The following is a 42,525-nucleotide window of genomic DNA, read 5'->3' on the forward strand; positions in this document are numbered from 1 at the left end:
GTTGAATTTACACACTTTAGAGAGACCAAGCAAGCCCATCCGCTTGACCTTCTTTGTGAGGAGTTGGGGATTGAGCATAAGTGTATCAAACCTCGAACACCTCGACACAATGGCAAGGTAGAACGAAGCCATCGCAATGACAATAAACGATNATGCAAACTTTAAACTGGATGTCACCTATCGAAATAAGAAAAACGAGTCTGGGACAAAACTCTTGTAGAAGGTATAAAAAACGAACAAAGATGGATTTTCAAAGTTTCGAAGTCCATCTTTGTTCGTTTTAATTTCAGTTTTTTCATTAAATTTATAGTAGATAATAAAGAATTTCTAAAACGAAAATCTTTTTGTCCCAGACTCGAATACCATATCAAGTTTTTTGATAACTTTCGTTTGGTCTCACATCATTGACAAACGTACATTTGAGCAAGTTTTTTTAATTTTTTATTTGAAAACGTTCCCTTTTCTTATTGATCTTTTATCATCCTATGGAAAATCAAGAAAGTGGAAATTGAAAACCCTATTAGTCGTAACGATAAACACAAAAAATCAAGTCTCATTTAACATGAGGCTTGATTTTTACAAATCATTTTTTCTTGATATAAAAGTAGGTAGAATTACTTGGTAAGAAGACAAACTAACCCTTCCATTCTTAAAGTCAGTTTGTTTCCTACTGGCTTAGTTAAAGGACTTGTATAGATTTTTTAACCGCAAGGATGACGCCCCCATGCCTCAGGAACTTATTTGTGCTTTACAGGTCCATCTGCTGCTTTTGCGACAGCCTTTTGGATTTGCTGCGCATAGAGCCGACCACCCGCAGCAATCGTGTCTGCATCTTCTCCAAAGTGGATATGATCACTACCCACCCAGATTTCTGGATGCTCCTTGGCAGCAGCGTTCCAGTCGGCAATGGTGACGTAAGCATATTTCTTGGCCAACTCTCTGGCATATTGTGCATGCTTTTCGGCGACAGGATTGTCATATTTGTCTGAGTTACCATCGTAAGGAGTTACCAGAATAAGCCGGTGTCCCTTCGGTAGGGCCTTGACCAACTCATTCAGTTCTTCTTCGTAGTTAAAGACAATATTAACACCGGTTGCTACCACGACGGTCTTGAGCAAGCCGCCAGCTGCAGCATTATTGCTCAGAATTTCACGAGCCTGAGCTGTGTTGCGACTGCCTTGGGCATCGACTTGTGCATCTGGCAGAACTTCCTTAAGCGGGGTGCTAGCCCGCAAGGTCACGGAATCACCAATAATCGTCACACCATCTGCAATATTGTATTTACTGGCTTCTCCTTTTTCTGCAAGACTTTTAGTCTGATTTAGCTTGGCGTCTGCCTGATGAAGGCCATTGACTAGCATATCTGTCTCAAAGGCCCCAATCTTCGGAGCGAGTCCAATAGCCAACAGGCTGATGAGAAACAAAACTACCGAACTGATTGCCAAGACCTTTTTCAACTGCGGAAAATGCAAGTCCCAATCGAGAAAAGCAGGGGATTTCCCAGCAATGATTGGCTCAATAACATAAAAGGACAGGCCGGCAAAAGCAAGGGAAAGAAGACTTGTTAACATCACCGCAGGCAGATTGCCCATCAGTTGTGAAAAAATTGTGTAGAAAGGCCAGTGGAAAAGATAGACTCCATAACTCGTATCAGCAATCACTGTTAAAACCAGCGGTTCTTTTAGGTCAGGAGTCTTCTCATGCAAGACCCGTGTGGCCAATATCATAGCCGCCGCTGACAAACTGGCCAAAAGAAAGCCAAATAAATAGGTAAAAAGCGAATCAAACTTGACCCAAAGCATCATCACGACTAAGAGACCCGCTCCCGCTGCAAAGACCAGACAAGCTTCTCGCAAAGGCCAAGAGCGAATCACTTTCTTTAACAAGCCTGTCGTCTGTTTGATACCAGTCAGGGTCGCTAGAATACTACCGACAAAGAAGGGATAAATGTGAGTCCATGTTGAGAAATAAAGCCCCGAAAAACTGAGTCCTAAAAGGCCGCCAATAAACATACTGAGAAAGCTGATAAGCAAGCCCAACGAAGACAGCAAAAAGATGCTGCCCCTCAGCTGACCGGCTGTTTTGCAGTATTTGGCCAAGTACCAGACAGCCAGCCCCCAAAGTAGATAATAATGAACCTCTACAGCCAGACTCCAGTTATGAACAAATAAATGTGGGATAAACTGGGCCTCGTAGCTTCCACCCGTCATCATTTCATAAAAATTGGTCACAAAGCCCATGACTGCCGCAATCTGCGTTCCGATACCGGCCACAAAATCCCGTCGAATCAAAAAGGTAAAGGGCATGACCACCAATACCATGACAATGACAGGGGGAACAATCCGATAAAAACGCCGGCGAAAGAAGGCTAGAAGCTCTATTTTTTTACTCCGAGAAAACTCATCAACCAAGAGCGCTGTAATCAGGAAACCCGAAAAGGTGAAAAAGACATCTACGCCGAGAAATCCCCCGGGGAATAACTTTTGAAAAAAGTGATACAAGAGAACCAGCAATAAGCCTGTCACTCGAACCATTGAAAACCATTTGATACGCATATTTCTCCTGCATCCTTTTCACTACTGCTGCAGACCGACCAACTCCCGCAAGCCTACATTACTACTGAGTTTAGCAGGCCAAAAATTCTGTTAATTGCTGCATTTAGCAACGTTGCTATAAAATCTATTTTATTCTATTTTACCAAAAAATAGGCCAAAAAAACCAAAAGACCTGGAATTTTATTTCCCAAGTCCATTGCTTATTTTATCTATTTTAAAGTTCTCTCCAGCCTGGCTGATGAGAAAATTCACAAGGTGTGCTTTTGGCCGTCTGATAGATAGGCGGTCAATCTTTCTAGAAATTTCTCTTGGAGCGGTTGTAGCCATAGCGCTCGACAAAGTCTTCGCGGAATTCCAGCAGATTATCATCCATGATAGCTTGGCGAACCTTCTTCATGAGATTTACTAAGAAATAGAGGTTGTGATAGCTGGTCAATCGGAGACCAAAGGTTTCATCAGCCTTGAGCAGGTGGCGGATATAGGCGCGCGTGTAGTTTGTACAAGTGTAGCAATCACAGTCGTGATCCAGCGGCGTAAAATCTTCCTCAAACTGGGCATTTTTGACAACCAGACGTCCCTCGCTGGTCATACAGGTACCATTTCGGGCAATCCGAGTCGGCAGAACGCAGTCAAACATATCCACCCCGCGGATAACACCGTCAATCAAGCTATCTGGCGCTCCAACTCCCATGAGATAGCGGGGCTTGTTTTCAGGCAGCAAGGGCGTTGTGAAATCCAGCACCGCATTCATCTCTTCGTGAGACTCTCCGACAGCCAGACCTCCGATAGAGTAGCCTGGGAAATCCATGCTGACTAAATCCTGGGCAGACTGGCGGCGTAAATCTTCAAAGCCAGCGCCCTGAACAATCCCAAAGAGGCCTTGGTCGTGCGGACGGCTGTGGGCCTTGAGTCCACGCTCTGCCCAACGGCTAGTCCGCTCGATGGACTTCTTGACATAGTCATAAGGCTGGTAGAACTGCGGGCACTCATCAAAGGACATCATAATGTCACTGCCCAGATTGTTCTGGATGGCGATAGCCTTTTCTGGCGACAGGAACATCTTGGAACCATTAAGATGGTTTTTGAAAGTCACCCCTTCTTCTGTGATGTTGCGGCTGTCAGCTAGAGAATAAACCTGAAAACCGCCACTATCGGTCAGAATAGGCTGGTCCCAGTTCATGAACTTGTGCAGGCCACCTGCACGGGCAATCAGCTCATCACCCGGCCGCAACCAGAGGTGGTAGGTATTGGCCAAGATGATACCAGAACCCATTTGCTTGAGCTCTTCTGGCGACTGGGTCTTGACCGTAGCTTGAGTGCCGACCGGCATAAACATAGGTGTTGGGAAGGTTCCATGGGGCGTGATAATCTCGCCCAAGCGCGCACCTGTGTGCTTTTCTTTTTTGATTAAACGATATTGAATCGGTGATGTTGACATGTTTCCTCCTGCTAGGAAAGACAGTCCCAGCTATTTTCTTCTATAAAATAAGCGACAAGCGCTCATAAGATACCGTATGATTTTACCAAAAAAAGTCTCGTCTGTCACGATATGTGGTATAATAAAAATCATGAAATGGAGGTCTGTATGAATTTAAGCGAAATCCGTGCCCAGGCACGCACTATCCGAAATCAAACCAATGGCATTTTCTCGCTCTTTGCTATTCCAACTCTGGTAACCATTTTATCTACCTATCTATCTCCCAACCGTCATCTGGAGGAGATTATTCCCCAGTTGGAAGTCAATCAGGCCTTTGTTGTGATTTTTGGTCGCCAGATTTTCCCGCAAATCGTGGAATTTGTCATCGCCCTGCTCTTTTTATCGGCTAGCTTTAGCATGATAGAAGTTGTCCGAAAAAAACGCGATACGGTTGGTCTTGCTGATATTCGCCGAGTTTTTTCCGCAGAGCTTTTTTCACCGATTTTTATCACACAACTGACCAAGAGTATTCTTCTCTTGTTGTGGAATTCCATCAGCCTTGTTGGTTCCTTCTTTCTTGTCTTCAGCAGTTACAAGGTACTGGCTATTTATGAAAAAATCTCAGATTTGTCCCGATTGACGACTGATAGTCCTGAGGTAGAGCAAATCGTCAGCTATGCCCCGATGATGTTTCTCGGTACTCTCATCGTCTTGGCTGGTACGGCAGTATTCCTGATTGCCAACTACGCTTACTCTCAGACCGACTTCATCCTTTATGATCAACTGAGTACAGGCACTTACCAAGGTCCTTGGCAAATCATTACGCAAAGCAGACGCATGATGAAAGGCTATAAGTGGAAACGCTTCTTGCTGGATCTGAGCTTTATCGGTTGGTATATCCTGATCGGTATTACCCTGGGAATAGCTGGAGTCGTGGCCTATCCGTACATCACAACAGCTCGGGTGCTCTTTTATGAAAAACTGAAGGAAGAGAGAAAGCTGAGTTGATTGGCCATTCATGACTGTATTACAAAAGGTTGAGCTCAAATCTCAACCTTTTTCTCTATTCAAATCCTGAACAATCCGCTCAAAGGCTGCTTCTAGAGAATCTTCATTCCTAAAGAATGATTCCTCTTCCCAGCCTAAGAAATCTCGGTCTTTCCACCAGCGCTTCATGTCGGCTGGGGTAAATTCTTCTTGTTTAACTCTGGTCTGATGGCGGCGGACTGTTTCTTTAAAGGATAGGTCATAGTAGTAAGCAAAGACCTGCGGAGCGAAGATTTTTTTCAACCGCTCTAGCATCTGTCCGTAAATGTCCGTCTCATAAAACCCTTCTACCAGAACCAGCAAATCATGTTCGTAACCGAAGCGTGCCAATGTTTCCGTCAGGTCAATAGACAAATTTCCCGGCTCAACTTTTTCCTTGAGCATATCCCGTCTAACCGTATCCTGTGATATCAGGAGAGTTCCTCGACCATAGTGAGCCTGCAGTTTCTTAGACAGACTCGACTTGCCAGAACCCGAATTGCCACGGATGATAACTAACTTGGCCATTTATTCGCCTAGAATCAAGCGGGTATGCTCGCGTTTGATGCAGCGATCCATAACGATATCTTCGCGACCAGCTGCCCGCAAAATCTGCTCAGCTTCTTCATTTTCCAAGCCCAACTGAGCCCAGAAAATCTTGGCATCCGCTTCTAGAAAATCACGTGCCACATCTGGCAAAAACTCGCTACGACGGTAAACATCGACAATATCCACTGGGAAAGGAATATCTTTGAGACTGGCATAAACTGTTTCACCAAAAATCTGACTGCCCGCGGCCCGCGGATTTACCGGGATAATCCGATAGCCCCGCGCTTGCATCTCCTTGGACACACGGTTACTGGTTGTTTCCTCACGGTCAGACAGACCGACAACGGCAATCACCTTGCTGTTTTCCAGATAATGCTTGATAATCCCGTCACTGGGATTTTGAAAATGATAAGTCATAGATTCCTCCTAATTCATAATAAAGCTGGATATTTGTATCTTAACTGAATCCGGGCTAAACACTGTGTGAAAAAGATAATCCGTTCTAGGAGCATCGCTCCTTCGTCCGGATTCCTAATTTTCAGTTGGTTTTGACGCTCTTTGTATCTTGTTTTATTTCGCCTCGTACCAAGTTTGGCCGGCATTTTCATCAGCTACTAGTGGAACGGCCAATTCAATTGCAGCCTCCATGGTTTCTTTGACTAGCTGGCAGACAGCCGCTAACTCTTCATTTGGCACTTCCAGCACGATTTCATCGTGCACCTGCAAGAGCATGCGAGACTTAAAATTCTTCTCTGCCAGAGCTCGATCCAGATTAATCATAGCGACTTTGAGAATATCTGCGGCAGATCCTTGGATCGGGCTGTTAATAGCTGTGCGCTCCGCAAAATTTCGGATATTAAAGTTGCGGGAATTGATGTCCGGCAAGGAGCGACGACGATGGTAAATGGTCTCTACATAACCCTTATCACGCGCTTCGCGGACAATGGTTTCCATATAATTCTTGATTCCAGGGAAACGCTCAAAATAAGTCTGAATATAATCTTTGGCAGCCTTGCGGGAAATTCCCAAATTATTAGCCAGTCCGAAGTCGGAAATTCCATAGACTACTCCGAAGTTGACAGCCTTGGCATTGCGGCGATCATTAGGCGTTACATCCTCTGCCTTTTCAATACCAAAGACCCGCATGGCTGTAGCCGTGTGAATGTCTTCTCCATGCTGAAAGGCAGCAATCAGATGCTCGTCCTGCGAAATATGAGCCAGCACCCGCAGCTCAATTTGAGAATAATCCGAGCTGAGGAGTACGCTGTCTGCCCACTCAGGCACAAAGGCCTTGCGAATGAGGCGCCCCTGCTCCAGACGAACGGGGATATTTTGCAAATTCGGGTCAACCGAGGATAAACGGCCCGTCTGGGTCAGATCCTGCATATAGCGAGTATGAATCTTGCCGTCAGCCGCAATCGCCTCCTGCAGTCCGATGATGTAAGTGGACTGGAGCTTGCTGATTTGCCGGTATTCAAGGATTTTAGACACGATTGGTGCAATCGGCGCTAAGCGCTCCAGCACATCCACCGCTGTCGAGTAGCCTGTCTTGGTTTTTTTGGTGTACTCCAGCGGCAGCCCCATATCCTCAAAGAGAATGGTTCCCAGCTGTTTAGGAGAGTTGATATTAAACTCCTGACCAGCCAGCTTATAAATCTCCTGTGTCAGACTTTCCAGCGTTTTTTCATTTTCTGCCTGCATGCCCTGCAGGGTTTCCCGCTCAACCTTGATCCCCGCAATCTCCATCTTGGCTAGGACAAAGGCCAGAGGCTGCTCCATTTCAAGCAACAAATCCAGCTGATCGTGGGAACGAAGCTGTTCTTGCATCGGCTCTTCTGTTTCCAGCAGTACTTGGACCTTACGAGCTAGATGCTCAAAGAGCTGCTCTTGCTCCGGCAAAGCACGCTTGGCTCCCTTGCCATAAACCTCATCATCAGTCGGCAGAATTGTTTGGCCGTAGAGGCGAGCAATAGTCGCTAGCTCATTGTCCTCAACCGTCGAAAGCAGATATTTGGCTAGACGCGCATCAAAAGACGCTGCTGGCAGTTCAATCCCGTAATGACTGAGCAGTACCTTGGTCCGCTTGAGGTCGTAGGTTTTCAGAGCTGTTTTTGTCAAAAATTCCTGAAAGAGAGGTTGTTGCAGTAAATTGCTGGTGCCGACATAAATCTGACGGCTATCGCCCCAGGCAAGACCAACAATCTCTTCCTTGTGGTAGTTATCACCCAAGATTTCAAAATAGAAAAATTGCTCTGGTGCAAGCATATCCTCTGTGACCTCAGTCACTTTGGTAAATTCAATGGGTTTGACTTCTACCGGCTCTTGACCAGTTCCTAACTGCGCTTTGAGTTGCTTGAAACCCATCTCGTCATAGAACTTGCTCAGGGCCTCTACCTGCGGACCCTTATACACCAAATCATCCAGCCTGATTTCAATCGGAGCCTGAGTGTTAATAGTCACCAAAGTCTTGGACAAGAAGGCTTGTTCCTTGTCATTGATGAGATTTTCCTTCATCTTGGAAGCCTTGAGCTGGTCGATATTTTCATAGAGATTTTCCAAAGAGCCATACTCCAAGAGGAGCTTGAGACCAGTCTTCTCACCAATTTTGGTCACACCAGGGATATTATCTGACTGATCGCCCATCAGCGCCTTAAGGTCGATAAACTGCTCCGGTGTAATGCCCATCTTTTCCATGAGGTAGGCTGGGGTAAACTCTTCGAATTCGGCCACACCTTTCTTGGAAATCTCCACCACAGTATTATCATCCGTCAGCTGAATCAGGTCCTTATCTCCGCTGACAATGGTCACATCGTAAGGCACTGCTGTTTTTTCAGCCATCTTGTCCAAGGTCCCGATGATGTCATCTGCCTCGTACTGAGCCAAGTCGTAGTAGTGAATGCCTAGGTGCTGCAGCATTTCTCGGATAAAGGGCAGCTGCTCACGAAATTCATCCGGTGTCTTGGCCCGACCTGCCTTGTAGTCGGCGTACATCTCGGTCCGGAAGGTCGTCTTTCCAGCATCAAAAGCTACCAAGATATGGGTCGGCTGCACGCGCTCCATCAAGTGATTGAGCATAAGATGGAAGCCATAAATAGCATTGGTGTGCAGGCCAGACGGGCTCTTGAAACGGTCGATTTGATTATAGAGCGCAAAAAAAGCGCGAAAAGCAACGGACGAACCGTCGATTAATAATAACTTATTCTTATTTTCCATAGGTTTATTATAACACGAAAGGCAGACAAAGACAGAAAAGGTGGCGTGGAAAATAGGTAGAAAATGAATTGAGATTTAAATTTTGCTATAATCATCTTATGAACAATACCTACTATTTTATCCGCCATGCGCATTCTAACTATACACCTGATGAAATCAACCGACCATTATCAGACAAGGGACAAGAATCCTTGGCACAACTTGAATTTTTAGCAGACAAACCCATTACCGCCATTTATTCCAGCCCCTATCAAAGAGCCATCCAAACGGTTGAGCCTTTGGCTCAAAGCCTTAAACTCTCCATTCAAACCGACAAGCGCTTAGTAGAGCGAAAACTAAGCAGCCAAGTAATTACGGATCAAGACTTTGAAAAGCGCCTCAGGCGACTTTGGTCACAACCAACATTTTCACTTGTTGATGGTGAGTCCAATCAACAAGCTCAACAGCGTGCCTTAGCTCTTCTTCATGAGCTAGAAAGCAAACATCAAAACGAAGAAATTATCATCAGTTCCCACGGCAATCTGATTTGCATCTTGCTGAGCGCATTTGACTCCAGCATTGATTATGACTTCTGGCGCAGCCTAAGTATGCCAGATGTACTGGTTTTAGATAAAAATGGGAATATCTCTCGCCTTCTCTAAAAGAAACCTCCCTTGCCTCGTATCGCCTAGTAAGGGGCAGCTATATCTTATCGCTCTTCTATGGTATAATAATAAAAACTAGGAGGTAAAAGATGTTCCCAATAACCATTCCAACTCTTGTGACTGAGGAAGTCTATCAACGATTTGCATGGTCTGTTTTCATACGTGGAAAAGGATTTTTACTAAATATTCTCATCTTTATAGGAATCCTGGCTCTCTATCTAACCTTCCTACCTGAAAACCTGAGGCGTTTTTCTTTCTTTACCGTGCTATTTACATCTTTGATTATATTCCCAGTAATGTACTTTGGCACGGACTTTCAGATAAAGAAAGCCTATCAAAAAACTCCTTTCTGGAAGGATATGGAGCAAACTCTTATATTTGAGAAAGATAAATTTTCTGTGAAAAGCAAACGAGGAGAGTTTCTTTATAGCTATGATGATATCGTCAAAGTTTTTAATACCAAGGAAGATTTTTATATCATGTTGGGGCCAAATGTCGGCATTCCTATAGAAAAAAAGAACTGCACTCCCGAGGCGCTTGAGTTCTTGCTAGAACTTCACATTGAGCATATGTAAAAGAAAAAGCAGGCTAGACTGACAGTAAATCAGTTCTGGTCTGCTTTTTATCTTGTAAATAATTGCTTGATATCCATCAACTTCTCTATTTTCTGATTGATTTCCGGTCGGTAGTCACAGAAGTTAATGCTCTGGATGCCACTGTTAACAGCAACATCCACATCCAGCGTCCGGTCGCCGATATAGTAAGTCTCCTGCTTGTCCAGACCATATTTCTCAACTAAATAGTCAACACCCTCTGGGTGGGGCTTGCGTTCAAAACCGTTGGCAGTTGTGATGATTTCTGTAAAATAGTCATGGATACCCAAGTCTTGCAGGATATGATGGGCATTGAGTCCCTTGTGGGTATAGACAAACTGGGCAATGCCCTGCTCTTCACCCCAGGCCAGAATCTCTGCCGCTCCTTTCATCAGATGGACCTGAGCATTCTTTTCCTTTAGACTTGCTCCACGAAAGACATTCATCTCGGCAGCGTCCAGACCTTTCTCAGATGCCACTTCCTCCAAGAGCTTCTGGACAGAGTGCTTTAGGATATAGCTGTGAATACTAGCCCTGTCGAAGTCCAAATCATAGTGAGCATAGGTTTCCTCAATTCCCGCCAAAATAGCATCGTAGGAGTCCAGCAAGGTGCCGTCCAAATCCCAAATAAAAGTTGTTGTCATGTGATTTTCCTCATTTTCCTATGATATAAGGTTTTTAAAAGCAGCCAGCGGAAGCCATTGTCCAAAAGAGTGCCGACCCAAACTCCAGCCAGACCCCAGCCACAAGTCACGCCCAGCAAATAGCCAGCGATAATCCGGATCAACCACATACCCATCGTCGTAGCATAAAAGGGTAGTCTGGCATTGCCCATCCCCTGCCAAACCGCTGTGTAAATCACAGTTCCTACTGTCATGGGAGTGCCCAGCAAGGAAAAGAATATGACTAAAAGACTGGCTGCAAGAGCTCCGCTATTGTCCGTATAAAGCAAGGTCAGCGGCCGACCAAGGGCGAAAATCCCTAAAGCCAAGGGCAGCATGCAAGCAAAAGACAGCCAAAAACTCCGCTGACGAATCCGACCGACCGCTTGCATATCTCCCTCGCCAACCGCATGGGCTGCCAGCATGACCGTTGCTGTCGCGACCCCGAAGGCTGGCATGTAGTTAAACTGGGTCAGGACTTCACCGATAGCATTCCCCGCTACCGCATCCGTCCCAAAGGTAACCACAATGGCGATAATAACTACATCACCCGCCCGCATCATGAGCCGCTCTCCAGCAGCCGGCAGAGACAGGCGCAAGAGCTCTCCATCTAAGCCCCAGCTCCAGCGGATCGTGGACAAATCCAGCTCCCGCCAGAGAATCAGCACACCCACCAACCGAGCCAGCACCGTTCCTAGCGCTACACCGACAATACCCAGCTGAAAGACATAAATGCCCAGACTGGAAAAGAGGGCATTGAGGACGTTGGTCAGAAGACTGACATACATGGGAACTCTTGGATTGCGTGTGACCCGAACCAGAGCTCCGAAGGAAGTCATCAAGCCCAACAAGACAATAGTCCCACCAACCAGAGCCAGATAAAGACCGCCTGCTTCAGCCACCGCCTTTTCTGTCCCTAGAAGATCCAGCATCTGCCTGCCAAAGAGCAGAGAAATCAGGCCTAAAAGAGCACTCAGAAGCAGCGTCAGCTTGATAGCCTCAGCTGTATGATAGGCCAAACACTCCTTGTCCCCTTGCGCCAGAGTCTTGGAAATGAGACTGGAAATAGCAGCCCCCAGAGCGATGAAGATTGCCTGATAAATAGTAATGATGTTGCCGGCCACCGAAACACCAGAGATAGCGATCAGCCCAAGACTGGCCACCAGATAACTGTCGACCATTCCCATGAGCATCTGCAAAAAGTTCTCCGCCATAGCCGGCAAGGCGATATGCATGATTTTTTTATAAGTCGTCATAGAGAAAATTCTTCCTTTTAAGCATCAGCTACATCACTTTCTTTCATTGGACGTCCTAAGAAAAAATCAGCCAGATATCCAGCTGATTTTAGGCTTTTTAAGCAAACTTTACAATCCTAAATAATCCTCGACTGCTGCCTGCATTTGGTCTGCAGCGACCGTCGTTTTGTGGCGAACGGGGGCTGTTTCTAAGCCGTCCACAGCTGGTGGCAGGGCTACACCAGAAAGTTTGTGCAGTTGGTCCAAAGCCTCAAAGTCACTGAGTCCTGTTTGACCAGTCACAGCCTCAACGGCCACAACTGGGAATTTATAAGGACTAGCGGTAGATGCGATAACCGTCTTACGCTGATCCTCTGTCTCTGCCAGATATTTTTGATAAACAGCAGAGGCAACGGCCGTATGGGGGTCTTCGATGTAGTTAGAGGTTTGATAGATCCGCTTGATTTCAGCTGCTGTTTCTTCTTCTGTCGCATAGTCAGCCGCAAAGAGCTCTAAAATCTCAGTGTCAAAGTCCGTCAGTTCATACTGTCCATGCTCATTCAGAGCAGCCATCAGAGCAGCTGTTTTCTCTGCATTGTTCCCAGAAAGATGGAAAATCAAACGCTCCAAGTTAGATGACACCAGAATATCCATAGATGGACTAGACGTCACCTTGAAGCTCCGCTTCTTGTCATAAACCTGAGTCTTGAAGAAGTCTGTCAGGACATTGTTTTCATTCGATGCGCAAATCAGCTTGCCAACCGGCAGACCGATTTGCTTGGCATAGTAGGCCGCCAGGATATTACCAAAGTTCCCAGTCGGAACGGTAAAGTTGACCTTGTCTCCTGCTGTGATTTCTCCCGTCTTCACTAGCTGGGCATAGGCATAGACATAGTAGACAATCTGAGGCACCAAACGGCCGATATTCATGGAGTTGGCTGATGAAAACTGCAGTTTGCGCTCCAAGAGACGAGCTCGTAGGTCTGTGTCATTGAACATGTGCTTGACATTGGTCTGGGCATCATCAAAGTTGCCATCAATGGCCACCACATGCGTATTGGCACCTGTCTGCGTAGTCATTTGCAGCTCTTGGACCTTGCTGACACCGTCTTTCGGATAAAAGACGATAATCTCAGTCCCAGGAACATCCGCAAAGCCTGCCATAGCTGCCTTGCCTGTGTCGCCAGAAGTCGCCGTCAAAATGACAATTTTGTTTTCCAAGCCGTGCTTTTTGGCTGCGGTTGTCATCAAGTGAGGCAGAATAGACAAAGCCATATCCTTGAAGGCAATGGTTGCTCCGTGGAAAAGCTCTAGATTATACTGACCATCCAGCTTGACTAAGGGAGCAATAGCCGCATCATCAAACTTGCTGTCGTAGGCATGGTTGATACAGTGGTCCAATTCTTCTTCGGAAAAATCATCCAAAAATGCGGACAAAACCAGCTTGGCTACTTCCTGGTAAGAAGCGTCTTTGAGCTTGGCAAAGTCTAAATCGACCTGCGGATAGGTAATAGGCGTAAACAGACCGCCGTCTGTTGCCAAGCCTTGCAGAATCGCCTGGCTAGCTGTTACTCTATTCTTTTCGTCGCGTGTTGATTGATAAACTAAGGTCATTCTCTCTCATCCTTTATCTGTAGTTCGTTTTATTATACCAAAATTTTTCAGAAAATTCTCGCTTTTTATCAAAATTAAAAAGCAAAAAGAGAAGAAGACTCCTCTCTTGAACACTATTTTCTTACTTCGTTACATCAACGAATCCTATCATTCCCGTTAAATAAGCCCTGAGCTGATCTTATATCTCCTATTTTTGCTGTAAACTTTTAACGATTTTGCCATCTTACTTCACCTTCATCATCTGAACTAGCCTTTCCCATTCGACTTCTTCGAGCCTCATTTTGATGTAGTAGGTGATTTCTTTGAGGTCAGAAATAGTCTAACGACGGGTTTTCTCGATTTCACCAATCGGAGCCAAATCACCGCTCCAGCTGACGTCCTGAATATTCGCTTCCTGCATCCTTGATGCCGCCACCAGAGAACCAAAAATGTTGATAATCTTTCCTTGATTCACAATCTTCCTTCATTCTTGAGAGATTTTTGTTGCTACTCAACAAAAATCAAAGAGCAAACTAGGAAGCTAGCCGCAGATAGTTTAAAACACCGTTTTGAGATTGTAGCTGAAACTTCTGCAAGGAAGTATTAAAAGTACGACAAAGCAATACAAACATGATGGTTTGAATTTGTTTTTTGAAGAGTAGTATTTTGATTCTTGCCGCGAGTTAGAAATCCTTCTTAGCTCGGTCTACAGCAAGGATTACTGCTTCTTATTTTAAAAATCAGACAAGGCTTTTATTTGCTGCCCGTTTTCATCGAAATTGTCTGGGCTCAGCCATTTTTCTAGACGACTCTTGACGGCCGGCCAATCGCTGTCAATCATGGACAGCCAGTCAGTGTCTCGGTTGCGCCCCTTATAAACAACTGCCTGACGAAAAGTGCCCTCGTAGGTAAAACCAAGCCTTTCTGCTGCGCGCCTTGAAGGCTGATTGAGTGCATCGCATTTCCATTCGTAGCGGCGATACTCCAACTCTTCAAAGACATAGCGCGCCAGCAAGTACTGGGCTTCCGTAGCCAGTCTGGTGCGCTTTAGCTTGGGCGAATAGGTCACAGACCCCACCTCAATGACACGGTTGCCTCGGTCAATCCTCATTAAAGCGAAAGTTCCCAGCGCCTTGCCACTCTCCTTGTCCACAATGGCATAGTAAAAACGATCTGGAGCTGCCAGCATCTGATCTAGCACGGCCGACCACTCATCCTGACTTTGAACAGGATTTTGAAAGAGATAGGTCCACATATCAGCAGGCGAATCCAGACCGTACAATTCATATAAATCCGCCCCATGCTTGTCCTTGGACAGACGCTCAATAACAGCATACCGCCCTTCTATACGCTCCAGGTTGGGCAATTCCCCCAGCTTAAAATGCGGCAGAGCATCCCCGATGGGCTGCCCGAATTCATTCATTTTCATAAACACCTCACAATATAGTTCTACTGATTTCCACAAGTTGGACAAAAAATATTTGAAAGAATTGGAAGCTGCATTTTTTCAAGATGCGCATTTGCCATTGATTTCACTATCTCTTTCATTTCCCAAAACAGCTGTGAATTCTTCCTGTGTAAATTATAACACTTTTCAAGCTATTCGTCGTGGTCTTGCCGTTGTTTTGCTTGTCTACTGAAGATAGGATTCAAGGAAGTTTATTAATGAGAACCCGCTAAAGAATGAGGCGCAGATAAACACTACTTCCCCTAGTATTTTCCAGTTCTGCATTACTTTATTCTTACGGAGCTATGTTATAATGGAGATATGTTCTGTAAAACATTTATCCTATAATATTATTAGCGAAGAAAGTAACAACTATGGAAAATAATCAAAATATCTTAACGATAATTGAAAGTTCTTTTGATAGTATGACGGACTTAGAAAAACGAATTGCCAACTACTTCCTGAACCCTAACAGTGTCTACGACGACTTGTCTTCTCTTCAGGTAACTCACACTCTGCACATTTCACAAGCAGCCTTGACCCGCTTTGCTAAAAAATGCGGGTTTAAGGGCTATCGGGAATTTAATTTCCAATACCTTCACCAGTTGCAGGGCCATGAAGAGAAAGTCGAAAATCTACAACATGATCTATCTCGCCACGTTTTACGCAGCTATGCACAAATCCGCCAGCAAACCGAAGAATTGGTCGACGAAGGGAAGCTACAACGAGTAGCTCAACTGATTGAGGAAGCCGATCGTGTTTATTTCTTTGGTACAGGCAGCTCTGGTCTAGTCGCTCGCGATATGAAGCTGCGCTTTATGCGGTTAGGAGTCGTCTGTGAGGCCTTGACTGACCCAGATGGTTTTGCTTGGACCAGCAGTATCCTAGATAAGAACTGTCTAGTTATCGGATTTTCTCTTTCCGGTCAGACGCTGTCTATCATTGACAGTCTGATTGATGCTCAAAAGATGGGAGCCCAAACAGTTCTAGTGACTGGCCAACCTCAGAAAGTCAAAAATGGATTTTCCGAAATCATTAGCGTTGCTATTCAAAGCAAACCGCAGTTTATCCAACGCATCTCAGCTCAATTTCCCATGTTGCTGATGATTGACATACTTTACGCCTTTTTCCTGGAAATTGACCGCGAGAGAAAGGAAAAAATCTTCAACAGTTACTGGGAAAACCACAAACTCAATGGGTATTACCGCAGACATCAATAAAATCCAGCAGAACCCTGTTGGATTTTTTGCATGTTCTTTACAGCCTTACTCTAAACAATGACTAAACTGGCTTAGAGTAAGATTCTGGTTGTACTGATTTCCTATGTAACTCCTTAAAATCTGAACCAGACCCAACTCACCCCAGCCACTTGAAAGTCGTCTAACTGTCGATGGAAGAAGCATTACTAAAACACAAGAAACCTGAGGTCACTCCCCAGGTTTACTTGGATTACTGATGTTTATTTTTAAAGTGGTAGTAGGCCCCAAACATGCCCGCTGTATTTTGGTGATAGGCAAAGGCTAGTTTGGTCTTCTCAGCTATGCTCGGCACCAGAGCAGCCTTGAGAGCCGCTTGAATACGCGGTCGGAGGATGGCCTCTTGCCCCATGATACCACCACCCAAGATGACGATTTCTGGATTGACGACATAGCAGATATTGGCAATGCCCTGCCCCAGATAGCCTACCATGCGGTCAATTCCTTTGATACAGAAGGTATTGCCCTCGGTCGCTTCTTTGAAAATCCTGCGGCCATTCCAGAGAGAGGGATCATCTCCGTGCAAGTCAGCGACATATTGGACCAAGGCTGTGGTCGAAGCCACATCCTGAAAGGCTCCATCCGGCAGGTGCAGATAGCCTACTTCGCAGGCTGAGTTACTAAAGCCGTGAAAAACTTGACCATCCGCTACTAGACAGCCTCCAATCCCTGTCCCAATCGTCAGACAGACAGCAATTTTTGCTCCTTTACCATGGCCAGACATGACCTCAGCCAGACCGGCACAGTTGACGTCATTCTCAATCTCGCAAGGGATAGAAAATTCCTCCTCCAAGGCCTTCTTAAATTGCGTCCCAGCATAGTTAGGAATCTGAGGACCAGCGTAAAAGATTTCTCCCTTGTCTGGGTCAACCATTCCAGCTGAGGAGATACAAATCCCCTCAATCGAACCAGTCTGCGCATAATCAGCAACTATCTTTTGAACCTTACGCATAATCTCTGGACCACCCTTATGGGCTTCCGTAGGTATTTCATGGGCTTCTACTAGCGTTTCTTTGTCGTCTATCAGGCCGTATTTGATATTGGTACCGCCAATATCAATCGTAACATAATTTCCCATAAGCATCCTTCTTTCTTTTTAGAGGAAGCGCTCCTTGGTCTCACAGATCAAGGCCGCTGCTGCTTCTACGACTGGACGGTCTGCTTCTACGACTGGTGTCAAAGGAGCACGGACAGATCCAATATTCAGGCCTTCGTTGAGTTTGAGAACCTCTTTGATAACAGCATACATATTGCCATGAGCACTGGTTAGCTTGCCGATAATGTCGTTAATGGCAAACTGCAGCTCTTTGGCTCTTTCTAGTTCCTTGTCTGCAATCAGCTGATTAAGCTTGAGGAAGAGCTCTGGCATAGCCCCGTAGGTGCCACCAATTCCAGCTGCAGCTCCCATGAGACGACCGCCCAAGAACTGCTCATCTGGACCGTTAAAGACCAAATGGTCACTGCCTCCAAGTGCTGCAAAAGTCTGGATATCCTGAACTGGCATAGAGGAATTTTTCACCCCAATCACGCGCTCATTTTTCAGCATTTCCTTATAAAGGCTCGGAGTCAGTGCTGCGCCAGCCAATTGCGGAATATTATAAATCACAAAATCAGTATATGGGGCAGCCGCACTGATATCATTCCAGTACTGAGCGACAGAGTATTCTGGCAGACGGAAATAAATCGGCGGAATAGCCGCAATGGCATCAACTCCTAGAGCTTCAGCGTGTTTGGCTAACTCAATACTGTCTTTAGTATTATTGCAGGCTACGTGAACAATGATGGTCAGTTTGCCCTTAGCAACTTTCATTACCTCTTCCAAAATTACTTTTCTGTCGGCCACGCTCTGGTAGATACATTCGCCTGACGAGCCGTTGACATAGAGACCTTGCACGCCCTTGTCGATGAAATACTCCACCAAAGCGCGAGTCCGCTCCGGGCTGATTTCACCCTCCTCGTCATAACAGGCATAAAAAGCCGGTATGACACCGTGATATTTCTTTAAATCTTTCATTTTCAAATTTTCTCCAAATGTACTAATTGTAGATTATAGACTGCTGTATTTAGCGAAGATTTTTTCCAAAATAGGAAGCTGCAAAAAAGCCAGACCTGCAAAGCCGATAAAGGCAAAGAGAGAAAATCCTAACAGCAACACAAAGCCTGAACTATAGATGATGACAAGGATCGCGGCTATAAGTGCCATCATGACAAAGAACCAAGGGAAATTCAGACTTACAATCACTAGGCTGGTCTGTAAAACGTCTCTAAAAGACATGAGAAATTTACCAGCCAAGGGATAAACGCAAAGAGAAAGCAGGATTGTAAAAATAATCATTCCAAAACAAACCGCCTTTAAAACTTGGAAAGACAGGGCTTCCTGCGTCCGAAAAAGCAGGAGGTCAAAGAGACTGAAGCCGACTAAAGCCAATTCCAGCAAGCCCAGTTTGAGTCCTTGCTTCCAATTTTCTCGAAAGATTCGAGTGTAAGTTCTGATTACTTTTACTCGACGGTTTCCCTTGATTTCAAAAAGTGTTTGATAGAGGCTGATCTTGGCAATCCCAATGGTCACCAAGGGCAGACAAGACAAGAGAAAGAGAAGATTGACCGTTATCAAATCCAGGATTTTCTCACAGATTTGCATGAAAAAATTATCCGTATCAAATATAGCTCTGATGAGTCCTGTTCCTTTATCTGACATAAGTTTCTCCTTTCTCTGCCAGCCTGGCACACTCAAAAATCTCGCTAACCTAGGGCTAGTCTATTAAAACTTTAAAAAGATACTTTCTGACATTTTCTTCCAGACCCGCATAGCCATTTGGCTGATGGGCCTCTCCTGGAAAGAAAATCGCAAAATTATGGTAACCCAACAAGAGAGGATAACGATTTTGACAATGAACAAAGCCGATATCTGCCTCTTCATCAAAAGCCGCTGCCTCATCAACCATCTGGCTACCATAGGCAGAATATTCATGCCCTGCTACTAACAGATGAAAATCTGCATATTTTTTATGATATTCAAATTGATCATTGGTCTCTTGATTAAGCGTGTTTTCCTGAACCAAGAGAAAGACCTTATCTCCATCCACTTCATAGCGTCCCAAGTCAAAACTGTCTTTGCGGTGCTCATAGAGATAATCAATCGCTTTATCCAGATTCGGATGAAGGCCCTTGTACCGAGTTACATTTTTTAAATCATCAAAAATCATAGTTTTATTTCCTCTATTGAGCGCCTTATCCTTTGACAGCTCCCATAGTAATCCCTTGGGTGAAGGATTTTTGGAAGATGAGGAAAACTGCTACGATTGGCACTGCCGCCAAAGCCGCACCGGCCATAATCAGACCGTAGTTGGTTGCCATCTCAGCCTGCATAGTCGCAACCCCTAACGAAATCGTCAGATTATTCCGCGAGGTCAACATTACGAGCTGCATGAAGTAGTCATTCCAAGTGTTGATAAAGGTGAAGATTGCCAGAGCAGCAAAGCCTGGTTTGACGATAGGAAAGGCTACACTCCAGAAGGTCCGGATTTCACCACAACCGTCGATCTTAGCTGATTCCAGAAGCTCTGTCGGGATATTTTCACTAAACTGCTTCATAAGGAAGACCCCGAAAGGCCAGCCAACTAAAGGTAAAATCACTGCCCAAAGGGTATCGTGGATTCCCATGAAATTGACAATCCGCACTAGAGGTACTAGGACAACCTGCTTAGGCAAGGCCATAGCTGCGATAAAGATGGCAAAGAGAATCCGTTGCCCGTAAAAGCGTTTCTTAGCCAAAACGTAACCAGCTAAAGATGATGTCGCACAAACCAAGAACATGGTCGCCAGCGAAATGAAGACACTGTTCCACATCCACTGCAAAGCTGGATTCTGAACGGCTAATTGCTGGAAGTTTTCTGCTGTCGGGTTTTGTGGCCACCATTGAGGCGGAATCATAATTGTATCCGGCTGAGATTTAAATGCCCCAGTCAGAATCCAGTAGAATGGAAAGATAAAGAGCACGGTCAAAAGTGCTAAAATCACAGATGAGAACACTTTGAATGAACTAATTTTTTGAGGTTTCATATTCCTGCTCCTTTCTTTAATATTCCACATCATTACCGAGGATCTTGAACTGGGCGAAACTGATAATCGCAATCATAATCGCCAGAAAGACTCCCATGGTGTTTGCATAGCCATATTCAGATAGCTTGAAGGCTTTTTCATATAGATAGTACATAAGCGTACTAGTTGAATAGTTTGGTCCGCCTGATGTCAACAGCTGAATCAAGGCGAAACACTGGAATGAGTTAATAGTTGTGATGATAGCGATATAGAGCGTTGTTGGCAAAAGGCTCGGCCATTTGATTTTCCAAAAGACTTGCATCTCTGTCGCCCCATCCACACGCGCAGCCTCCACTAGAGAGTTGTCGATATTTCCCATAGCTGCAATGTAGAGAATGATTGGCTGACCGACAGATGTTGTCAGCAAAATAACAATGATAGCAGCCAAGGCCCACTGTTTGTCTCCCAACCAAGAAATGTTTTGGTTGATGATGTGACCAGATTTCAAAACAAAGTTCAAAATACCAGACAGGGGATCGTAGATCCACTTCCACACTACCGTCACGGCAACACTACCTGTCACAACCGGTAGGAAGAAGACAAAACGGTAAAAGGAGCGAGAAACAGCATTCATCTCATAGGTCTGTGAAGCTACAAACAAAGAGAAGAGCACAACTACCGGCACAGAGCCGATTACAATAATGACTGTATTAATGAGCGACTTCACAAAAACTGGATCATTGAACATCCGAATATAGTTATCAAAACCAACGAATGTAAATGAAGTCATTGTATAGTTAAAGAAACTAGTGATAAATCCCATTATCATAGGCGCTAAAACAAATACTGTAAAGAATACCAGAATTGGAGCTAAAAACGCATATGATACTAGGGTTTCTTTCATTCTGATTTTATTGACTTTCACAATGAGGTACCCCTCTTTCAAGATTTTCTAACAAAATACCCCTTTTTCTATTTTTAGAGACTGACAACAGAAAAAGGGGCGGATTTTAAACTTGCTTATTTTTTAGTAATCGTTTCGTTTGCTTTTTCAGTAAATGTCTTCAAAGCAGGTTCAACTTTTTCATCTCCATTAGATACAGATTGCAACATTGGGAACCAAAGTGTTCTCATTTCTGCAAAGCCGTCAATGGTGTTGTAGTATGGTGAGTAGTATTGAGTCCAGCTGCTGATTGTTTCCATACGTTTGTCATCATAGAGTTTGCCAAATGATGTACGAACTGGGAAGGCACCTGTACGAACAACGTTCTTAGGACCCCACTCTTTGTCATCAACGATGAATTGCACGAATTTCTTAGCTGCTTCTACTTTCTTGTCGTCTTTGTTGTTAAAGACTGCAAAGCCGTTTACAAGGTATTCAAGAGCTGGTTTGCCTGAGTCTGATGGGAATGGTACTTCTACCACTTCTACTTTGCTTGCTTCCAAAAGTTTAGCTTGAATACCATTTTGTGCTGGTGCCCAAAGAACAGTGTAAGAAGTTTGACCGTTAGCGAAGTTTTGGATGTCTGCTCCGCCATCGTATTGAGAACCATTCATCATGAGGCCATCGTCGATCCAGCTCACTGCTTTTTCAAGACCTTTGACAAATTTCGGATCATCAGTTGTATATTTAGTTACTTTTTCATCTGTAACAGATCCACCATAGAGGTTAGCGATGAAGGCACGAGTTCCTTGGTCACCACCTTGACCGTTACTGAAGAGAGATCCAGGTGTATAGCCTTTTTCTTTAAGCGCTTTCAATACTTTTTCAAAGTCAGCTGTTGTCCATCCTTCTTTAACTAGGTTGAGAACACCTGCATCTTCCAACATTTTCTTATTCATTGCCATGTAGAATGGAGCAGAGCTGATTGGATACATATAAGCTTTGTCTCCAGCCTTGCTGGCTTGGATAATGTTGTCGTTGTTAACATCTTTGACGAAATCATCTGTGAAGAGGTCGTTCAAGTCTGCCAACTTACCGTTTTTACCGTATTGAATAATCCGGCCTGGTGCATCGAAGAGTACGTCTGGTGCTGTTCCAGCTTCGATAGCTGTCGTAATTTTTTCTGGACCTGACTTGAAGTCAATTGTTTCCAAGTTGACATGAATGTCTGGATTTGCTTTTTCAAATGCTTCAATGATGGATTTTTCATAAGTTCCCACACCATCGCTGGCATTTTCTTGAGTAAAGACTGGGAATGCCCACCAAGTAATTTCTGTCTTGCCAGATTTGTCACCAGAGCTAGCCGCTTTATCTGAGCCGCCACCTCCACAAGCTGCTAACGTAAGCACTGCAGCTCCTGCTACCAATGAACAAAGCAATTTCTTCATTTTCATTTGTTTTTCTCCTTTAAAATTAAGATACCAAGCTGACCTGAACAGCTTTTATCTGCATATTTGACTGATGAAATAATTAGTCGTTTTTCCTGTGTTATTCCTTGGGATAAATGTCCATCTATATTTGATTAAAATCCTAAACTTTTAAAAGTCTGATCACTCCTTCTCTGTGACGTTTCTTTTATCCTAAAATAAAGTCAGTCAGTTCATTTTAGGTTGTTTTACAAAGTAATTCGTTTTTGAGTCTCACTATCAAACAGATGACTCTTAGGTAATTTGAAGGTGAAGCGAAGCTTCGAACCCGGCTCCAGATAATTGGAAGCATCTACCTTGGCTGAAAACTCTTGGCTACCCACCTTACAGTAGAGCACTGAGTCACTACCCAGCAACTCTGACACGACAACTTCCGCCTCAACCACATCACCAGGGAAGGTATCTTCTACAATCAAGTCCGCTGATATATCCTCTGGTCGGATACCCAAGATGACTTTCTTACCTTGGTAGCCTTTTTCTGTCAAAAGCTTCTCTTGACCACCTGTCAGGGTAAGATTGAGTTGATCACCATCAGTCAGTTGATGACCAGATACCATCACTTCAAAGAAGTTCATAGCTGGACTACCGATAAAGCCTGCAACAAACTTGTTAGCTGGTTCGTTGTAGAGCTCTTGCGGAGTTCCAACTTGCTCGATACGACCGATAGTTCCCGTACCTGCTTCATTTTTAGTCGCCGACATGATAACAATGCGGTCGGCCAAGGTCATTGCCTCGGTTTGGTCGTGGGTAACGTAGATAGTGGTTGCTCCGATACGGCGGTGGATCTTAGCAATCTCAGCACGCATGGATACCCGTAGTTTCGCATCCAAGTTTGACAAAGGCTCATCCATCAGGAAGACCTTGGCATCTCGGACAATGGCCCGTCCCATTGCTACCCGTTGACGCTGGCCGCCAGAAAGATCGGCCGGTTTGCGATCCAAGAATTCTTTCAACCCCAGAATTTCCGCCGCTTCATGAACCCGCTTGTCAATATCTTCCTTGCTGTACTTGCGAAGCTTGAGCCCGAAAGCCATGTTGTCATAGACTGTCATGTGCGGATAGAGGGCATAGTTCTGGAAGACCATGGCGATATCACGGTCCTTGGGAGCAATATCATTGACCAGAGTCTGATCAATATAGAGCTCACCCTCGGTGATATCCTCCAACCCAGCAATCATGCGCAAGGTCGTAGATTTTCCACATCCAGAAGGACCAACAAAGACGATAAATTCTTTATCTTTGATTTGCAAGTCGAAATTTTCTACAGAGTAGAAATCACTATTAGGATATTTTTTGTAGAGCTTATTTAACTTTAAGGTCGTCATTGCTTTACCTCACTTTATTTTACTGCCGCAACGAAACGCTCGGTGATTTCCTTTGGCCGAGTAATGGCTCCGCCTACTACAATACCGCGGACACCCAAATCATGGATTTGCTTGGCTTGATCTGGATAGTGAATCTTGCCCTCAGCAATCACATCTACTCCCGCATCACAAAGCTTCTTGACCAGTTCAAAGTCTGGTCCGTCTACCTTGGGACTGTAGGAAGTGTAGCCTGATAAGGTTGTACCGACAAAGTCAACACCAGCTGCTACAGCTGCCACGCCTTCCTCAAAGGTACTGATGTCGGCCATCAGCAGTTGCTGCGGATATTTCTCCTTGACTTGGCGGATAAACTCCTCAATCTTCAAACCATCATAGCGTTCTCGCTGGGTGCAGTCCAGAGCGATGACCTCTATATCAAGGGCAGCCAACTCATCCACTTCCCGCATAGTCGCAGTGATAAAAGGCTCCTGTGGCGGATAGTCCCGTTTGATAATCCCGATAATCGGGAGCTCGGTTACTTCCTTAATCTCCTTGATGTCTCGCACGCTGTTGGCTCGAATACCAACTGCCCCACCTTCTTCAGCTGCCTTGACCAAGAGAGGGATGACCCCACCAGCCTCCGTATAGAGGGGCTCATGAGGCAGAGCTTGACAGGAAACGATAATGCCATCTTTGATTTTTGCAATTAATTGATCTTTGCTAATCTGTGACATAAATAATCTCTCCTTTTTCTATGTTTTCTCCGTTCTTTTATAATGTCATTATATACAAAAAATAAAGCGCTTTCAATAAGTTTTGTGATTTAGATTTTAGTTTCTAAAAACCGACTTCCTTTCTTAAAAGCTGAAACTACTTTCAGCCTTCGAAGTGTTTTTGAACAAAAAAGTTACAATATATTTTTAAACATTTATCATAAAAAGCCTGAGATTCTCATAATCTCAGGCTTGGTTTCTTTCTCAGTACTATCTGTTCTTACCAGTCTTTAAAAACTTCCAGCAAAGAAAGATGGTCAATCTTTGAGCCACAAAGCCAGTTGAAGACCCTATCATTGACATAGACATTCATGGCTTCATGCTCGTACTCTGGCATGAGATGGTGCTCCTTAGTACACTCCAGCCGATTGTAAATCGCAAACTGGGTAATCGGATAGCAAACATCGTCAGCCAGTCCCGTTATCATCCGCACGCTCCCTTGAATGCGGTGAGCCATATTTTTTACATCGATATAGGACAAGGTCTGGATAATCTCATCCTCTGTTTCGTGGAAAGGATCGTGGAATTTAAAATAACGAAAGAGCTCATCATAGGCCTCGCTGGTATTGCCAATCTCTAGCACCCGCCGAAAATCTGACAAGAAAGGATAGATAGATACTGTTTGCTTAATGCGCGGATTGAGAGCCGCTGCCACCAAAGCCAAGGCTCCGCCCTGAGAAGCCCCATAACTGGATAGATGCTCCTCGTCCACAAAGTCCAAACTCGCCACAATCTCAATCAAGCTGTAAATATCCAGATAGACATCCTTATAAAAGAGACGCTCTCGTCCATCCACTGCCCCACGGATAATCTGACCCTTGACCGTATTGCCCCTTACAGGCGCCCCTCCATCCAAGGAATAACCTGACTGGCCGCGTACATCCATGGATACGACACCATAGCCAGCAACCGTATAAGCTAGCATATCGGCCCAATCCCAGCCACGCCCCATATAACCGTGGAAATGAAAGATAATCGGAACTTTTTTACTAGATCTGGGAAGGACCATACGTGCATAGGTTCGCCCTTGATTCGTCCCCTCAAAAACTAGCTCATAGCAGGTCACCCCAGCAATTTGAAAATCTTTTTCAATCAGCTGATAGTCCGACAAATCACTCAGACTACGAATCTGCTGATCCCAAAAAGCATCAAAATCCGCTGGAACTTCATCTCTGCCTCTATAATCCTTTGCTTCTGCTAATAAATCTGGGTTGCGCATCTTATCCTCCAACACTATTATTTTTGTAAACCCTTACAAAAATAATAGCACAGCACCTTCCCTTTTTCAATCCTTTGCAATATTAAGAATTTAGTTTCTATTTCTAGAAAATCCTCCATCATATCTGAAACTAGTTTCAAAAATAGGTCGGAGAAGTTCCCTGACCTATTTTTTGAGATTACATTACTAAAAACAGCGTGGTTAAAAATTCCTTATTCAGTAAGTTCCCCATAAATTGTGAAATAAATAAACTCATAATCGTTCCAATAAAGCTCAAGCCTAAGCCAAAAAGAAATTTTGGCTTATTGAGGTACTTGATAATCAACTTCAAGAGTTTTTTGTTCATCCTTAAAACTCCAGACTTTTAAATTTTTTTATACTTAAGGTGTTCAAAACAAGACCATAGACTGCCGTTACCGTCACTGGCCCAACCAATCCAATCCAGATGTTTTCAACTGTCTGCGTAAACTGCTGGTAACCTGTTGGCAAGAGTGCTGCAATTGGGCCCCCTATTGCTGATAGAATCATCATTGTTACTGTCAATACAATGGCAATTGTCATAGTTGTCCCAGTCCCAAAACGTAAAGAGGCAAAGGCTGCTACAGAAATAGCTAAAACTCCTTTTAAGAATACTGTGAAAATACTAACCATCTCTAACAAAGTATAGTAAAGTGTATCCGATACAATTTGAGTTGTCCCAAACTCCATATGTACGACTCGTGTGTAATGAACAAGCAAAGAAGAAGCAAAAAATAATGCAAAATAAATAGAAAGAATAAGGAGAAGACTAAAATATTTTGAGAAGTAAATAGATTTTCTATCAATATCCTTGTAGAGAAACATCGTATGATCATCCGTTTCTCTCCTGAAAACAGAAATTGTCAAAAAGTATAGGGCTAAAGTCGGCAAAATCATCATATCCATCGAATTAAGCATCATATCTGCAAAGTCAATGTAGGCAACCTTACTACCATCCGCATTTGCAATTTGCATAAAATTAGACTCTCCAAAGAAAGAAGCCACTAAATAAACGAGTGGATAAAAACTAAAAGCAAGAAAAATTTTCGTTTCTTTTCGCTTCCAGACCGATTCAAATACTGCTGAAAAAATATTCTTCATCATTATCCTTTCATAAATACTTCCTTGAGATGATTTTCTTTGACATCAATCGATTCAATCATATCATTCTCTGCAAGAACCTTAAAGATTTCATTTAAAGTAGAGCGACTACTAGCTGTAGAAATGTCCAATAGCCTACCCTCAAGCATCACATCAGATGATAAGTAACTGTCTAGTAATGCAGTATTTGCGCTAGGATGTAGGTGAACAACTACACTTGGCTGCTCTTTCCCTTCAAACGAATCCACCAATTTCCCACCTTCAATATATACATATCGATTACACAAGGCCTCTAACTCACCTAACTGATGACTTGAAATCAACATAGAAATCTGACGTTCACTTGACCACTGTTTCAAAATATCAATTAATTTTTGAACACCAATAGGATCTAAGCCAACAAACGGCTCATCTAGAATTAGAAAATCAGGTTCTGCTACTAAAGCAATCGCTAAAGCTGTCCGTTGTTTCATCCCAAACGAGAAACCTTTCGGTTTACGGTTGCGAGCTTCCCAAAGTTCTACTAAACGAAGTGTTTTTTCGATATTTGGGTACAATTCCTGCTTCCCGTGTAATTTGAGATAAAATTTTAAATTATCCATCACAGACATTTCTGGGTAGAAAACTGGATCAATCATAATCCCAAAATCTTCCAACACATTATCTTTGCTATTAATATCAATACCTCTATATGTTATTGTCCCAGATGTTGGTCGTTGAGATTTTGCCATCATTTTCATCAAAGTCGATTTTCCGGCTCCATTCTTACCAATTAAACCAACAATTTCTCCTTTCCCAATTTCAAGAGAGACGTCTGATAGAGAATAAAAATCATTTCCTTTAAACTGTTTTGACAGATTTTCAATTTTAAGCATGTTTTACCCCCTTACTGGAAACCTTATTTGAAATAAAATGCGATGCTAATGACACTCCGTAAAATAGCAAACTAATAAACAAAATCTGTGAACCATCAAATAAGTTCAGTGCAATATCTAGTTGCATATCTTCATCTGATATCATATTCATCTGAGCAAACTCTATCCAAGTACCATTTGATGAGGTCAGATAAGCAAATAAAAGATACGCAGCCACTGATACAGTTGGTAAAACAAGAGCTGTCCAAAATTTCCATTCTCCTTTTTGAACTTTATAAACGATAAAATTCAAGAGTAAAGGAAGTGCATAAATAACTAATAAAACTAAAGGGACTGATAAAAAAGGTAGTAAGTAACTTGTAGCAAGTGCCAGCACTGCATAAATCACAACAGCAAGTAAAAGTAATAACATTTTTTCTCCTTAGATTAAATAATTGATTGATAAAGATTGTAAATCCAATGTCCACCGATAGCGTACTCCAAACCAAATTTTGTCGCCAAAATTGAAAATAGAATACCCAATGGGGTTCTGATGAGTAGATTGTCTATCATAGGATAGTTTAGATGAAGTAAAATACCGAATAACAATGACGCAATAATGATTGACCAAAGGCGGGAATAATTGTTTCTCAACACTTTATAGATGACAAATCGAAATAGAAACTCCTCGCACATGGAAATCACCATTTGATGAAAATACTCATCGCTTTTTAAAAAATAATGATTGACAAGAAAGATAAGCAAGGCAAGACATAGATAGGACTGCCAGTGAAAAACTACATCTGTTTCCTTTGAGTAGAGACCATATTTCAATGAGAAAGTATGAGGAATAAGCATAAAACCAATTGGCATAAAACAAATGAGGGCAATAAGATAAGACAACTGTAGCTGTTGGCTAAAACTTATAAATACGATAGAAGTTCCTAATGAATAGACTAGAAATGCTATACCAATTAAACTGATTGGTGTCATTAAAGATAGAAGATTATATTTCATCATGTTTCCTAAAATTCTATATGTTTAAATTTCTGTTTTCCTTTGATGTAAAAGAAGAGTATATAAAGAACTGATATTCCTACCGCAACTAAGCAAGCTAGTGGAAAATTCTCTTGGGACAAGTCTGCATAGCCGTTTGGAAACAAATAGTTAATCCCAATCAACACAGGAGCAACTGAGGCAGCTAGCGAAAAGAACACTCCCGTTAAAACTGTTTGAACCGTTTTTGAAGTCACCGAAATCATTACTACTAATAGTAGTGTAATCAGATTCAAACTAATAGTAGATAACAATGAAAAAATTGTCGAAAAAATATCTGGAACTTTTTCAGAAATAAAGTTAGCAGGAACAGCTCCTTGTGAGAATAATATACCGTAGTAAGATAGCACGCTTGTCATAACCGTTCCTAGTAGAAATAAAACATATACAACTAATAAACTGCCTAACTTCGCTTTAAAAATCTGTGAGCGATTGATGTCTTTGTATAGAAATAGAATCCCCGAATCAATTTCATCTTTAAAAACAGAGGATATAACGAGTGAGAATAATAAGTTAGGCAATATCAAACGATATTGAGTGCTAATGGTTGTAGCAAGAAACTCTGAAAAATTCCCTGCCAAACCTGTGCTCGTCCCGTCCATAAATTCTGTTAAAAGTGGAACTAATAAAGGAAGAAGTATAAAAATTAAAAATATTTTAACATCCCTTCTGCTAAAAACAGATTTAAATATTGCTTTAAATAGTGTCATTGTCATCTCCTGATTCACTTATTAATAAAATAGAGCTTAAATAACTTACATTAAGCTCCATTTTATTAATAGTTAATATAAAATTAACTATTAATAAAACTAAGACCTTCAATTGTATGCTACTTACTTAAATTGAATGACGGCCACGGGTATAGGTATAGCTGATAATACCGAGGTTAATGGTATTGCGTTTCGATACTTTTTTAATTTGTTTTGCCATTTTATGTCTCCTTTAATCTATTTTGTTCTTTTTAACCATGGCTTTGGATAAGATTGTTTCGTTATGAAGTCACTGTCTTCCAAAATCCAATGATTAGCTAACTGATGTTTCATGCGTTTTGTTCTCCAAATTCTTTATGTTATGTGAATTACTATCATTTAACGATAAATGTAAAACACGGATGCTTACATTTGAATGACAGTTTTTGATACACTGGTGTATAAATTGTCTGCCTCATGCCTCTTCTCCTTTTTCAAACCTATTTTAATTTTTCAAAAAAATCAAAATCCCTAAATGTACGATTGTATTTCAGAGTCATATCAAGTCCCTCTGTGATATCTGATACTGTAATTCTTGCAGTTGGAGAGAGATTTTTCAAAGTATAAACTCTAAGAATATTTCTTTTAACCGTAATCAAGTCTAACAAGTAGCCATTGATCCTTATCTCCACTTGTATAAGAGTATCGTATGACTGTCGAATGACCAATACATCTCGTACGCCACCTCTGTAAAAATTTGGTACATTATTGAATCGTTCGAGTATTACCACACAGTAATTTTTTGTATTTACTTCCACCAACTGATAGAGCTTAGCAAACTAAAAAATTTAAACATTTGCTTTTCCTTTCTGATGTCTTACTTACAAAAATAATTATATCAGCGCAACAAAAAATCACCAATGACAGAAATGTCACTTATTTTTTAACAAATAGATAGTAAAATCCGAACAAAACAAAAAACTTTCGGCAATTACTAATAAAAATACCAAAAGTTTTATTTTTCAAGACATTGATGTCACTATTCACAAACTATCGAATATATTTTTTTATATCTTCCTGCCATTCTCTATCAAGACTCGTTATCAATTCCTCATTTCCAAATATTTGAGCAACCATTTTCGCCTCTTGATACTTACGATTTGCCTCATTAAAATCACACTGAATATAATATTTCCACTCAACCATTAAAATTAATGGTTTCTTTTGAAAATCTCGGGTTCTATTCATAATATAATTTAACTTATCTACTGCCATCTTGAAATAGGAGAACTCTCCAACAAGCTCCAAACAGCACAGTGCTGCAAACAGAGCATCCCGCAATAAATATAAATCTTCCAATTCAGTTTCTTCTATTTGATGACATAGTTTTTTAAATAGAAGAACAATTTCTTCTTGCGTAGTTTCTTTTATAAATCCTGAATTCAATCCATCCATTAATGCACAGAGAAAATAAAGTCTTAATTTCAATAATGTACTAGTATGAAACGGTTCTATGTCGACTAGATTGTCAGAACTATTCTCCAACACACCTTGACCATATAATGAATTTTGGCCTGCCCGCACCTGCTCAATCGCCTGCAAGCAATCAATCATTATCTGCTCATCTCTTGGAAGATTGTCATAAAAGTCCTCAAAGATTTCATCAAAATACGCATCTTTTTGTTCTTGCAGTTCCTTATCCCCATAGTCAGGGTGATGAAGCAGAAAGTACTTGATTTCCTTATAACGCTCTGGCAACTCTTGATAGTCAGGCATGAGGATATAGGCTGGAATCTCCAATTTTTCTGCGATATGCTCCAGAGTTTTCAGAGTGGGATGAAACTCTCCTTTTTCGATACGTGCCAACTGGCGGACAGACAAACCAGATTCATCATCACAAAAGGCCGGACGGCTCAAACCCTTCTTTTTGCGTAACTCCTCTATTCTTTTACCAACATTATTCATCAACTAGAACCCTCATTATTGTTTGAAAAATAAATAATTTAATTACCAAACTTTTTTATTTTCTTATTATATCATAATTCCTCCAATCACGCCAAAAAAATAATTCCTCCAATCACGCCAAAAAAAGGTAGGATTTCTCCTACCTTGTGGTTGATAACTATATTATTTGCGACGTCCTGGACGTTCTGCATAGCCATAGTAAGCGTCAGCCATGATTTCTTCCATATCAGCTACCATTGGCAAGCGTGGGTTAGCTGGTGAACATTGGTCTTCATAAGCTAGAAGAGCAATTTCATGCAAGCTGTCCTTCCAAGTCTTCTCATCAATTCCGAATCCTTTGAAGTTCATTGTAATACCAACTGCTTCACCAAGGTCGTAAACAGCTTTGGCATATGCTTCAACCGCTTCTTCAGGAGTTGAGCATGGCAAGCCAAGCATACGAGCGATGTCTTGGAATTTTTCATCAGCTTTCCAGTAGTTGTACTTAGGCCAAGTCGTTGTCTTAGATGGACGAGTACCGTTGTAGCGGATAACGTATGGAAGTAAGATTGCATTGGTCCGTCCGTGAATAGTGTGGTGCACACCACCGATCTTGTGGGCCATTGAGTGGCTCATTCCAAGGAAGGCGTTGGCAAAGGCCATACCAGCCATTGTAGAAGCGTTGTGCATCTTTTCGCGAGCTTCTGGATCAGCTGTTTTCACAGATTTTTCCAAATATTTGAAGACTAATTTGATAGTTTGAAGGGCAATACCATCTGTGTAGTCGTTAGCAAAGTTAGAAGTATAGGCTTCAGTCGCGTGGGTCAATACGTCCATACCGGTATCTGCTGCGATAAATGCTGGAACAGTTTCTACCAAAGCAGGGTCAACAATCGCAATGGTTGGAGTCAAAGCATAGTCAGCAAGTGGGTATTTGCGGTTGTTTGCTTTATCAGAGATAACGGCAAATGGAGTCACTTCTGAACCTGTACCAGATGTTGTAGGGATACCGATATATTTAGCTTTCTTACCAAGTGATGGGAATTTGAAGGCACGTTTACGGATATCCATGAATTTTTGAACAAGGTCGCTGAAGTCAACTTCTGGCTGTTCGTAGAACATCCACATACCCTTAGCAGCGTCCATTGGAGAGCCACCACCGAGTGCGATGATTGTATCTGGTTCAAAGGCACGCATTTCTTCTGTACCACGACGGATAGTTGTAATATCTGGATCTGGCTCTACATCTGAGAAGACTTGGATTGTCACTTTGTTCTTACGGAGATTCAACTGGTCAATTACACGTTGAACAAAACCAAGTTTTTCGATGGACTTATCGGTAACAATCATAACGCGTTCAATATCTTCACATGTTTGAAGGTATTGGATAGAGTTGCGCTCGAAGTAAATTTTTGAAGGAACTTTAAACCATTGCATATTATTTCTACGTTTCCCTACTTTCTTGATGTTTAAGAGGTTAATAGCGCTAACGTTATCACCAACTGAGTTACGTCCGTATGAACCACATCCAAGTGTCAAGGATGGAATGAAGGCATTATATACATCCCCAATACCACCGAAAGTAGATGGAGAGTTCCAGATAATCCGCATAGCTTTGATTTCAGTACCAAAGCGTTTAGCAAGAGCTTCATCTTTTGTATGGATAGCAGCTGAGTGACCAAGTCCGTTAAATTCAACCATTTGACGAGCTTTTGTAAGACCGTCTTCTGTATCTTCAGCTTTCAAGACAGCAATAACTGGTGAAAGTTTTTCGCGAGTCAATGGCTCATTTGGACCTACTTCCGCACATTCTGCAGCCAGGATGTTTGTACCTTCTGGTACTTTGAAGCCTGCTTGTTCTGCAATCCATGCAGCTGGTTTCCCTACAATATTTGCATTTAGTTTAGCACCAGCACAGTTTTTGCTGTTTGCTTTAGCGCCAAAGCAGAATTCTTCCAGAAGGGCTTTTTCTTTTTTGTTTACAAAATAAGTGTGGTATGACTTGAATTCTTCTACAAATTCGTCATAAACTTCCTTGTCAATGATAACAGCTTGTTCAGATGCACAGACCATTCCATTGTCAAATGATTTAGACATAACAATGTCATGTGCTGCTTGACGAAGGTCTGCAGATTTTTCTACATAGGCAGGCACGTTTCCGGCACCAACCCCAAGAGCTGGTTTTCCGCATGAGTAAGCAGCCTTAACCATGGCATTCCCACCGGTCGCAAGGATCGTAGCAATACCATCGTGGTTCATAAGCGCACCTGTCGCTTCCATAGATGGTTGTGTAATCCATTGCACACAGTTTTCAGGAGCTCCTGCTGCAATCGCTGCGTCGCGTACGATTTGCGCTGCGTGAGCTGAAGATTCTTGTGCAGATGGGTGGAAAGCAAAGACGATTGGATTACGTGTCTTCAAAGCAATCAATGATTTGAAAATTGCTGTTGCAGTTGGGTTGGTCGTTGGAGTGATCCCGCAGACTACTCCGACAGGCTCTGCAATTTTAGTTAAGCCAGTAATCGGATCATCTTCAATGACACCAACAGTTTTAACTCCACGCATATTGTTGACAACGTGTTCGCAGGCAAAAAGGTTTTTTGTTGCCTTGTCTTCAAATACACCACGTCCAGTTTCTTCAACAGCATGTTGAGCAAGGATTCCGTGAGCATCCAAAGCAGCAACTGAAGCTTTTGCTACAATATAATCCACTTGCTCTTGGTTCAATTTTCTCATTTCTTCAAGAGCTACCAGACCTTTTTGAACAAGTTCATCAACATGCTTTTCAGCAGCCAATTTCTTTTCCTCAGGTGTTACAATTTTTTTATCCGCCATCATAGTCCTCCAATGGTTTCTTAGAAGGCTTGAAGAATCTTCAGCCTTTGTTAAAATTTTCACAATAACATTATACCTTATTTGCCTGTATTTGTAAACACTTTCAACAAAATTTCACATACTTTATTGGAAACTTTGTGAAGTAAATTATCACCCCCTCTAAATTCACGGTTTCCGCTTATCGCTTGTGAAATTTATTTTCTGTGTTTTTATTATTTCACATACTTCTTAAAATGTCGGAAAGCGCTTTCATACAGTGACTAAAGATAGCTCGGTTAATCCGAGCTATCTTTATGGTTTAACGTTTCCGGCCTCGGCTTGATCCAACGCTTGTTTAATCGTATTGGCATAGAGAAGTCCGCCTTCTTTCATTGATTCTGTATCTGAACCATAATGAACATAGTCTGTACCAGCCCAAATCTGCGGATTGTCTATAGCTACTTGATACCAGTCTGCCACATGAACAAAATCATACTTCTGGGCAAGCTCTAATTCGTACTGCCGCGTTTTAACCAGAATGCTATTGGAGTCTCCGGCCGTGCGTCCGTCATAAGGAGTTACCAGAATCAGAGTATGACCTTTTGGCAGGTTCTCAATATACTGGTTTAGCATCTCTTCATAATTGTCAACTGTATTAGTCCCCAAAGCCAATACAACATTTTTTAAAAGAAGATGATTAGAAATATCGTTTTGATACACTTCAAATCCCGAATTAAAATTCCGGCTGACGATAGCATCTAATTGAACATTCGGAATCACTTGTTGCAGCCATTCACTTGAGCGAAGGGCAACCGAATCCCCAATCATGGTTGTGCCTGCAGCTACATTATAATCTGTGGCTGTTGTTTGATCCACATGACTGCGAGTTGCCTGCATTTTCGTATCTGCCTGATTTAAAGCATTGACAATCAGGCTTTCCTCAAAGGCTCCGACAGATGGCGCTGTCACGGTGATAGAAAACAGAATAAGTGTCAGCGGAATGAAACTGTAGAAGACCGGCTTAGTAATAGATGATAAATCCATCTCGGTTCCCATAATCTTTGGTTGTCGTCCTGCCAGAGTAGGCTCCAAAATATAGAAAGAGAGAGCTGCAAAGCTGAAACTCAAAATTGTTGTCAACAGCACAGCCCAGCCATTGCTCATCAGCTGGGTAAAGATGATGTAAAAAGGCCAGTGGAAGAGATAGACGCCATAACTGGTATCTGCGATAAAGTTGACAAATTCGGGCTCCTTCACATCTGGCAATCTGTCGTGCAACATGCGGGTTGCTGCTATCATGACACAGGCCAGAAGCGTCGAAGCCATAAAACCAAATAAATAGGTCCACAAGCTGTCAAATTTCAAAATGAAACTGAGTAAGATAAGAATGGCAAAACTTCCGCCCAGAGCAGCTAATACTTGCTTGAGGTTGACAATTTTTTCCAGTTTCTTCATCTGAACGCCAACATTTCCGACTCCAGAAAAAGTCGCAAGTGCTGTCCCTGCAAAGAAAGGAAAAACATGAGTCAGACTTGAAAAATAAATATTAGAGTAGTTTTTGCTAACGAAAGCTCCAATAAACATAGAAAAGAAGCTGAGCAGAAAGAGAGCTGCTGAAGCGAGAGAAATCATCCCTCGATACTGAGCGACTGATTTGCTGAGCTTGCTAAGTCCCCAGGCAGCCAATCCCCATAAAACATAGTAGTGCACTTCTAGCGCCAAACTCCAAGTGTGAATCAGCAAATGCGGTACAAACTGACTTTCATAACTTCCGCCCGACAGCATTTCATAAAAATTGGTCACAAAGCCAAGAGCAGCCGCAATCTGAGTACCAATACCTGCTATAAAATCTCGACGAATCAACAAAGTAAAGGGCATGATGACCAAAATCATAAACCCTAGGGGAGGAACGATGCGATAAAAGCGCCGTTTCAGAAAGCCCAAAATGTCAATCGTCTTGTTCCGCGCAAACTCATCAATCAACAGCGAGGTAATCAAAAATCCTGAAAAAGTGAAAAAGATATCCACTCCAATAAAACCTCCAGGGAAGACACCCTGAAAGTAATGATAGAGTAAAACTAAGACCAGTCCAGTAATCCTGACCAGTGAAAACCATCTAATGCGCATTTTGATAAATCCCTTGCTTGAATGTCCCTTCGTAGATAACATTGCCTTCTGTCGTTAGTTTGCCTTTGCCATCGGCCTGGCCATTGACAAATTCGCCCTCATATTTCCAACCGGACTGTGAAGTAAAGGTACCCTTGCCGCTGAAAATACCATTTTTGAAGTTCCCTGTATAGCTGTCCCCATTTTTGAAAGCAAGAGTGCCTTGGCCGTTCATTTTCCCGTGGACAAGACTGCCTTCGTATTTGATATTTCCCTGATCCAGCGTCAGTACACCCTTGCTAGGAATATTTGATGTAAAAACTAGAATAGCTGACAGCACGATGACGGTCACTGCGGCTATTTCTAGATTTTGACGAGTCAGATAGACCTTGTATTTATCGTAAAATTCTTTTATTTTATCCATTTTTCACCCATTTAATCGCTCTAGCCAACTGTGGCAACCAGCCAAAATCAGTTCATAAGTTTCATCGAAATCGCCTGTGTACCAGGGATCCGGTACACCAAATTCGGCAAACTGGTAGATTTTATCCTGAAAATCTGCCGGCGCCATCCGCCGCAAATCGCGAATGTTGGACTCATCCATGCCGACAATATAGTCAAATTCTGCAAAATCCTGAGCTGAAATCTGCTGAGAAGTTTTTCCTTTATCATAAGAAATAGCATATTTCTTAAAAATTGCTTGGGTTCCTTGATGAATGGGATTGCCGTGCTCCCAATTAGACGTCGCCCGGCTTTCAATCTGCAGACCATCGGACAAACTTTTCATTACAAACTCTGCCATCGGACTGCGGCAGATATTTCCCAAACAAACAAATACAATTTTCTTCATAAGTCTATTATATCAAAATAAAAAGAAAACTGCGGTTCTTTCTCGATTATTCTGTAACAGCGGCGCCGAGAAATGAAAAACCACCACATTGGGCGGTAAGATACTAAAATTTAAAAAGAATACTTGTTTAAATCGAGGATTTCTTTTCCTCAGAAGGAAATACAAAACTTAATTGTGGCCATTTATCTTGCCAATTTTTCTTGCTGAGTCTTTGAGCATAGAGCTTTTTTCGCTCCTCATCCGCCAAAAAATGTGGCGTTGGTCGCACCTGAAATGCTCGAATATCCTCCAAACCATAGGGAGCAAAAAGTTCCAGTTTATCATTTGCTATCAAGCGCAGGCCGATGGCCGTACAGCGCTCAGGGTACTGAGTCATAGCATCTTTTGAGCAGCTATAAGGCTGGGTATTGGGACTATGGATGTGCATATAGACTTGATTTTTCAATTCCCAACGATAATCGGGAAAAGTTTCCCTTAGCTCCATTTCCAACTGCAAGGTTTGTTCATAAGAAATAGTCGGATCAAAGAAAATCACATCTACATCCGTGTTGGGGTCAAAGCCTGATTTGCCAGACAAGATATTCCAGATAAAATTTCTCACGCATCCAGCGGCTAGCCAAGAATCCTGAAGCTGTAGAGTGCGAATAATTTCCAAAATCCTTCGGATGTTCTGATCCTGACTAAGTCTCTCTAAAATTTCCTCGTCTGTCATCATTCCTCCAAATAAGGCGGGGGGTATCTATCGTTCTCCTACGCTATCATACTTAGCGAGCATATTGGGAACATATGTCTCAAGACTCTTACGAATATTGCCTCGAATAGCTGTATCCATCTGAGCGTTGATACTCGTGATAGCTACCTTAGTATCTCTAGCTATAACCTTAGCATTTGACTTAAAACTTTCTTTCAGCTGATCACGATCAGCATTTGCGACTCTGGCTTCTGCTAGAATTCGATTTCTCTCCATCATTCTATACATTTGCCTTAGAGCGTACTCGTACTCTACATCAGTATAATATTCATTGATTGGCACTTGCATAATCTCTCCTCAACTGATTATATTCTTCCTCTAAGTCATTGCGTTTCCGACGAAAAGCTTTCTCCCACTCATCTTCTTCCTCTTCCAAGTCGGCTCGCTTCCGTTTATAGGCTAATTCCGACTGCCATCGTAAATTTTCTATCTCAGAAAAGCAATCTCTCAAATCACTTGAGGAAGCAGAGAATCGTTTCAATGTTTGATACATCTTGTCGGCCTCTTCATCTACGGCTCTGTGTAATCGTTCAGAGCGTTCATCTAACTCCCGAAAACGAGTTTCAAAATTTTTCTTTTCAAGAAGGTGTTTCTCCTCAAACTCAATCAACTCCTTCTCTTTTCTGTCGACAGTTTCCCAACTTACATTTCTGCCTTCCATTGCTGAAACTCCTTAGCTAATTGCGCATCCGTTGTCAATACTTGATCAATAGCAGCCTGTAGCTGACTATCTAGCCGCTCAAAAGCTGCGGCCGAATCCGACATCTGAGCGTCAGTGTGATTAATCTCAGCTTCAAATGCATCTACATATTGTGCTCACGTCACACCTTGACTGGCAAAAATCGCTTCCACCTCATCAGCTGACAAAGCTGTATAGCTACCAAAATCAATCTTAGACCAGAGAGCCCCTATTTCTTCCTTGGCCACTTTAGCCAATGTAGCGACTTCATCTGCTCCAGTCCGCGCAGCGGCCACCATGTTCGATGACAAGATCTGACCTTGGGCCGCATCCAGATAAATCTCTTCTGAACTGCTGATGCGATTCGAAGCCCACTTGCCCTTCAGCTCTCGATAATGGGACATCCCGCGCAAACTGTTGGTATAGGCTCTAAAAACTCCACTAGTCAAAGGTTTGCCACCTTTACCATCAATCACTTGACCTGTTACGGGATCAAATACCCAATCATAAATGTTGTGACTATCTCCCTTGTAATCTACCCAATATATCCTAGTTAAATCGCTTTTGAAATTTAAAAGCTCTGGGATATTGCCATCGTTATAAACAACAACATTATCATGACGCTTACGATAATCGGCAAACATAGCTGGATTATTTTGAATATATTCTTTTTCTGCTTCTGAAAAATGGGAATACAAGAACCATGTGTTGAAAGTAGTAGTTGGAATGTGATATTTAGCGCCAATTTTAAGCATATAGGATCCCTGTGAGTAGCCGGTCAACTGACTAACCTCATATTTGGGGTTATCCATAATCTCCTTAACAAACTTGTCCGCCACCTCGTACTGGGGTGAAAGAGGTGATAAAGCAGTGAAAACATCACGCGAAAGCGGACCAAATTTATTAACCAGACTGTTAGGATCCGTCCCTGCTGCAACAACAGCAACGCTTTTATAATCCGGTTTGCCATTGATAATCGGTGCAACTGCCATACCATCAAACCCAGTTTCAGGGTCAGATTTGGTCGCAATGACTTGAAACTCTTGTTTGTCAACTTTGATTTCATTGACTTCCTTCAAAGCATCAAGAGCAGGATTTGGATCTGGTGAACTGACAACAACTGAGTAACCATTTCTTTTAGCAAAATCTGGAGCAACACTATATACATTTGGGTATTTGTTCAAATAATTTAACTCTTTATCAGTGTAAATATATGTCATTTTTTCTCTTTCTTCCCCATTGGAATAATAAACTACAACCTCAGAAACAGTTTCTCCTCTTCTTTTATTTAAAAATTTATCTTGCTCATTGGTAATAGAGCCATTATAATTTTGTGTCTCCTCTAAAGAATGTCCTATTCTATATTTTATTTCCTGTTTATCTGAAAATCGAATATCTACATCACAGGACCAAGATCCAGGTGGATAAGTATAATCAGGATTCGTTATCTTAATCTCCTCAATCCCCTCATAAGAATTCTTTAGTGCCTTGACAAGGCTCACTTCATACTCTCGGTTGCGGCGTTCTTCTTCTGTTTTTAATCTAAACATTTGCATACCTCCTAGTATCACTAATGCTATGCCAACTATGGACAAGATGAGCCATTTTGAAGTTCGTTTTTTCATCTGCTTTCTCCTTTATCTTTATTCTACTATAAATTATAACTAATTCACACTAAGATAAAGATATTCTTTGTTTTTAGGATCCGTCCCTGCTGCAACAACAGCAACGCTTTTATAATCCGGTTTACCATTGACAATCGGCGCAACTGCCATACCATCAAAACCTGTCTTAGGATCTGCCTTAGTCGCAATAACACGAAATTCCTGACCATCTGAAGTCGTAATGGTGTCGGTTTCGTTATTATTCTTTGGATTAGACGTCGCTAATTTCTGTTTATTCCGATCTGAAAAGTCTTTATTCACACTGTAGACAGCATAATCCTGATTCAAACCATTCAATTGTTCATCTGTATAATTAAACGACATTATACTTCTCCTCTCTCGCTATTAGAATAGATAACTAATATTTTGGATGAAGTTTTCCCCCTATGACTTTGAAGCCTCTCCCATTGCTGATCAATTTCTTCATCTGTCTTTCCTTTCATTACCCCTTCATAATTTTCTGAAAATTCTAAGCGATGATTGATTCCATATACGATTTTTTCTCCATCTTTAAATCTTATATCTACATCACAAGACCATGATTCTAAAATTTCCGTGAAATTAGGATTCGTTATCTTAACTTCCTCAATCCCCTCATAAGAATTCTTCAGTGCCTTGACAAGGCTTACTTCGTACTCCCGATTGCGGCGTTCTTCTTTAAATTTGCCAAGCATACTGAACAGCAATATACCTCCTGATGTGGTGATCGCCAAAAGTAAAACGATGAGCAGACTTTTACGGTCTTTTGTGAATCTATTTGTTGGCATTTTCTATATCCTCCTTTACCCCTATTATATTATAACTCCAAATCAGAATATCATGAAAAGGAATGACAGTCCATCATTCCTTCATATATTCATACCCTAAATGCTCATAAGCTTTACGAGTCGCCACGCGCCCAGTCCGAGTCCGCATGACAAAGCCTTTCTGAATCAGGTAAGGCTCATACATGTCCTCCACCGTTTCACGCTCCTCGGCGATATTGACCGAGAGAGTACCCAGCCCCACTGGACCGCCATCGTAGACCTCAATCATAGTCTTTAAAATCTTCTGGTCTACGTAGTCTAACCCTTCCTGATCCACGTCCAGCATGGTGAGGGCCTGATCGGTTATCTTATCATCAATCAGACCATTCCCCATAATCTGCGCATAGTCCCGCACCCGCTTGAGCAGACGGTTGGCAATCCGCGGTGTCCCTCGGCTGCGCAAGGCCAGTTCCTTAGCAGCCTCGTGGGTAATATCCATCTCAAAAATCTCTGCCGTCCGCTCGACAATTTCAGTCAAGTCGCCAGCTTCATAATACTCCATGTGACCAGTAATCCCAAAGCGAGCCCGCAGAGGATTGGACAGCATGCCTGCCCGAGTGGTCGCCCCAATCAGAGTGAAAGGCGGCAAATCCAGATGGACGCTACGGCTGGTCTCGCCTGAGCCAATCATAATGTCAATGTAAAAATCTTCCATGGCACTGTAAAGCACTTCCTCTACCGCCATTGGCAAGCGATGAATCTCATCTATAAAAAGAACATCACCTGGCTCCAAATCATTGAGAATCGCTACCAAGTCGCCAGCCTTTTCAATAACTGGACCTGAAGTCTGTTTGAGATTAACACCTAGTTCATTAGCAATGACAAAGGCCATTGTCGTCTTCCCTAGACCCGGGGGACCAAAAAGCAGGGTGTGGTCTAATGCCTCATCCCTCAGCTTAGCTGCTTCAATAAAAATCTTCAGCTGATCCTTGACCTTGTCTTGGCCGATATATTCTTGTAAATACTGAGGGCGAAGAGTGCGTTCCACCAATTCCTCATCACCCATCAATTCATTATCTAAAATTCTACTCATAGAACTATTATAGCAGAAAATAGAGCAGAAGAAGCAAATCTGACACGCGTCTGAACACAAAAAAAGACCGCCCGATTGGGTGGTCTTTTTGGGAGATTATTATGAAAAAGTCTTAGGATTTCTATCAAACAAAGTTAGGAGGTCCTCATTTGATGATATTAGTATAACGCGCTTATCTTAAAATTTGCTTAAAGAAAAATACGGCTCTATAATTTCTGTAGTGGGTAAATCCACCGCAGGGATTATGGAGCCTATTTTGTTGT

Annotated in this window: 39 protein-coding genes and 4 pseudogenes; 5 read left to right on the plus strand and 38 right to left on the minus strand. The window is 42.5% G+C overall.

Going from position 1 to position 42,525, the window contains the following annotated elements:
* Positions 1-126: pseudogene (locus SSIN_RS11140) on the plus strand (IS481 family transposase); the annotation flags it as partial.
* Positions 127-737: 611 nt separating this feature from the next.
* On the opposite strand, the gene SSIN_RS05010 reads toward SSIN_RS11140, so the two are convergent.
* Together SSIN_RS05010 and tgt are read right to left on the minus strand one after the other, a co-directional pair.
* Complete coding sequence (locus SSIN_RS05010) at positions 738-2,555, minus strand: acyltransferase family protein (RefSeq protein ID WP_037616438.1); 1,818 nt, start codon at positions 2,553-2,555, stop codon at positions 738-740.
* Between the two features lie 295 nt (positions 2,556-2,850).
* On the minus strand, positions 2,851-3,993 hold the full coding sequence (gene tgt / locus SSIN_RS05015) for a tRNA guanosine(34) transglycosylase Tgt (protein ID WP_037616439.1): 1,143 nt from the start codon (positions 3,991-3,993) through the stop codon (positions 2,851-2,853).
* Between the two features lie 147 nt (positions 3,994-4,140).
* On the opposite strand from tgt, the gene SSIN_RS05020 reads away from it, so the two are divergent.
* Positions 4,141-4,980: a DUF975 family protein gene (locus tag SSIN_RS05020; RefSeq protein ID WP_037616441.1), complete on the plus strand. Its 840-nt coding sequence runs from the start codon at positions 4,141-4,143 to the stop codon at positions 4,978-4,980.
* A 42-nt stretch (positions 4,981-5,022) separates the two neighbouring features.
* On the opposite strand, the gene SSIN_RS05025 is transcribed toward SSIN_RS05020, so the two are convergent.
* From SSIN_RS05025 to polA, 3 genes are all read right to left on the minus strand, one after another.
* Positions 5,023-5,526 (minus strand): kinase, encoded by a 504-nt coding sequence (locus SSIN_RS05025; protein ID WP_037616443.1) that lies wholly within the window; start codon positions 5,524-5,526, stop codon positions 5,023-5,025.
* Complete coding sequence (locus SSIN_RS05030) at positions 5,527-5,964, minus strand: CoA-binding protein (RefSeq protein ID WP_037616446.1); 438 nt, start codon at positions 5,962-5,964, stop codon at positions 5,527-5,529.
* Positions 5,965-6,117: 153 nt separating this feature from the next.
* Positions 6,118-8,760: a DNA polymerase I gene (gene polA, locus SSIN_RS05035; RefSeq protein WP_037616449.1), complete on the minus strand. Its 2,643-nt coding sequence runs from the start codon at positions 8,758-8,760 to the stop codon at positions 6,118-6,120.
* Positions 8,761-8,858: 98 nt separating this feature from the next.
* Between polA and SSIN_RS05040 the strand changes: the two genes are divergently transcribed.
* Both SSIN_RS05040 and SSIN_RS05045 read left to right on the plus strand, forming a co-directional pair.
* A complete protein-coding gene (locus SSIN_RS05040; RefSeq protein ID WP_037616450.1) occupies positions 8,859-9,401 on the plus strand; it encodes a histidine phosphatase family protein in 543 nt (180 codons plus the stop codon).
* A gap of 92 nt (positions 9,402-9,493) precedes the next feature.
* Complete coding sequence (locus tag SSIN_RS05045; protein WP_037616452.1) at positions 9,494-9,979, plus strand: YcxB family protein; 486 nt, start codon at positions 9,494-9,496, stop codon at positions 9,977-9,979.
* Positions 9,980-10,026: 47 nt separating this feature from the next.
* Here SSIN_RS05045 and SSIN_RS05050 read toward each other — a convergent pair whose 3' ends face one another.
* From SSIN_RS05050 to SSIN_RS05065, 5 genes and pseudogenes are all read right to left on the minus strand, one after another.
* Positions 10,027-10,641, minus strand: a complete 615-nt coding sequence (locus SSIN_RS05050) for an HAD-IA family hydrolase (protein ID WP_037616454.1) — start codon at positions 10,639-10,641, stop codon at positions 10,027-10,029.
* On the minus strand, positions 10,638-11,915 hold the full coding sequence (locus SSIN_RS05055) for an MATE family efflux transporter (protein WP_037616456.1): 1,278 nt from the start codon (positions 11,913-11,915) through the stop codon (positions 10,638-10,640). Before SSIN_RS05055 ends, SSIN_RS05050 begins: the two co-directional genes overlap by 4 nt.
* Before the next feature lie 108 nt (positions 11,916-12,023).
* Positions 12,024-13,508, minus strand: a complete 1,485-nt coding sequence (gene thrC / locus SSIN_RS05060) for a threonine synthase (protein WP_037616459.1) — start codon at positions 13,506-13,508, stop codon at positions 12,024-12,026.
* A 322-nt stretch (positions 13,509-13,830) separates the two neighbouring features.
* Positions 13,831-13,962, minus strand: a pseudogene (locus SSIN_RS11035) (V-type ATP synthase subunit A); the annotation flags it as partial.
* Between the two features lie 258 nt (positions 13,963-14,220).
* A complete protein-coding gene (locus SSIN_RS05065) occupies positions 14,221-14,916 on the minus strand; it encodes a GNAT family N-acetyltransferase (RefSeq protein WP_037616461.1) in 696 nt (231 codons plus the stop codon).
* A gap of 392 nt (positions 14,917-15,308) precedes the next feature.
* Between SSIN_RS05065 and SSIN_RS05070 the strand changes: the two genes are divergently transcribed.
* On the plus strand, positions 15,309-16,154 hold the full coding sequence (locus tag SSIN_RS05070; RefSeq protein WP_037616462.1) for a MurR/RpiR family transcriptional regulator: 846 nt from the start codon (positions 15,309-15,311) through the stop codon (positions 16,152-16,154).
* Between the two features lie 229 nt (positions 16,155-16,383).
* On the opposite strand, the gene SSIN_RS05075 is transcribed toward SSIN_RS05070, so the two are convergent.
* The 28 genes and pseudogenes from SSIN_RS05075 to ruvB all read right to left on the minus strand — a co-directional run bounded on the left by SSIN_RS05075 (position 16,384) and on the right by ruvB (position 42,262).
* On the minus strand, positions 16,384-17,268 hold the full coding sequence (locus SSIN_RS05075) for an ROK family protein (protein WP_037616464.1): 885 nt from the start codon (positions 17,266-17,268) through the stop codon (positions 16,384-16,386).
* An 18-nt stretch (positions 17,269-17,286) separates the two neighbouring features.
* Positions 17,287-18,204 (minus strand): dihydrodipicolinate synthase family protein, encoded by a 918-nt coding sequence (locus SSIN_RS05080; protein WP_037616467.1) that lies wholly within the window; start codon positions 18,202-18,204, stop codon positions 17,287-17,289.
* Between the two features lie 33 nt (positions 18,205-18,237).
* Positions 18,238-18,888: a DUF624 domain-containing protein gene (locus SSIN_RS05085; protein WP_037616469.1), complete on the minus strand. Its 651-nt coding sequence runs from the start codon at positions 18,886-18,888 to the stop codon at positions 18,238-18,240.
* Between the two features lie 55 nt (positions 18,889-18,943).
* Positions 18,944-19,396: a NanQ anomerase/TabA/YiaL family protein gene (locus tag SSIN_RS05090; protein ID WP_037616470.1), complete on the minus strand. Its 453-nt coding sequence runs from the start codon at positions 19,394-19,396 to the stop codon at positions 18,944-18,946.
* 25 nt (positions 19,397-19,421) lie between these two features.
* Positions 19,422-20,252, minus strand: coding sequence for a carbohydrate ABC transporter permease (locus SSIN_RS05095; protein ID WP_037616472.1), 831 nt, complete (start codon positions 20,250-20,252; stop codon positions 19,422-19,424).
* 16 nt (positions 20,253-20,268) lie between these two features.
* Positions 20,269-21,156: a carbohydrate ABC transporter permease gene (locus tag SSIN_RS05100; RefSeq protein WP_037616474.1), complete on the minus strand. Its 888-nt coding sequence runs from the start codon at positions 21,154-21,156 to the stop codon at positions 20,269-20,271.
* A gap of 95 nt (positions 21,157-21,251) precedes the next feature.
* The gene (locus tag SSIN_RS05105) at positions 21,252-22,568 is read right to left on the minus strand and encodes an ABC transporter substrate-binding protein (RefSeq protein WP_037616476.1); all 1,317 of its coding nucleotides are present in this window, start codon (positions 22,566-22,568) and stop codon (positions 21,252-21,254) included.
* A gap of 221 nt (positions 22,569-22,789) precedes the next feature.
* Entirely contained in the window at positions 22,790-23,926 is a 1,137-nt protein-coding gene (locus SSIN_RS05110) for an ABC transporter ATP-binding protein (protein ID WP_037616478.1), read from the minus strand.
* A gap of 14 nt (positions 23,927-23,940) precedes the next feature.
* Positions 23,941-24,639: an N-acetylmannosamine-6-phosphate 2-epimerase gene (locus SSIN_RS05115; RefSeq protein ID WP_037616481.1), complete on the minus strand. Its 699-nt coding sequence runs from the start codon at positions 24,637-24,639 to the stop codon at positions 23,941-23,943.
* 259 nt (positions 24,640-24,898) lie between these two features.
* Positions 24,899-25,897 carry an acetylxylan esterase gene (locus SSIN_RS05120; protein ID WP_037616483.1) on the minus strand — a complete coding sequence of 333 codons (999 nt, stop codon included), beginning with the start codon at positions 25,895-25,897 and terminating at the stop codon, positions 24,899-24,901.
* 348 nt (positions 25,898-26,245) lie between these two features.
* Complete coding sequence (locus tag SSIN_RS05125) at positions 26,246-27,019, minus strand: hypothetical protein (protein WP_244880075.1); 774 nt, start codon at positions 27,017-27,019, stop codon at positions 26,246-26,248.
* Complete coding sequence (locus SSIN_RS05130) at positions 27,019-27,891, minus strand: ABC transporter ATP-binding protein (protein ID WP_037616485.1); 873 nt, start codon at positions 27,889-27,891, stop codon at positions 27,019-27,021. Before SSIN_RS05130 ends, SSIN_RS05125 begins: the two co-directional genes overlap by 1 nt.
* Positions 27,884-28,303 carry an Msa family membrane protein gene (locus SSIN_RS05135; protein ID WP_037616487.1) on the minus strand — a complete coding sequence of 140 codons (420 nt, stop codon included), beginning with the start codon at positions 28,301-28,303 and terminating at the stop codon, positions 27,884-27,886. The genes SSIN_RS05130 and SSIN_RS05135 overlap by 8 nt, the downstream gene beginning before the upstream one ends.
* Positions 28,304-28,317: 14 nt before the next feature.
* A complete protein-coding gene (locus SSIN_RS05140) occupies positions 28,318-28,887 on the minus strand; it encodes a CPBP family intramembrane glutamic endopeptidase (RefSeq protein WP_082757376.1) in 570 nt (189 codons plus the stop codon).
* A gap of 8 nt (positions 28,888-28,895) precedes the next feature.
* Positions 28,896-29,636, minus strand: a complete 741-nt coding sequence (locus tag SSIN_RS05145; RefSeq protein WP_052076763.1) for an amino acid transporter — start codon at positions 29,634-29,636, stop codon at positions 28,896-28,898.
* A gap of 1,029 nt (positions 29,637-30,665) precedes the next feature.
* On the minus strand, positions 30,666-31,580 hold the full coding sequence (locus tag SSIN_RS05150; protein WP_037616493.1) for a helix-turn-helix domain-containing protein: 915 nt from the start codon (positions 31,578-31,580) through the stop codon (positions 30,666-30,668).
* A gap of 162 nt (positions 31,581-31,742) precedes the next feature.
* Positions 31,743-34,394 (minus strand): bifunctional acetaldehyde-CoA/alcohol dehydrogenase, encoded by a 2,652-nt coding sequence (adhE, locus tag SSIN_RS05155; protein ID WP_037616495.1) that lies wholly within the window; start codon positions 34,392-34,394, stop codon positions 31,743-31,745.
* A 291-nt stretch (positions 34,395-34,685) separates the two neighbouring features.
* Positions 34,686-36,500, minus strand: coding sequence for an acyltransferase family protein (locus SSIN_RS05160; RefSeq protein WP_037616496.1), 1,815 nt, complete (start codon positions 36,498-36,500; stop codon positions 34,686-34,688).
* Positions 36,490-36,903, minus strand: a complete 414-nt coding sequence (locus SSIN_RS05165; protein WP_037616498.1) for an MORN repeat-containing protein — start codon at positions 36,901-36,903, stop codon at positions 36,490-36,492. The genes SSIN_RS05160 and SSIN_RS05165 overlap by 11 nt, the downstream gene beginning before the upstream one ends.
* A gap of 3 nt (positions 36,904-36,906) precedes the next feature.
* Positions 36,907-37,329, minus strand: a complete 423-nt coding sequence (locus SSIN_RS05170) for a low molecular weight protein-tyrosine-phosphatase (RefSeq protein ID WP_037616500.1) — start codon at positions 37,327-37,329, stop codon at positions 36,907-36,909.
* A gap of 127 nt (positions 37,330-37,456) precedes the next feature.
* The gene (locus tag SSIN_RS05175; protein ID WP_037616503.1) at positions 37,457-38,044 is read right to left on the minus strand and encodes a nucleotidyltransferase family protein; all 588 of its coding nucleotides are present in this window, start codon (positions 38,042-38,044) and stop codon (positions 37,457-37,459) included.
* Positions 38,045-38,068: 24 nt separating this feature from the next.
* Positions 38,069-38,368, minus strand: a complete 300-nt coding sequence (locus SSIN_RS05180; RefSeq protein WP_037616505.1) for a hypothetical protein — start codon at positions 38,366-38,368, stop codon at positions 38,069-38,071.
* On the minus strand, positions 38,349-38,741 hold the full coding sequence (locus SSIN_RS05185; RefSeq protein WP_037616507.1) for a hypothetical protein: 393 nt from the start codon (positions 38,739-38,741) through the stop codon (positions 38,349-38,351). The genes SSIN_RS05180 and SSIN_RS05185 overlap by 20 nt, the downstream gene beginning before the upstream one ends.
* A complete protein-coding gene (locus SSIN_RS11040) occupies positions 38,723-38,845 on the minus strand; it encodes a hypothetical protein (RefSeq protein ID WP_280513235.1) in 123 nt (40 codons plus the stop codon). The genes SSIN_RS05185 and SSIN_RS11040 overlap by 19 nt, the downstream gene beginning before the upstream one ends.
* Before the next feature lie 1,134 nt (positions 38,846-39,979).
* Positions 39,980-40,384: pseudogene (locus SSIN_RS11145) on the minus strand (hypothetical protein); the annotation flags it as partial.
* A gap of 75 nt (positions 40,385-40,459) precedes the next feature.
* A pseudogene (locus SSIN_RS05195) lies at positions 40,460-40,747 on the minus strand (hypothetical protein); the annotation flags it as partial.
* Positions 40,747-41,190 carry a hypothetical protein gene (locus SSIN_RS05200; protein WP_037616513.1) on the minus strand — a complete coding sequence of 148 codons (444 nt, stop codon included), beginning with the start codon at positions 41,188-41,190 and terminating at the stop codon, positions 40,747-40,749. The gene SSIN_RS05200 and the pseudogene SSIN_RS05195, both read right to left, overlap by 1 nt.
* A 73-nt stretch (positions 41,191-41,263) precedes the next feature.
* Entirely contained in the window at positions 41,264-42,262 is a 999-nt protein-coding gene (gene ruvB / locus SSIN_RS05205) for a Holliday junction branch migration DNA helicase RuvB (protein ID WP_037616515.1), read from the minus strand.
* Positions 42,263-42,525: the final 263 nt, after the last annotated feature.

The organism is Streptococcus sinensis (genome assembly GCF_000767835.1).
Taxonomy (GTDB): Bacteria; Bacillota; Bacilli; order Lactobacillales; family Streptococcaceae; genus Streptococcus; species Streptococcus sinensis.

Coding starts and splice junctions, on each gene's coding strand:
- thrC (WP_037616459.1), bottom strand. CDS start 13,508: ATGACCTTAGTTTATCAATCAACACGCGACGAAAAGAATAGAGTAACA.
- SSIN_RS05145 (WP_052076763.1), bottom strand. CDS start 29,636: ATGACACTATTTAAAGCAATATTTAAATCTGTTTTTAGCAGAAGGGAT.
- SSIN_RS05040 (WP_037616450.1), top strand. CDS start 8,859: ATGAACAATACCTACTATTTTATCCGCCATGCGCATTCTAACTATACA.
- SSIN_RS05020 (WP_037616441.1), top strand. CDS start 4,141: ATGAATTTAAGCGAAATCCGTGCCCAGGCACGCACTATCCGAAATCAA.
- SSIN_RS05175 (WP_037616503.1), bottom strand. CDS start 38,044: ATGATGACAGACGAGGAAATTTTAGAGAGACTTAGTCAGGATCAGAAC.
- SSIN_RS05120 (WP_037616483.1), bottom strand. CDS start 25,897: ATGCGCAACCCAGATTTATTAGCAGAAGCAAAGGATTATAGAGGCAGA.
- SSIN_RS05170 (WP_037616500.1), bottom strand. CDS start 37,329: ATGAAGAAAATTGTATTTGTTTGTTTGGGAAATATCTGCCGCAGTCCG.
- SSIN_RS05055 (WP_037616456.1), bottom strand. CDS start 11,915: ATGACGACTTATAAAAAAATCATGCATATCGCCTTGCCGGCTATGGCG.
- SSIN_RS05030 (WP_037616446.1), bottom strand. CDS start 5,964: ATGACTTATCATTTTCAAAATCCCAGTGACGGGATTATCAAGCATTAT.
- SSIN_RS05200 (WP_037616513.1), bottom strand. CDS start 41,190: ATGCCAACAAATAGATTCACAAAAGACCGTAAAAGTCTGCTCATCGTT.
- SSIN_RS05070 (WP_037616462.1), top strand. CDS start 15,309: ATGGAAAATAATCAAAATATCTTAACGATAATTGAAAGTTCTTTTGAT.
- SSIN_RS11040 (WP_280513235.1), bottom strand. CDS start 38,845: ATGTCGGATTCGGCCGCAGCTTTTGAGCGGCTAGATAGTCAGCTACAG.
- SSIN_RS05090 (WP_037616470.1), bottom strand. CDS start 19,396: ATGATTTTTGATGATTTAAAAAATGTAACTCGGTACAAGGGCCTTCAT.
- SSIN_RS05010 (WP_037616438.1), bottom strand. CDS start 2,555: ATGCGTATCAAATGGTTTTCAATGGTTCGAGTGACAGGCTTATTGCTG.
- SSIN_RS05150 (WP_037616493.1), bottom strand. CDS start 31,580: ATGAATAATGTTGGTAAAAGAATAGAGGAGTTACGCAAAAAGAAGGGT.
- SSIN_RS05075 (WP_037616464.1), bottom strand. CDS start 17,268: ATGGGAAATTATGTTACGATTGATATTGGCGGTACCAATATCAAATAC.
- SSIN_RS05080 (WP_037616467.1), bottom strand. CDS start 18,204: ATGAAAGATTTAAAGAAATATCACGGTGTCATACCGGCTTTTTATGCC.
- SSIN_RS05135 (WP_037616487.1), bottom strand. CDS start 28,303: ATGTTATTACTTTTACTTGCTGTTGTGATTTATGCAGTGCTGGCACTT.
- SSIN_RS05095 (WP_037616472.1), bottom strand. CDS start 20,252: ATGAAACCTCAAAAAATTAGTTCATTCAAAGTGTTCTCATCTGTGATT.
- SSIN_RS05110 (WP_037616478.1), bottom strand. CDS start 23,926: ATGACGACCTTAAAGTTAAATAAGCTCTACAAAAAATATCCTAATAGT.
- tgt (WP_037616439.1), bottom strand. CDS start 3,993: ATGTCAACATCACCGATTCAATATCGTTTAATCAAAAAAGAAAAGCAC.
- SSIN_RS05045 (WP_037616452.1), top strand. CDS start 9,494: ATGTTCCCAATAACCATTCCAACTCTTGTGACTGAGGAAGTCTATCAA.
- SSIN_RS05025 (WP_037616443.1), bottom strand. CDS start 5,526: ATGGCCAAGTTAGTTATCATCCGTGGCAATTCGGGTTCTGGCAAGTCG.
- SSIN_RS05115 (WP_037616481.1), bottom strand. CDS start 24,639: ATGTCACAGATTAGCAAAGATCAATTAATTGCAAAAATCAAAGATGGC.
- SSIN_RS05180 (WP_037616505.1), bottom strand. CDS start 38,368: ATGCAAGTGCCAATCAATGAATATTATACTGATGTAGAGTACGAGTAC.
- SSIN_RS05125 (WP_244880075.1), bottom strand. CDS start 27,019: ATGATGAAGAATATTTTTTCAGCAGTATTTGAATCGGTCTGGAAGCGA.
- SSIN_RS05065 (WP_037616461.1), bottom strand. CDS start 14,916: ATGAAAATGAATGAATTCGGGCAGCCCATCGGGGATGCTCTGCCGCAT.
- SSIN_RS05085 (WP_037616469.1), bottom strand. CDS start 18,888: ATGTCAGATAAAGGAACAGGACTCATCAGAGCTATATTTGATACGGAT.
- polA (WP_037616449.1), bottom strand. CDS start 8,760: ATGGAAAATAAGAATAAGTTATTATTAATCGACGGTTCGTCCGTTGCT.
- SSIN_RS05185 (WP_037616507.1), bottom strand. CDS start 38,741: ATGGAAGGCAGAAATGTAAGTTGGGAAACTGTCGACAGAAAAGAGAAG.
- SSIN_RS05140 (WP_082757376.1), bottom strand. CDS start 28,887: ATGAAATATAATCTTCTATCTTTAATGACACCAATCAGTTTAATTGGT.
- SSIN_RS05165 (WP_037616498.1), bottom strand. CDS start 36,903: ATGGATAAAATAAAAGAATTTTACGATAAATACAAGGTCTATCTGACT.
- ruvB (WP_037616515.1), bottom strand. CDS start 42,262: ATGAGTAGAATTTTAGATAATGAATTGATGGGTGATGAGGAATTGGTG.
- SSIN_RS05050 (WP_037616454.1), bottom strand. CDS start 10,641: ATGACAACAACTTTTATTTGGGATTTGGACGGCACCTTGCTGGACTCC.
- SSIN_RS05105 (WP_037616476.1), bottom strand. CDS start 22,568: ATGAAAATGAAGAAATTGCTTTGTTCATTGGTAGCAGGAGCTGCAGTG.
- adhE (WP_037616495.1), bottom strand. CDS start 34,394: ATGGCGGATAAAAAAATTGTAACACCTGAGGAAAAGAAATTGGCTGCT.
- SSIN_RS05160 (WP_037616496.1), bottom strand. CDS start 36,500: ATGCGCATTAGATGGTTTTCACTGGTCAGGATTACTGGACTGGTCTTA.
- SSIN_RS05130 (WP_037616485.1), bottom strand. CDS start 27,891: ATGCTTAAAATTGAAAATCTGTCAAAACAGTTTAAAGGAAATGATTTT.